This window comes from Ruegeria sp. HKCCD7221 (assembly GCF_013031225.1).
Lineage (GTDB): Bacteria > Pseudomonadota > Alphaproteobacteria > Rhodobacterales > Rhodobacteraceae > Ruegeria.
The window spans coordinates 1-54,470 of the sequence record NZ_WPZE01000001.1 but is presented as its reverse complement, the minus strand read 5'-3'; the positions used below and the strand labels follow the sequence as shown (position 1 = coordinate 54,470).

General features: G+C 57.7%; 63 protein-coding genes (1 of these 63 running past the window's edge). 28 read left to right on the top strand and 35 right to left on the bottom strand.

Annotation, left to right across the window (positions count from 1 at the left end):
• Positions 1-567 carry the 3' portion of a glutathione-dependent disulfide-bond oxidoreductase gene (gene yghU / locus GOX73_RS00305; RefSeq protein ID WP_171122296.1) on the top strand. It extends 312 nt beyond the left edge of the window, so the window shows 567 of its 879 coding nt (coding positions 313-879); the start codon falls outside the window, past its left edge; the stop codon is at positions 565-567.
• A gap of 41 nt (positions 568-608) precedes the next feature.
• On the opposite strand, the gene GOX73_RS00300 is transcribed toward yghU, so the two are convergent.
• Together GOX73_RS00300 and GOX73_RS00295 are read right to left on the bottom strand one after the other, a co-directional pair.
• Positions 609-1,397 (bottom strand): SseB family protein, encoded by a 789-nt coding sequence (locus tag GOX73_RS00300; protein WP_171122295.1) that lies wholly within the window; start codon positions 1,395-1,397, stop codon positions 609-611.
• Entirely contained in the window at positions 1,390-1,977 is a 588-nt protein-coding gene (locus GOX73_RS00295; protein WP_171122293.1) for a uracil-DNA glycosylase family protein, read from the bottom strand. The genes GOX73_RS00300 and GOX73_RS00295 overlap by 8 nt, the downstream gene beginning before the upstream one ends.
• 230 nt (positions 1,978-2,207) lie before the next feature.
• Between GOX73_RS00295 and GOX73_RS00290 the strand changes: the two genes are divergently transcribed.
• From GOX73_RS00290 to GOX73_RS00275, 4 genes are read left to right on the top strand one after another with little or no spacing between them, the layout of a single operon-like run.
• Entirely contained in the window at positions 2,208-2,867 is a 660-nt protein-coding gene (locus GOX73_RS00290) for an ABC transporter ATP-binding protein (RefSeq protein WP_171122291.1), read from the top strand.
• A complete protein-coding gene (locus GOX73_RS00285; protein ID WP_171122289.1) occupies positions 2,845-4,419 on the top strand; it encodes a capsule biosynthesis protein in 1,575 nt (524 codons plus the stop codon). Before GOX73_RS00290 ends, GOX73_RS00285 begins: the two co-directional genes overlap by 23 nt.
• 5 nt (positions 4,420-4,424) lie before the next feature.
• Complete coding sequence (kdsA, locus tag GOX73_RS00280; RefSeq protein WP_171120342.1) at positions 4,425-5,258, top strand: 3-deoxy-8-phosphooctulonate synthase; 834 nt, start codon at positions 4,425-4,427, stop codon at positions 5,256-5,258.
• Positions 5,259-5,272: 14 nt separating this feature from the next.
• A complete protein-coding gene (locus GOX73_RS00275; protein ID WP_171122287.1) occupies positions 5,273-6,769 on the top strand; it encodes a phosphomannomutase/phosphoglucomutase in 1,497 nt (498 codons plus the stop codon).
• A gap of 40 nt (positions 6,770-6,809) precedes the next feature.
• Here GOX73_RS00275 and GOX73_RS00270 read toward each other — a convergent pair whose 3' ends face one another.
• Positions 6,810-8,765 carry an AsmA family protein gene (locus tag GOX73_RS00270; protein ID WP_171122285.1) on the bottom strand — a complete coding sequence of 652 codons (1,956 nt, stop codon included), beginning with the start codon at positions 8,763-8,765 and terminating at the stop codon, positions 6,810-6,812.
• 96 nt (positions 8,766-8,861) lie between these two features.
• Between GOX73_RS00270 and rimO the strand changes: the two genes are divergently transcribed.
• Complete coding sequence (rimO, locus tag GOX73_RS00265) at positions 8,862-10,250, top strand: 30S ribosomal protein S12 methylthiotransferase RimO (protein WP_171122283.1); 1,389 nt, start codon at positions 8,862-8,864, stop codon at positions 10,248-10,250.
• Between the two features lie 104 nt (positions 10,251-10,354).
• Entirely contained in the window at positions 10,355-10,771 is a 417-nt protein-coding gene (locus GOX73_RS00260) for a hypothetical protein (protein WP_171122281.1), read from the top strand.
• Positions 10,772-10,790: 19 nt separating this feature from the next.
• Here GOX73_RS00260 and GOX73_RS00255 read toward each other — a convergent pair whose 3' ends face one another.
• Positions 10,791-11,147 (bottom strand): diacylglycerol kinase, encoded by a 357-nt coding sequence (locus GOX73_RS00255; protein WP_171120333.1) that lies wholly within the window; start codon positions 11,145-11,147, stop codon positions 10,791-10,793.
• Between the two features lie 127 nt (positions 11,148-11,274).
• The gene (locus GOX73_RS00250) at positions 11,275-11,463 is read right to left on the bottom strand and encodes a hypothetical protein (protein WP_171120330.1); all 189 of its coding nucleotides are present in this window, start codon (positions 11,461-11,463) and stop codon (positions 11,275-11,277) included.
• 215 nt (positions 11,464-11,678) lie between these two features.
• On the opposite strand from GOX73_RS00250, the gene GOX73_RS00245 reads away from it, so the two are divergent.
• The gene (locus tag GOX73_RS00245; protein ID WP_171122278.1) at positions 11,679-11,921 is read left to right on the top strand and encodes a CDGSH iron-sulfur domain-containing protein; all 243 of its coding nucleotides are present in this window, start codon (positions 11,679-11,681) and stop codon (positions 11,919-11,921) included.
• Here the strand turns inward: GOX73_RS00245 and GOX73_RS00240 are convergent, their stop codons facing one another.
• From GOX73_RS00240 to GOX73_RS00220, 5 genes are all read right to left on the bottom strand, one after another.
• The gene (locus tag GOX73_RS00240; protein ID WP_171122276.1) at positions 11,922-12,179 is read right to left on the bottom strand and encodes a DUF6455 family protein; all 258 of its coding nucleotides are present in this window, start codon (positions 12,177-12,179) and stop codon (positions 11,922-11,924) included.
• A gap of 2 nt (positions 12,180-12,181) precedes the next feature.
• On the bottom strand, positions 12,182-12,454 hold the full coding sequence (locus GOX73_RS00235) for a DUF6455 family protein (RefSeq protein WP_371808554.1): 273 nt from the start codon (positions 12,452-12,454) through the stop codon (positions 12,182-12,184).
• Positions 12,451-12,714, bottom strand: coding sequence for a DUF6455 family protein (locus GOX73_RS00230; RefSeq protein ID WP_171120322.1), 264 nt, complete (start codon positions 12,712-12,714; stop codon positions 12,451-12,453). Before GOX73_RS00230 ends, GOX73_RS00235 begins: the two co-directional genes overlap by 4 nt.
• Positions 12,715-12,782: 68 nt before the next feature.
• On the bottom strand, positions 12,783-13,151 hold the full coding sequence (locus GOX73_RS00225; RefSeq protein ID WP_171120320.1) for a YigZ family protein: 369 nt from the start codon (positions 13,149-13,151) through the stop codon (positions 12,783-12,785).
• Positions 13,148-13,855 carry a M48 family metallopeptidase gene (locus GOX73_RS00220; protein ID WP_171120319.1) on the bottom strand — a complete coding sequence of 236 codons (708 nt, stop codon included), beginning with the start codon at positions 13,853-13,855 and terminating at the stop codon, positions 13,148-13,150. Before GOX73_RS00220 ends, GOX73_RS00225 begins: the two co-directional genes overlap by 4 nt.
• A 122-nt stretch (positions 13,856-13,977) precedes the next feature.
• Here GOX73_RS00220 and GOX73_RS00215 point away from each other — a divergent pair, with 122 nt between their 5' ends.
• On the top strand, positions 13,978-14,226 hold the full coding sequence (locus GOX73_RS00215) for a hypothetical protein (RefSeq protein WP_171121670.1): 249 nt from the start codon (positions 13,978-13,980) through the stop codon (positions 14,224-14,226).
• On the opposite strand, the gene GOX73_RS00210 is transcribed toward GOX73_RS00215, so the two are convergent.
• Positions 14,214-14,489 carry a DUF167 domain-containing protein gene (locus GOX73_RS00210; protein ID WP_171120317.1) on the bottom strand — a complete coding sequence of 92 codons (276 nt, stop codon included), beginning with the start codon at positions 14,487-14,489 and terminating at the stop codon, positions 14,214-14,216. The genes GOX73_RS00215 and GOX73_RS00210 overlap by 13 nt on opposite strands.
• 136 nt (positions 14,490-14,625) lie before the next feature.
• Here GOX73_RS00210 and GOX73_RS00205 point away from each other — a divergent pair, with 136 nt between their 5' ends.
• Together GOX73_RS00205 and GOX73_RS00200 are read left to right on the top strand one after the other, a co-directional pair.
• Complete coding sequence (locus tag GOX73_RS00205; RefSeq protein WP_171122274.1) at positions 14,626-15,204, top strand: nitroreductase; 579 nt, start codon at positions 14,626-14,628, stop codon at positions 15,202-15,204.
• Positions 15,189-15,890 (top strand): EI24 domain-containing protein, encoded by a 702-nt coding sequence (locus GOX73_RS00200; protein ID WP_254429091.1) that lies wholly within the window; start codon positions 15,189-15,191, stop codon positions 15,888-15,890. The genes GOX73_RS00205 and GOX73_RS00200 overlap by 16 nt, the downstream gene beginning before the upstream one ends.
• A gap of 3 nt (positions 15,891-15,893) precedes the next feature.
• On the opposite strand, the gene GOX73_RS00195 is transcribed toward GOX73_RS00200, so the two are convergent.
• Positions 15,894-16,169: a DUF1467 family protein gene (locus tag GOX73_RS00195; RefSeq protein WP_171120311.1), complete on the bottom strand. Its 276-nt coding sequence runs from the start codon at positions 16,167-16,169 to the stop codon at positions 15,894-15,896.
• A gap of 16 nt (positions 16,170-16,185) precedes the next feature.
• Positions 16,186-16,590, bottom strand: coding sequence for a methylmalonyl-CoA epimerase (gene mce, locus GOX73_RS00190; protein ID WP_171122272.1), 405 nt, complete (start codon positions 16,588-16,590; stop codon positions 16,186-16,188).
• A gap of 135 nt (positions 16,591-16,725) precedes the next feature.
• Here mce and GOX73_RS00185 point away from each other — a divergent pair, with 135 nt between their 5' ends.
• A complete protein-coding gene (locus GOX73_RS00185) occupies positions 16,726-17,442 on the top strand; it encodes a response regulator (protein ID WP_171134747.1) in 717 nt (238 codons plus the stop codon).
• A complete protein-coding gene (locus GOX73_RS20880; protein WP_256367660.1) occupies positions 17,443-17,577 on the top strand; it encodes a hypothetical protein in 135 nt (44 codons plus the stop codon).
• 60 nt (positions 17,578-17,637) lie between these two features.
• Here GOX73_RS20880 and aspS read toward each other — a convergent pair whose 3' ends face one another.
• The 4 genes from aspS to GOX73_RS00165 all read right to left on the bottom strand — a co-directional run bounded on the left by aspS (position 17,638) and on the right by GOX73_RS00165 (position 21,890).
• Positions 17,638-19,413 carry an aspartate--tRNA ligase gene (aspS, locus tag GOX73_RS00180; RefSeq protein WP_171122268.1) on the bottom strand — a complete coding sequence of 592 codons (1,776 nt, stop codon included), beginning with the start codon at positions 19,411-19,413 and terminating at the stop codon, positions 17,638-17,640.
• A gap of 79 nt (positions 19,414-19,492) precedes the next feature.
• Positions 19,493-20,164: a CPBP family intramembrane glutamic endopeptidase gene (locus GOX73_RS00175; RefSeq protein ID WP_171134746.1), complete on the bottom strand. Its 672-nt coding sequence runs from the start codon at positions 20,162-20,164 to the stop codon at positions 19,493-19,495.
• A 2-nt stretch (positions 20,165-20,166) separates the two neighbouring features.
• On the bottom strand, positions 20,167-20,808 hold the full coding sequence (locus GOX73_RS00170) for an aminotransferase class IV family protein (protein ID WP_171122264.1): 642 nt from the start codon (positions 20,806-20,808) through the stop codon (positions 20,167-20,169).
• Positions 20,763-21,890, bottom strand: a complete 1,128-nt coding sequence (locus tag GOX73_RS00165) for an aminodeoxychorismate synthase component I (RefSeq protein ID WP_171122262.1) — start codon at positions 21,888-21,890, stop codon at positions 20,763-20,765. The genes GOX73_RS00170 and GOX73_RS00165 overlap by 46 nt, the downstream gene beginning before the upstream one ends.
• 177 nt (positions 21,891-22,067) lie before the next feature.
• Between GOX73_RS00165 and carB the strand changes: the two genes are divergently transcribed.
• The gene (gene carB, locus GOX73_RS00160; RefSeq protein WP_171134745.1) at positions 22,068-25,412 is read left to right on the top strand and encodes a carbamoyl-phosphate synthase large subunit; all 3,345 of its coding nucleotides are present in this window, start codon (positions 22,068-22,070) and stop codon (positions 25,410-25,412) included.
• 60 nt (positions 25,413-25,472) lie between these two features.
• Here the strand turns inward: carB and GOX73_RS00155 are convergent, their stop codons facing one another.
• From GOX73_RS00155 to GOX73_RS00145, 3 genes are read right to left on the bottom strand one after another with little or no spacing between them, the layout of a single operon-like run.
• Positions 25,473-28,523 carry an efflux RND transporter permease subunit gene (locus GOX73_RS00155; protein ID WP_171122258.1) on the bottom strand — a complete coding sequence of 1,017 codons (3,051 nt, stop codon included), beginning with the start codon at positions 28,521-28,523 and terminating at the stop codon, positions 25,473-25,475.
• Positions 28,524-28,533: 10 nt separating this feature from the next.
• Positions 28,534-29,571, bottom strand: a complete 1,038-nt coding sequence (locus GOX73_RS00150) for an efflux RND transporter periplasmic adaptor subunit (RefSeq protein ID WP_171122256.1) — start codon at positions 29,569-29,571, stop codon at positions 28,534-28,536.
• Entirely contained in the window at positions 29,568-30,035 is a 468-nt protein-coding gene (locus GOX73_RS00145) for a MarR family winged helix-turn-helix transcriptional regulator (protein ID WP_171122254.1), read from the bottom strand. Before GOX73_RS00145 ends, GOX73_RS00150 begins: the two co-directional genes overlap by 4 nt.
• Before the next feature lie 170 nt (positions 30,036-30,205).
• Here GOX73_RS00145 and GOX73_RS00140 point away from each other — a divergent pair, with 170 nt between their 5' ends.
• A complete protein-coding gene (locus GOX73_RS00140; protein ID WP_171122252.1) occupies positions 30,206-31,330 on the top strand; it encodes a beta-ketoacyl-ACP synthase III in 1,125 nt (374 codons plus the stop codon).
• Between the two features lie 78 nt (positions 31,331-31,408).
• Here GOX73_RS00140 and GOX73_RS00135 read toward each other — a convergent pair whose 3' ends face one another.
• Positions 31,409-31,870, bottom strand: coding sequence for a hypothetical protein (locus tag GOX73_RS00135; protein WP_171120274.1), 462 nt, complete (start codon positions 31,868-31,870; stop codon positions 31,409-31,411).
• 358 nt (positions 31,871-32,228) lie between these two features.
• Between GOX73_RS00135 and GOX73_RS00130 the strand changes: the two genes are divergently transcribed.
• Entirely contained in the window at positions 32,229-32,807 is a 579-nt protein-coding gene (locus GOX73_RS00130) for a thymidine kinase (protein WP_171123540.1), read from the top strand.
• On the opposite strand, the gene GOX73_RS00125 is transcribed toward GOX73_RS00130, so the two are convergent.
• The 5 genes from GOX73_RS00125 to GOX73_RS00105 form a co-directional block, all read right to left on the bottom strand.
• Entirely contained in the window at positions 32,804-33,754 is a 951-nt protein-coding gene (locus tag GOX73_RS00125) for a D-glycerate dehydrogenase (RefSeq protein WP_171122250.1), read from the bottom strand. The two genes, GOX73_RS00130 and GOX73_RS00125, sit on opposite strands and share 4 nt — an antisense overlap.
• Complete coding sequence (locus GOX73_RS00120) at positions 33,754-34,092, bottom strand: tRNA-binding protein (RefSeq protein ID WP_171120270.1); 339 nt, start codon at positions 34,090-34,092, stop codon at positions 33,754-33,756. The genes GOX73_RS00125 and GOX73_RS00120 overlap by 1 nt, the downstream gene beginning before the upstream one ends.
• Positions 34,085-34,900, bottom strand: a complete 816-nt coding sequence (gene proC / locus GOX73_RS00115; RefSeq protein WP_171122248.1) for a pyrroline-5-carboxylate reductase — start codon at positions 34,898-34,900, stop codon at positions 34,085-34,087. Before proC ends, GOX73_RS00120 begins: the two co-directional genes overlap by 8 nt.
• A 40-nt stretch (positions 34,901-34,940) precedes the next feature.
• Positions 34,941-35,441: a YbjN domain-containing protein gene (locus GOX73_RS00110; protein ID WP_170753355.1), complete on the bottom strand. Its 501-nt coding sequence runs from the start codon at positions 35,439-35,441 to the stop codon at positions 34,941-34,943.
• 310 nt (positions 35,442-35,751) lie between these two features.
• Positions 35,752-36,000, bottom strand: a complete 249-nt coding sequence (locus tag GOX73_RS00105) for an accessory factor UbiK family protein (RefSeq protein WP_170384762.1) — start codon at positions 35,998-36,000, stop codon at positions 35,752-35,754.
• A 97-nt stretch (positions 36,001-36,097) separates the two neighbouring features.
• Between GOX73_RS00105 and lgt the strand changes: the two genes are divergently transcribed.
• The 5 genes from lgt to GOX73_RS00085 all read left to right on the top strand — a co-directional run bounded on the left by lgt (position 36,098) and on the right by GOX73_RS00085 (position 40,318).
• On the top strand, positions 36,098-36,985 hold the full coding sequence (lgt, locus tag GOX73_RS00100; protein ID WP_171122246.1) for a prolipoprotein diacylglyceryl transferase: 888 nt from the start codon (positions 36,098-36,100) through the stop codon (positions 36,983-36,985).
• Entirely contained in the window at positions 36,982-38,049 is a 1,068-nt protein-coding gene (locus GOX73_RS00095) for a class I SAM-dependent methyltransferase (protein WP_171122244.1), read from the top strand. The genes lgt and GOX73_RS00095 overlap by 4 nt, the downstream gene beginning before the upstream one ends.
• Positions 38,046-38,804, top strand: a complete 759-nt coding sequence (gene pgeF / locus GOX73_RS00090) for a peptidoglycan editing factor PgeF (protein ID WP_171122242.1) — start codon at positions 38,046-38,048, stop codon at positions 38,802-38,804. Before GOX73_RS00095 ends, pgeF begins: the two co-directional genes overlap by 4 nt.
• Positions 38,805-39,073: 269 nt before the next feature.
• Positions 39,074-39,202, top strand: coding sequence for a hypothetical protein (locus GOX73_RS20875; protein ID WP_255431604.1), 129 nt, complete (start codon positions 39,074-39,076; stop codon positions 39,200-39,202).
• 333 nt (positions 39,203-39,535) lie between these two features.
• Complete coding sequence (locus GOX73_RS00085; protein WP_171122240.1) at positions 39,536-40,318, top strand: Hint domain-containing protein; 783 nt, start codon at positions 39,536-39,538, stop codon at positions 40,316-40,318.
• A gap of 117 nt (positions 40,319-40,435) precedes the next feature.
• On the opposite strand, the gene GOX73_RS00080 is transcribed toward GOX73_RS00085, so the two are convergent.
• Positions 40,436-40,936: an Lrp/AsnC family transcriptional regulator gene (locus GOX73_RS00080; protein ID WP_171120257.1), complete on the bottom strand. Its 501-nt coding sequence runs from the start codon at positions 40,934-40,936 to the stop codon at positions 40,436-40,438.
• Positions 40,937-41,163: 227 nt separating this feature from the next.
• Here GOX73_RS00080 and trxB point away from each other — a divergent pair, with 227 nt between their 5' ends.
• The 4 genes from trxB to GOX73_RS00060 all read left to right on the top strand — a co-directional run bounded on the left by trxB (position 41,164) and on the right by GOX73_RS00060 (position 46,244).
• On the top strand, positions 41,164-42,105 hold the full coding sequence (trxB, locus tag GOX73_RS00075; RefSeq protein WP_171122238.1) for a thioredoxin-disulfide reductase: 942 nt from the start codon (positions 41,164-41,166) through the stop codon (positions 42,103-42,105).
• 4 nt (positions 42,106-42,109) lie between these two features.
• Positions 42,110-42,574 carry an RES family NAD+ phosphorylase gene (locus GOX73_RS00070; protein WP_171122236.1) on the top strand — a complete coding sequence of 155 codons (465 nt, stop codon included), beginning with the start codon at positions 42,110-42,112 and terminating at the stop codon, positions 42,572-42,574.
• Positions 42,575-42,637: 63 nt separating this feature from the next.
• Positions 42,638-44,308, top strand: a complete 1,671-nt coding sequence (locus GOX73_RS00065) for an adenylate/guanylate cyclase domain-containing protein (protein ID WP_171134744.1) — start codon at positions 42,638-42,640, stop codon at positions 44,306-44,308.
• 217 nt (positions 44,309-44,525) lie between these two features.
• On the top strand, positions 44,526-46,244 hold the full coding sequence (locus tag GOX73_RS00060) for a bifunctional sulfate adenylyltransferase/adenylylsulfate kinase (protein ID WP_171122233.1): 1,719 nt from the start codon (positions 44,526-44,528) through the stop codon (positions 46,242-46,244).
• Positions 46,245-46,302: 58 nt separating this feature from the next.
• Here the strand turns inward: GOX73_RS00060 and GOX73_RS00055 are convergent, their stop codons facing one another.
• The 4 genes from GOX73_RS00055 to GOX73_RS00040 form a co-directional block, all read right to left on the bottom strand.
• The gene (locus GOX73_RS00055) at positions 46,303-47,163 is read right to left on the bottom strand and encodes a glycosyltransferase family 10 domain-containing protein (RefSeq protein WP_171134743.1); all 861 of its coding nucleotides are present in this window, start codon (positions 47,161-47,163) and stop codon (positions 46,303-46,305) included.
• A complete protein-coding gene (locus GOX73_RS00050; protein WP_171122229.1) occupies positions 47,160-48,047 on the bottom strand; it encodes a PhzF family phenazine biosynthesis protein in 888 nt (295 codons plus the stop codon). The genes GOX73_RS00055 and GOX73_RS00050 overlap by 4 nt, the downstream gene beginning before the upstream one ends.
• 95 nt (positions 48,048-48,142) lie before the next feature.
• Positions 48,143-48,367 carry a DUF1150 family protein gene (locus GOX73_RS00045; protein ID WP_171120244.1) on the bottom strand — a complete coding sequence of 75 codons (225 nt, stop codon included), beginning with the start codon at positions 48,365-48,367 and terminating at the stop codon, positions 48,143-48,145.
• A 5-nt stretch (positions 48,368-48,372) separates the two neighbouring features.
• A complete protein-coding gene (locus tag GOX73_RS00040; protein ID WP_058275530.1) occupies positions 48,373-48,786 on the bottom strand; it encodes an Hsp20 family protein in 414 nt (137 codons plus the stop codon).
• Between the two features lie 164 nt (positions 48,787-48,950).
• Between GOX73_RS00040 and GOX73_RS00035 the strand changes: the two genes are divergently transcribed.
• The 3 genes from GOX73_RS00035 to GOX73_RS00025 all read left to right on the top strand — a co-directional run bounded on the left by GOX73_RS00035 (position 48,951) and on the right by GOX73_RS00025 (position 50,800).
• Positions 48,951-49,175, top strand: a complete 225-nt coding sequence (locus tag GOX73_RS00035) for a YdcH family protein (RefSeq protein WP_010441787.1) — start codon at positions 48,951-48,953, stop codon at positions 49,173-49,175.
• A 76-nt stretch (positions 49,176-49,251) separates the two neighbouring features.
• Complete coding sequence (gene purE, locus GOX73_RS00030) at positions 49,252-49,740, top strand: 5-(carboxyamino)imidazole ribonucleotide mutase (RefSeq protein ID WP_171122226.1); 489 nt, start codon at positions 49,252-49,254, stop codon at positions 49,738-49,740.
• Positions 49,733-50,800, top strand: a complete 1,068-nt coding sequence (locus GOX73_RS00025) for a 5-(carboxyamino)imidazole ribonucleotide synthase (protein WP_171122224.1) — start codon at positions 49,733-49,735, stop codon at positions 50,798-50,800. The genes purE and GOX73_RS00025 overlap by 8 nt, the downstream gene beginning before the upstream one ends.
• Positions 50,801-50,862: 62 nt before the next feature.
• Here GOX73_RS00025 and GOX73_RS00020 read toward each other — a convergent pair whose 3' ends face one another.
• From GOX73_RS00020 to GOX73_RS00005, 4 genes are all read right to left on the bottom strand, one after another.
• On the bottom strand, positions 50,863-52,014 hold the full coding sequence (locus GOX73_RS00020; RefSeq protein WP_171122222.1) for an alpha-D-ribose 1-methylphosphonate 5-triphosphate diphosphatase: 1,152 nt from the start codon (positions 52,012-52,014) through the stop codon (positions 50,863-50,865).
• Positions 52,011-52,784 (bottom strand): alpha/beta fold hydrolase, encoded by a 774-nt coding sequence (locus tag GOX73_RS00015; protein WP_171123538.1) that lies wholly within the window; start codon positions 52,782-52,784, stop codon positions 52,011-52,013. Before GOX73_RS00015 ends, GOX73_RS00020 begins: the two co-directional genes overlap by 4 nt.
• Before the next feature lie 38 nt (positions 52,785-52,822).
• Positions 52,823-53,665, bottom strand: a complete 843-nt coding sequence (locus tag GOX73_RS00010) for a DMT family transporter (protein ID WP_171122220.1) — start codon at positions 53,663-53,665, stop codon at positions 52,823-52,825.
• Between the two features lie 176 nt (positions 53,666-53,841).
• Positions 53,842-54,470, bottom strand: a 629-nt coding sequence (locus GOX73_RS00005) for a TCP-1/cpn60 chaperonin family protein (protein ID WP_305850551.1), incomplete at its 5' end; no start/stop codon positions are given.

Below are 54,470 nucleotides of genomic sequence, written 5' to 3'. Positions count from 1 at the left end.
CTTTGGGATCGCTCGGGTGAAAAGCCCGTACGTGTGTTCGAAAGCGCTTCGATCCTGTTTCATCTGGCGGAAAAGTTTGATGCCTTCCTTCCCAAATCCGGCCCAGAGCGCGTAGAGGTCATGAACTGGGTATTCTGGCAAATGGGCAGTGCGCCTTATCTGGGCGGCGGGTTCGGACATTTTTACGCCTACGCGCCCGAAAAGTTCGAATACCCGATCAACCGGTTCGCCATGGAAACCAAACGGCAACTGGACGTGCTGGATCGTGAACTGGCCGACAAGACCTATATCGCGGGTGACGACTATTCGATCGCGGATATTGCGATCTGGCCTTGGTACGGCCAACTGGTTCTGGGGCGTCTTTACAGCGCGGCCGAATTCCTGGACGTCGACTCCTACAAGAACGTCATGCGTTGGGCCAAAGCGATTGACGAGCGCCCAGCCGTCAAACGCGGCCGGATGGTGAACCGCGCATTTGGTGAGAAACATACGCAGCTTCACGAACGTCACGAAGCCAGCGATTTCGAAACCCGCACGCAGGATAAGCTTGAGGCCGCGGCGGAATAAGACACCTAGACCTCGCGGGGAACGCTCCGCGGGGTCTTGTTCTACTTCAGGACAGGCGGTTTATCCGGGTCGCTGCCCGGCGCAACCTGCGTCATGGCCCGCGCTTCGGGCTGCGGCAGATCAAATCGCAATCCCACACGGGCCAGAGATGCCGCCGCTGCATCTTGTGCACTGAAAAAACCGACATCCATCGCCCCGGCCTCAATCCCCGAAAACGTCAAAGCCTCGGACGCGGCTTTGGCCAAGGCGGCCTCGGCACCGTCTACCGCGTCGACGAATCCCAGCATGTGCCCTGAGCCACCTTCTTTCGATCTGGTGCCCACAAGAAACGCGGCCTGAGCCAGCCCAACAGCGGTGGCCAACTTGGTGTCCAGCGCGGTCAGCAGTTCATCTGGCAATCCCGCAGGCGGTACAAACTCAGCAAAGTGCTGCTCAACTTCCTCGGGACCATGTTGAAGGGTTGTCGCCAGCCAGCCCAACGCCTCGGACGGAATCAACATCGAAGACGGGGCTGTCTCCAAATTCAGACCCAACCCGATACCTTGCCCCGCCAGCATCGACGACAGAACGCGCCCTGACACCGCGACATAGGGAACCGGGCGGCCAGCGAACTGCGCCAGACGGTCCTCACGATCAAAGGCCAGCACGAAACTGCCATCTGCAACGTCAAAGAGTTCGGGTGAGATGTTTTCGTCCCGTGCCTCTTCGGTCAGCATCAGGAACAGCTCGCTGTCCGCCAGCCGTTCAAAGAACCTCAGACGCGCGGCGTCGTCCTGAGGCGCAGCGTCCATCGCGGCGTGGGCCGAATCCAGCGCGGTTATCTCAGTCATTCAATACCTCTTGCACCCGCGCGCGCAGGACCGGCAACAGGTCGGACGCGAACCACGGATTTTTCTTGATCCATGCCGTATTCCGCCACGAAGGATGAGGCAAGGCAAAGACCCGCGGCGCATGGTCCCGCCAGTTGCGCACAGTGTCCGTCACCGACCCGCGCGCTTTGAGGTGATACTTGAATGCATGGCCGCCCACGAGGACAGTCAAAGGAACCTCACCGAGCGTCCGCATTACCTTGTCATGCCAGGTTTGGCCGCAAACCCGCGGCGGCGGCAGATCGGCCTTGCGCGCATCATACCCCGGAAAGCAAAACGCCATCGGCACAATGGACACGCAGGTGCGGTTATAAAACGTGGTTTCATCCACCCCCAGCCATTCGCGTAGCCGATCACCTGAGGGGTCTGTAAAAGGCCGCCCCGAGGCATGCACCCGTGCGCCCGGTGCCTGACCGGCTATCAGAATCGGGGCGCCTTTGCGAAACCAGACCACCGGTCTTGGTTCATGGGCCGTCTCAGTGGCCGCGAACCGATCCGCGCAAAGACGGCAGGCCGCAATTTCTTCTTCGAGTGAATTCATAAGATCGCAAGGTTTCCTGAAGCAAACTGCCCGAGAATTACTCAATAACCTAGTCACGGCGCGGTTCTTCTGAAACGGGTGCAAAAGTCACAATCAAAACAGGCCGCAACAGGATGCATTGAACATTTGTTTCATAATTCGACATAATGCAGCCAACGTGAATGGATAAAAACTCTGCTTTTCCGCCTCCCTGACCGGTAGGAATTGACAAGAAATATAGCAGGCCCAGAATGCTTGAATTCGAAAATGTCAGTAAGTCCTTTTGGACCGGGACACGCCGCAAAGTGATCCTGGACAGGGTTTCGTTCAGGGTCGAGCTGGGCAGATCCGTTGGCATTCTCGCGCCAAACGGAACCGGAAAAACCACACTGATCAACATGATGGCCGGGTTAGAGAAACCCGACGACGGGGTCATTCGCAAATCTTGCCGGGTGTCGTTTCCCATGGGCTTCACCGGCGGCGTGTCCAACAAGTTGTCAGCTTTGGAAAACGCACGCTACATCGCCAAGATCTATGGCATGGACCCGGACTACGTCGAAGCTTATTGCAGTTGGCTTTGTGGTTTGGGCGAGTATTTTGATCAACCGCTCGCCACCTATTCGTCAGGCATGAAAGCGCGCTTTACGTTTGCGCTCATGTTGGCGCTGGACTTTGACATGTACCTCATAGATGAGGGGATGCCAGCCACGACAGATGTGGAATTCAACAAAAAAGCGGGCGACATCCTGCGGGAAAGACTGCGCACCACCACTTTGGTGATCGTGTCGCACAGTCCGCAAGTTCTGGAGAAATTCGCGAGCCAAGCGGCTGTTCTGGTGGACGGCCAGCTATACATGTTCGACACCTTGGAAGAGGCAAAACAGCTATATGACTACCAAACCCAAGGCTAGAATCTATAACTGGCGGCGCAAGCGCAACGGATCGGGCACGGCCGAGGCGCGCGCCGACGCAATGTCGCGTATCCGAGAGGCAACCAGCGCACCCGAGGCGGCCAACGAACCGCAGCCGGGCACGGATATTGACGATATCAAACGTGAAGGTCTGACGGGACGGCAGCTCAGGATCGCCCGCCGTCTGGCCCATAAACACGGTTTGGCGACAACGTCGGATTACGATGCGGTTCGGTTGTTGCGAAAGAAAGGCATAGATCCGTTTGAACGCGCCAGCCTGCTGGACCTTGCAGCGGAAAAGAAGCGGGCCGAGGACGAGACAACAGACAAGGTCAAAATCCAACTGCCGCAGACTTTTTCCGAAGGCCCTCAGACCCTACCCGGCCCTGAACTGAACCCTGCACAGCGCCGGGAATTCGAGATCGGCGAAATACAAAAGGACATCGCCCGCCGCCGCCGTCGCAAACTGTTTGCCCTGTTTGCACGACTGGCTGTGTTTGTGCTGCTGCCGACAGTGGCCGTCGGCATGTACTTCTACCGCTACGCGACACCGATGTATGCCAGCGACTCGGCCTATTCGATATTGCAGGCCGATGGCGGCGGTGCCGCTTTTGGCGGTTTTCTGGCCGGAACACAGTACGCCACCGCGCAGGATTCGGTCGCAACACAGGAATTTTTGGAATCCAAGGACGCTCTGATCCGGTTGGAGCGGGACATGGGCTTTTCGGACATCTTCAAACAAGAATGGATTGATCCGATCCAGCGCCTTGCCCCGGACGCCAGCCTTGAAGAAACCTACAAGCTCTACAAGCGAATGGTCACGATTGGATATGATCCAAGCGATGGCATCATCCGTATGGAAGTTGCGGCCCCGGACCCTGATATCGCGGTGGGCTTGTCCGAAAAACTGCTGTCCTACGCGGAAGAAACGATCAACGGCCTGTCCGAATTGAAGCGCGAAGACCAGATGCGGGATGCACTGGAAAGCTTTGAACTCGCACAGGAAGATCGCAGGCAGGCGCAGGAAGCACTTATCGAGCTGCAATTGCAGGGTGCGATTCTGGACCCCGAAAATGTCATTGTCGGCTTACGCACGCGCATTAACACACTTGAAACCCAGCTTCAGGAGAAAGAGCTGCAGTTGGCGGCGCTATTGGACAACTTGCGTCCGAACAAGGCCAAGGTGGACGGCGCGCGCGCTGATATCGCCCGGTTGGAAGCCGTTCTTGAGGAACTGAATGCCGAAATGCTGGACGTTTCTGGCGGCGAAAACTCTCTGGCCCGGCTAAGCGTGCGGATTCAGATGGCGCAGGCAGATCTTGCCGCACGCGACATGATGCTGCAAACGGCCATGCAACAGATGGAAACCACCCGAACCGAAGCAAACCGCAAGGTCCGTTACTTGTCGGTATCGGTGAATCCGGTTCCCAGCCAGGATCCGACTTATCCGCGCAAATTCGAAAATACGATTTTGGCTTTCCTGTTGTTTGCTGGTATCTACCTGATGATCTCGCTAACAGCGTCGGTCCTTCGTGAACAGGTATCCTCGTAAGACATATGAAACATGTAAAAATCTCCGATCTCACGGTCGGCAATGATCTGCCTCTGACGATCATCGCCGGCCCCTGCCAACTTGAAACGGCCGATCACGCCCAGATGATCGCCGGCAAAATGAAAGAAGCCTGCGACGCTGCAGGCGCGCAATATATTTTCAAGGCCTCTTATGACAAAGCGAACCGGACCTCATTGTCCGGGAAACGGGGTATGGGGATCGACGCCGGACTGAAGGTTCTTGGCGACATCCGCAAGACCATGGGTATTCCGGTTCTGACCGATGTCCACACCGAAGCCCAATGCGCCGTTGCGGCCGAATCTGTGGATGTCCTGCAAATCCCGGCGTTTCTATGCCGGCAGACGGACATGTTGCTGGCTGCAGGTAACACCGGCAAGGCCGTGAACGTCAAAAAGGGTCAGTTCCTTGCCCCGTGGGAAATGACCAATATTGTCGACAAGGTCGAAAGCACAGGAAACCAGAACATCCTTTTGACCGAGCGTGGAACCTCGTTTGGGTACAACACGCTGGTCGCTGATATGCGGGCGCTGCCTCAGATGGCTCAGACCGGGTACCCCGTTGTTATGGATGCGACCCACTCGGTTCAGCAACCCGGTGGCAAAGGCGGATCATCCGGCGGACAGCGTGAATTTGCGCCAGTCATGGCCCGGGCTGCTGTCTCTTTAGGCGTTGGGGCGGTTTTCATTGAAACCCATCAAGACCCGGACTCGGCACCTTCTGATGGTCCGAATATGATCCCCTTGGATCAAATGCCTCAATTAATTGACACATTGATGCGCTTTGATGCGCTGGCGAAAGCCAACCCAATTCAAATTTGAGCACGAGCTATAGAATGAACAAACCCATCCCCGAGGTGACCCCAAACACCTGGAGCTTTCTGCGCGACGCGATGATCAAACCCACCGGGTTTCGCGAATATGACGCCCGGTGGAAATATCCCGAAGAGATCAACCTGCCCGGCATGACCGCGCTGGGTCTGGGTCTGGGCACCCAAATGCGCAAACGCGGGATCGAACCTGTGATCGCGGTGGGCAACGACTATCGTGATTATTCGCTGGCCATCAAAAACGCATTGATTCTGGGCCTGATGCAGGCGGGGATTCAGGTCAAGGATATCGGCCCTGCACTTAGCCCGATGGCTTATTTCGCACAGTTCCATCTGGACGTACCTGCGGTCGCGATGGTCACTGCCAGCCACAACCCGAACGGCTGGACTGGAGTGAAGATGGGCTTTGACCGTCCCCTGACCCACGGCCCGGACGAGATGTCAGAACTGCGCGATATCGTCCTGAACGGCGACGGTGTGGCGCATGAAGGTGGCTCGTATGAGTTCGTTGATGGTGTGAAAGAAGCGTATATCGACGATCTGGTCGGTGATTTCACAATGTCACGCCCGCTGAAAGTGGTCTGTGCGACCGGGAACGGCACCGCCTCGGCCTTTGCGCCCGAGATATTTGAGCGGATGGGCGTCGAAGTGGTCCCCAGCCACAATCGTCTGGATTACACCTTCCCCAACTATAACCCCAACCCCGAAGCCATGGAGATGTTGCATGACATGGCCGATACCGTGAAATCCAGCGGCGCGGATATGGCGCTGGGGTTTGACGGTGATGGCGACCGGTGTGGCGTTGTCGATGATGAGGGTGAAGAGATCTTCGCCGATAAGGTCGGTGTCATCATGGCGCGCGATCTGGCGAAGCTTTACCCCAACTCAACGTTTGTGGCCGATGTGAAGTCGACCGGCCTATTCGCCAGCGATCCAGAGTTGCAGGCCCTTGGGGTTAAGGCAGATTACTGGAAAACCGGCCACAGCCACATGAAGCGCCGGGTCAAGGAAATCAACGCGTTGGCCGGGTTCGAGAAGTCGGGTCATTACTTCTTGGCCGAGCCCATCGGGCGCGGATATGACTGCGGAATGCGCGTGGCGGTCGAGATTTGCAAGCTGATGGACCGCAACCCAAATCAAAGCATGTCGGATCTGCGAAAGGCCCTGCCGAAGACCTGGTCAACGCCGACCATGTCCCCCTATGCGGCGGATACCGAGAAGTATGACATCCTCGAACGGTTGGTCGACAAGCTGGTCGCTAAGTCCGAAGCGGGCGAGACATTTGCTGGCCGCGCAATCAAAGAAGTCGTGACCGTCAACGGTGCGCGGGTCATTCTGGACAATGGCAGTTGGGGTCTGGTGCGCGCATCGTCAAACACACCTAATCTGGTTGTCGTTTGCGAAAGCAGCGAAAGCGAAGACGAAATGCGCGCAATCTTCGCAGATATTGACGCCGTTATTCGCACCGAACCCGGCGTTGGCGACTACGATCAAACTATCTGATTTTATAGTAGGGCTGGGGCGTAGATAACGCCCCAGCCCATCAATCTGCACCCAGCAGTTTCAAAAGCCCTTTCTTGGCTTCCTCTTCCAGCTTCTTCTTTACCGCCTTTTCAAGGCTTTCGCTGTCCGTGACGGCGGTACCCAATTCATCCCCGACCTTATCAAGGACTTGCTGTTTGGCGTCGCCTTCCAATTCCTTGATCTTTCCCTCTGCAGCAGCCTCGATCACTTTGCTCAGGTCCGGTTGAATCGAGGGGTTGCTCCACGGTCCCACGATTCTGACTGGTACCGACAACCCCTGCCCCGAGTTGGCCCTCAAGGCAGTCGGCGTGAAAAGATAGTCGATATTGCGGGCGCCTATACCAACCGTGCCCTTGCCGTCTGCCCTGAAGTTGTCCAGCGACATCAGCAGGTCCTCATTCCTGAGAACCCCTTGATCAATGGTGAAGCTGGCCGTCAGACTGTTGAACACCGTCGCACCGCCACTGCCGTCTCCGCGCCCCATTATCCGATCCAGATCAATGCCCGAGATTACCCCCCTGCCGACATCAAGCCGACCCTTGCCACTGAGGGAGCGCATGATCTGATCTTCGGTCTGCCCCACCCCCAGAAATTCGAACGATCCAGAGCCGGTACCAGATAGTCGCGTGACATCTGCCAAAGTGGTCAAAGCGGATTGGATGTCGATGCCCTCAGCCTGAAGATTACCGCCAACTGACAAACCGTTTCTGTTATTTGCCACGACCTGACCGGTCAGTTTTCCGGAAAACAGCGTGGCGGGATTCATTTGAAGCACCGCTCTTGAACGATCGAGGTTCAGCGTCAGGTCACTTGGCCCCAGAGTTAGCTCAGGCACAGCGATCGAATTGGCCGTCAGCCGGATTTTTCCATTGGCCAAAGCAAGGGCAGAGGCGTCAATTGGTGCGGTCGACCACCCTTCTGCGGCCGTAACCGCCGCCGATCCGCCGCCGTCACCTCCTTCGCCTGAAGGCGCGTTAAAACGTGAAAGATCAAGATCCCCGCCGTTCAGCCGTGCCGTAATCTGCGGAGGGTCCGAGATCACGATATCCGCCTCTCCGGTCAGCCGGTTGTCGTCCAGTTGTGCCACCATTTCTCGCAGCGAGATACGTCCCTCGCTGGTATAGGTCATATGACCCGCGACTTCGGCTTTCCGCCCCAGACCAAGTGGTACGCCAACGCCAGCCTGCCCAAAAGCGGCCAGCATCCTTTCGGTGTCTTGCGCTTTGACATGCAGCTTGCCGTCCATCTCTCCGGCAAGGTTCACCAGGCCATCGAAATCCACTTCTCCGCCCGGTGCGCGCAAGAGCAGTTCCAGCGGCGCCGCGACGCCTGTGGCGTAGGCAGGCAAGTCCGGAATTTTCAGGTCAACCTCGACCTTGCCGCCGGGGACACCCATCTTGGCCTCGACAAATAGCGGGGCAGTCACGTCAGGCCAGTTCGCGGAAAGATCCACATTGGCAAAGTCGAACTTCACCGCGTTGTTTTCTACATAAACAAGACGTGCGTTGGTCAGTTCCAGAAAGTCCAGTGTTACCGTACCCGTCGTACTTTGAGATGGGGCACTGACAGCGTTGCCAGAGGATACAGGTGCCGCCCGGTCAAATTGCCAGTTGCCGCGCCCTTCGGACAGTTCAAGCCGAAGCGTCGGGTTTTCCGCGATGATCCGGCGTATCCTCAGATCCCCCGAGATCAACGCCGCAGCATCCACGCCAACCGCCATGCTGTCGGCGCTCAGCATGGGCTCTGGTCCGGCCCAAGACGCGTTACTGAATGTCACGGGGCCGGTTTCCATGCCCAAGACCGGCCAGAACGACAGGTTTACATCGCCGGACAGTTTCAAATCCCGCCCCGTCTGGCCGCGCACCTGCTCGGTCAGGATCGCCGCAAGCTTGTCACCGGGCATCATCAACAATGCTCCGATCACCAGCCCGATAACGGCCACAAGAAGGAAGACGATGCGCAACAGCCACTTCATTTTTCTGCTCTCCGCTTATCTGGCATGCGTTGAAAATATCATTCAAAGCCCAGCGGCCATTTGCAAGGGGAAGCGTTCCCCACTATATGCCGCGCCATGACAACGAACCCGCCGAACCTCCGCCCCGACCTGGCGCCTACCGCCCGGATCACTGATACGCCCCGTTCAAACCAGCCAACAATCGGCATTGTCTCTTTGGGCTGCCCCAAGGCCTTGGTGGATAGTGAACGCATCTTGACCCGCTTGCGGGCCGAGGGGTACGGGATTTCGCCCGATTATTCAGGGGCGGATGCCGTGATCGTGAACACCTGCGGGTTTCTTGACAGCGCCAAGGCAGAGTCGCTGGATGCCATCGGTGAGGCTCTGGTCGAGAACGGCAAGGTGATCGTCACGGGATGTCTGGGGGCCGAGCCGGACTACATCCGCGAGCACCACCCGCGTATCATGGCCGTCACCGGCCCGCATCAGTATGAACAGGTATTGGATGCAGTACATCAGGCGGTGCCGCCCGATCCCGACCCGTTCGTGGACCTGCTGCCTGCTGCCAGCGTGCAATTAACCCCGCGCCATTACAGCTATCTGAAAATTTCCGAGGGCTGTAACCACAAGTGCAAGTTTTGCATCATCCCCGATATGCGCGGCAAGCTGGCCAGCCGCCCGGCTCATGCTGTCCTGCGCGAGGCGGAAAAGCTCGTCGACAACGGCGTGCGAGAGCTGTTGGTGATCTCGCAGGACACCTCGGCCTATGGGCTGGATCGCAAATATGACGTGAACCCGTGGAAAGACCGCGAGGTACGCAGCCACATCACCGATCTGGCACGTGAGTTGGGGCAGTTCGATGCGTGGGTGCGCTTGCACTACGTCTATCCCTACCCGCATGTGCGCGAGTTGATTCCGCTGATGGCTGATGCGGGCTGCAGCGTGCTGCCTTATTTGGACATTCCGTTCCAACACGCCCACCCCGACGTTCTGAAACGCATGGCACGCCCGGCAGCAGCCGCCAAGACGCTAGACGAGATCGCCGCATGGCGCGCCACCTGCCCCGATATCACCCTGCGCTCGACCTTTATCGTCGGTTATCCAGGCGAAACCGAGGTCGAGTTCCAAACCCTTCTGGATTGGATGGACGAGGCACAGTTGGATCGCGTTGGCTGCTTTCAATACGAAAACGTTGATGGCGCTCGGTCGAACGATTTGCCGGATCACGTTCCAGCCGACGTCAAACAGGACCGCTGGGAACGCTTCATGGAAAAGGCGCAAGCGATATCCGAGGCAAAGCTGGCCGCCAAAGTGGGTCAGACACTCGACGTGATCGTGGACGAGGTGGATGACGAGGCTGCCACCTGCCGTACAAAAGCCGATGCACCGGAAATCGACGGCAACCTATTCATCGACGAGGCCTTCGAAAGCCTGAAACCCGGCGATATCGTTTCCGTCGAAGTGGACGAGGCTGGCGAATACGACCTATGGGGCAAGCTGGTCTGATCTGCTCACCCCAAGTCGTTGGTGCGTGAAACAAGTTTATTGGCGTTTTGCGCGCATATGGTGGATCATGATAGGGCAACCTGCTTTGTCGCCAGGAGGGTCCTTTGTCCAGTTTTAACGGCTTTGCCCCGAAGGTGTTCGCGCTTACCTTCATCGCCCAGCTTTGCGCCATGCCCGTTGTCGCAGATAGCAAAGGAACAGGCGGATTCATTTTCATCGGGTCCGACTCGGGCAGTCTGCACCTTCGCAGTAAGCATCAGGTCCATAGGCACTATGCCGCCCCGAAGGTGTATCAACGCAAGAACAAGCCTTCGGTGCATGGTCACAAATCCAGTGCGACAGGGATTGAATACACGGGAAAACCCAAGGCGCATTACCACAAAGGCCATCGCTACAAAGCCAAGTCAAAACGGTGCTACCACAAACCAGCAAAGCGGTATCACTACTCGGTCCACAGCCCCTTCAACCGTTTGTCTTCACCCTATTACATTCCGCAAAACTATGGCATTCGGCGTCGGTAACCGTGGCCGAAATCTGACTTCAGAACAGGCTGACAAGCCCGATAATCCACGCCACGCCTGCGGCAAGAGCCGTCAGCGCAACAGCGGCACTTGCCGCGTCTTTCGCCTGTCCCGCCAATACATTGTGATCCGTTGAAGTATGGTCCACTGCGCGTTCAACCGCCGTATTGAACAGCTCTGCCACCATCACCAAGACGCCCAACACAATAATAAGCGCACGCAGACCGTCGGACAGGGGCAAGAAAAGGGCCAGCACAATAGAAACGAGGTTGGACCATGCCCAAGCGCGAAACGAATACTCTTCCTTCCACGTCGCGGCCAAACCCTGCCAGCTCCAACGCGTGCGGTCTTTCAGACGAACAAAGAAATTTTTCATGGGCCCTCTGCTTTCAGACAGAGCCGACAGAAACCTGATGGAAGGCGACTAGGCAAGAAAAAACCGCCCGGAAAGGCGGTTGAACGTCGGGTGCAGGTGGCCCGAACATGGGCCACCTGCAAAATTCTTATTGTGCGACAGGGTTACAAACGGTCTGTCCGGCTTCGGTAGTTGCCAGTTCAGTACCTGCCGGGCAGCTCGGCGTGCCGAACTTGTCATACTCAGGTGTGATGTAGACTGGTGTAGGCTCTTCTTGCTGCGAGCATGCAGCCAGAATCAGGGCAATTGCGCTAACGGCAGCGAATTTAATTTTCATGTCCGTCGTTCCTCTATCAATTTTCTAGTATTGCCCTGAAATTCGGGGCTGTCCTAAAACTACGCCCTTCAAGGGTTTTTTGCAACAAAATCAATCACGAAAATGTGAAAGCGGCAAAACCATGCTGTCTGGTCGGCATGGATGGTCACCCCTACAGTTTTGCCAAAAGCGCCCTACAGTTGGGAAACACCTTTCGCAAACCACGGAGTAGCCATATGTCAAAAGCGCCAATTATCGCACAAAAAGCCCCATATCCTGTCGAGGTAACCGAGGGTAAAACCTATTTCTGGTGTGCGTGCGGCCAATCCAAGCGGCAGCCGTTTTGCGATGGCTCACACAAGGATACAGGCATCGAGCCAGTGAAATTCAACGCGGACGCAAGCAAGAAAGTGTTTTTCTGCGGCTGCAAACACAGCGCAAATCCGCCGCTGTGCGACGGTTCACACTCCAAGCTCTGACTACTTTTTCAGGGAGTTGAGTATATCAGCGTTGGCGCAGAACTTCGGCGCCGACTTTGCTGTGGTCTGACGTTCTGCCAGCCACGCCATGCACCGCTCACTGCACTGAGATGCGCGGCAGCGGGTGACCATTTCGGCGTACAAAGTGGGGGAGATCTGTTTGTCTGCGATCGCCTCGGTCAGTGACACGTCAAGACTTCTGGCCACGGACCGGGTCAGCCAGAAGTGCTTTTCAATGTCGCCCAGAACATCCTGCATCGTCAGCTACCCTTCGACTGCTGCGCCTTTAGTACCTCAAATCGCTTGTGATTGGGACATGTATTGGGGGGCTGTACTACACTGTCAGCTTTATCCAGCCAATCGGGACACTTGGCGGCCCACGTGCACCCCTGACAAGAGCGCACCATCTTGGCCCAGTCCTGCTGGGACAGCCGCCCCTGCCGGTGTGCGGCAACGACATCCGTGCCGGTTGCCTGTCCCATGCGCAGAACAAGACGCAGATGAGTCATAATGTGACCCAACCTTTGAATCACTTGTTCGCTTCTGGGATCAACTTGGCGAATAAGTCAGAGTTCCGACAATATTCTGGCGTCTTTTCCAGCCCCTCGGACCGCTCCATCAGGCTTTCGCAATGATCCGGGTTTGGGCACCCACTGCATCGAAGAACAGATTCCGAAATCTGGTCGATCGAGATTTCGCCGCCAAGCGCGGCTGCTTCCAGATCAACACCGATTTTCGTCGCCATGTTGTCTACCAAACCGGCGTGCCGCCTAAGCGTTTCTCGGCTGCGCATTCGACATCCTTTCCCTGACACGTGTAGGTCAGGATAGCCGATGCCGAACCGCAGACCTTTGACTCAGGTCAAGAGGGCGACGCGATATGATCGAGATAGGCGCGCGTGGCGTCCTGCACGCGACGAAAGCGGTCTCCGCCCAGTTTCTTGCCGCCATACCAGCGCGTGACGATGATCACATGACCTTCCAGTTCGGCACGCTCCATCATCCGCAGAATCACCATACCCGCACCACTTTCGCCATCGTCGGCCTTTAGTGCGCCGGTGGGCAGAACTGCGGCCCAAGTGTTGTGGGTGGCCTTGGCATAGCTCTTGTCAGATTTCAGCTCTTGCAGGACGGCGTCCACATCATCGCGCGTAGCCACAGGCGCGCCGGACACAGCGTATTTCGATCCGCGATCCGTCAGGATCACGCCCATGCATTCAATTGCGGTCATTGCGAAAGCCCAAGCTGTCTTGCGGTTTCCACAACGATCTGAACACGTTGCTCGTTGGGTGGATGTGTTCCCAGAAAACTGTCATCCGGGTCAGGCAAGCGGTCAAAATACTTGGCACCTATCAAAGGGTTGTACCCGGCCTTATACGTTATGACCGTGCCCAATTGATCTGCTTCCAGCTCGAAATCCTTGATGTAAACCTGTGCACCCACCTGAGCTCCCAATTTCTGAGCCTTTTCAACTCCGGCCCCGTCTGCCCCACCTAATCTGGCCAGTTCGCCAAAAATCTCGGCACTTTCCCGGGCGTTTACGGTTTGGCGCGGAATATGTCTTAGGATGTGATGCGCGGCCTCATGCCCCATGACAAAAGCCAATTCATCAGCGTTTTGCGCAGATTCGATCATGGAACGGGTAAAGATGATGACCGGTTGATTGTCTTCGTCCAGCGTCTGAAAAGCATTGGCCGGGGCCCGCGGGTTCAGATCAACCACAATCGTGAAATCGCAATTGGAGACATTCCCACGCCTGAGGCATTCTGATCTGGCCTGTTGCCCAATCTGTCGGCTGATCTCCTGAAAGGTCGCAGCCTCAACTTGAAAATCGTCCCTGTCCTGTTGCCACTCTTCCGCTGGCTGAACGCGTAAAGTGTCGGCAACGCAGGCCGTCAGCATCAGGGGAAGCAACAGTAAAGTCAGACGGCGCATGGATCATCCTTTGAAACGGTCATGCCGTTTTTCGGACCATAGCGCGGGACGTGAGGGACCGCCACAGCCTGAATGCGATTGAACGGGTTGCAATGCGGTTCGCCGCCCTTCACTGTTGGATCATGTTTTCGATTGAGCATGAATTCGACTCGACGGTGATCACTCTGGTGGACGAAGGCGCAAAGCCTCTGCAAGAGGATGTGGTCATCAATAATTTCGCTGAATGCGTGACGCTAGAGCAATTGGACCCGCGCACGGACAAGGTACAGAAGATTACTTTGTCCCCAGAACAGGTCCGGGATCTGGCGGCGGCGTTGGACTTACCCGAAGGGGTCTATCAAATCCACGAAACACCAGGTCAGGGTTCGTAGACAAATACCTTGTCCCGCGCCGCATGCCCGCGCGCCAGCAAAAATTGGGACGGCGCAACCCCCAACGCAGACGCATGAATGCGGCTCACCGCCTGATTTGCTTTGCCATTCTCAGGAAAAGCTGTGACGTGAATGCGGATGGACCCATTTTCAAACGTCATTCGGTCCGACGTAGATTTGGGGATGACTTTAGCCTCGAACCTAGCACCCGGCTTGGCCAGTCGGGTTAAGTCCGGCAAGGCGCGCGGTTTTGGTCTGGCCATTCCATCCTCCAATTCGCGAACATTCTTGCACGACCGGTAATTGAATGAAATTGATCTGGGAAACCAAGCCGGTTCCACTTGAAACCCGCCAGGTGTTCGACCAGATAGACACTGCCCATGTAAAGGAAGTTAACATATGTCCTTGAAAAATCCGGCCGCCTTGGAGTTTCTACAATCGCGCCGGTCCCGGCCTGCCAAAACTCTGAGCGCCCCTGCCCCGACCCGTGAACAGTTGCAGCCGCTTTTGACCGCCGCCGCGCGCTGCCCGGATCACGGCAAGCTGGAGCCATGGCGATTCATCGTGATCGAGAAGGGAGCAATGCCGCGATTGTCCAAGCTGACGCACGACCGGGGCGTGGCCTTGGGCAAGTCACCCGAGGACATCATTAAGGCGCGCAGCCAGTTCGAATTGGGCCATCTGGCGGTTGCCGTGATCGAGGTACAGAAGCCTTCAGAAAAAATTCCGGCGATTGAACAAACCTATTCGGCGGGTGCCGTGTGTCTGGGGCTTTTGAACGCCGCACTTGCGTCGGGCTGGGGGGCAAACTGGCTGTCGGGCTGGCAAACCCATGATCCGGATTTTTGCCGCGCCGCATTCGGGCTTGCAGATAATGAGCGCGTGGCGGGCCTGGTCCATATCGCAACCGAAGGTGTTGCCCCGCCTGAACGCCCCCGCCCTGATGTTGAGGCGCTGACAGAATGGGTTTCAGAATGATGATCCTGAACTCTTTTTTTGCGGCAATGGGTCAGATCGGAGACCCCAAGTTTCGCTCGGTCCTGTTTCGCGGTGTTGGTCTGACGATCGTCTTGCTGATTGCGGCCTGCGCAGCGGCGATCTGGCTGATCAACTGGTTGGCCAGTGGTGAGATTTCGTTGCCATGGATCGGGGCCGTCCCGTGGTTAAACGACCTGCTAAACTATTCGGGTATTTTTGTGGTTCTGGTTCTTCCGGTTTTCCTGATGATGCCGGTCGCCTCGGCCATTATCTCAATGTTTCTGGAAGAGGTCGCGCAGGCGGTCGAAGATAAACACTATCCGGCCCTGCCCTCTGTTCCCGGCATTCCGTTCAGCGAAGGGCTGCGCGATGCGATCAGCTTTATGGGCGTGCTGATTGTTGCCAACCTTCTGGCGCTGATCCTTTACGCCATCTTCACGCCGTTGGCCCCGTTTATCTTTTGGGCCATGAACGGGTTCTTGCTGGGGCGTGAATACTTCACTCTGGCCGCCATGCGCCGGATTGGGCGCGACGGCGCGCGCAAATTGCGCGCAAAACACTCGGCTACGATTTGGATGGCGGGGACGCTGATGGCGATCCCCTTGTCAGTACCGCTGGTGAACCTGGTGATCCCGATTATCGGAGCCGCCACATTCACCCATATCTATCACAAGCTGTCTACCTGAGGATCAGTTGCGCGGCTCCAACTGGTTCAACCAATCAAAGTCGCGCACCGAGATTACGCCTGAGATGATGATCCCCGCGATGATCGCCCAGAGCACCACCGAGACACCGGTGGTGATCCACAGCTTTTTCTTCATGTGATGCACTTCCGGGGCACCCGCGTGTGTGCCCGGAACGATCTCACCGAGATCGCCCTGCGTCTTGATGCGGACCGGCAGCACGACCAACAGCGTCATGAACCAGATAACGGCGAACAGAACCAGTGCAGCAGTGATCGTCATGACAGCCTCGCTTGGGTTAGACCTGTTCTAGTTCGACCAGACAGCCGTTAAAGTCCTTGGGGTGCAGAAACAGCACCGGCTTGCCATGCGCACCAATCTTGGGCTCACCCGAGCCCAGTACCCGCGCGCCGGTTTCCTTCAGGTGGTCGCGCGCGGCGATGATATCTTCAACCTCATAGCAGACATGGTGGATGCCGCCTGCGGGGTTCTTTTCCAGAAACCCGTTGATCGGGCTGTCTTCGCCCAATGGGTAAAGAAGTTCGATCTTGGTGTTTGGCAGCTCGATGAACACGACCGTTACACCGTGATCGGGTTCGTCCTGCGGTGCGCCAACTTTGGCCCCCAGTGCGGCGCGATACTGTTCGGACGCGGCCTCAAGGTCCGGTACGGCAATGGCGACGTGGTTCAGGCGACCAATCATGGAATTCTCCTATGTTCTGCGTTGCAGCGGTTTATGAGGGCAGTTCGGCCAAAGAACAAGTGCGCCAAATTGCCGTTAACGTGGTGTTAGCCAGAAGTTCCTAGCGTGAGGCATCTGCTGATTAGGAGTTCTGCCATGGACGATTCGAGCCACCTTGCCTCTCCCGCGCAGCCGACCGCCACGCGGCCTCTGCTGGGTCAAACAATCCTGGTTGTCGAGGACAGCCGTTACGCCTGCGACGCTATCCGGCAGATGTGCCTGCATTCCGGCGCGCGTATTCGTCGGGCGGATTGTCTGAAGTCGGCCAGACGGCACCTGCAAATCTACCGGCCGTCCGTCATCCTTGTGGACATGGGGCTACCCGACGGGTCCGGGGCCGAGTTGATTGCCGAACTGGTAGAAGCGACCCCGCGCATCGGTGCCATTCTGGGAATGTCGGGGGATGATCGCACCCAAAGCACAGCATTGGAAGCGGGCGCTGACGGCTTTTTGGCAAAGCCGCTAAAGTCGCTAGCTTATTTCAAAACCTCGATTTTGGAACGCTTACCGCGAGACCGCCGCCCAAACAGCCTCCACGCCGTTCGGGATGAGGTGATCATCCCGGACCCGATGGCCTATCAGGATGACATGGCCCATATCGCCGATGTCCTTGCTGGCCCGAACGATCACCGCACGCTGGATTATGCGGCTCAGTTCCTGCGCGGCGTCGCTCAGGACGCGGATGACGCGGTGCTTGCCGACGCAGCCCGGAAACTTGCCACATCCCGGGCCGAAGGAACCCCAGTCACCGCGTTGGCTGCGCAGGTGGCCGGGATCGTACAGTCCCGGCTTGAACAGCGTGAGGCGATCTGAATGGCCGTTGCCTATTTCGTGACAGCCACCGTCTTGTGTCTTTGGATGTACCTGCAAACACGCGCAGCAGCACGAAAGATAAGGCTGGCGCGGGACGAGCTGACCGACCCGGTCAAAAGGACCGGGCGGCTGTAGCAACAGTTCTATGGTAAGTTCGGACGTCAACCCGCCACACGGTCGGCGACGGGCTGCTTCTTATTCCTGAGGGATGATCCGCAGACCCAGTTCCATCAACTGATCCGACGTCGGGTCAGAGGGCGCGTCCATCATCAGGTCTTCGGCGCGCTGGTTCATCGGGAACATCATAACCTCGCGGATGTTGGCCTCATCTGCCAGCAGCATCACGATCCGGTCGATGCCCGCAGCACAACCACCGTGCGGCGGCGCGCCATAGTGGAACGCATTGAACAGCGCACCAAAGCGGGATTTCACTTCATCCGCGCCATAGCCAGCCAGTTCAAAGGCTTTCAGCATGATCTCGGGCTTGTGATTCCGGATCGCGCCCGAGACCAGCTCGTACCCGTTACAGGCCAGATCGTATTGATACCCGCGCACGTCCAGAGGGTTGCCGTTCAGCGCTTCCATCCCGCCCTGCGGCATCGAGAACGGGTTGTGTTCAAAGTCTATCACGCCGGTTTCTTCGTCCTGCTCATAGATCGGGAAATCGACGATCCAGGCAAAGGCAAAGCGGTCCTTTTCGGTGAGGCCAAGTTCGTCGCCAATCACATCACGGGCCTTGCCTGCAACCTTTTCAAAGGCTTTCGGCTTGCCGCCGAGGAAGAATGCTGCATCGCCGACGCCCAGACCCAGTTGCTGACGGATCGCTTCGGTGCGTTCGGGGCCGATGTTCTTGGCCAGAGGGCCAGCGGCCTCCATCCCTTCGCCCTGATCGCGCCAGAAGATGTAACCCATCCCCGGCAAGCCCTCTTTCTGGGCAAAGGCGTTCATACGGTCACAGAACTTGCGGCTACCGCCAGTCGGCGCTGGGATGGCGCGAATTTCGGTGCCCTCCTGCTCCAACAGCTTTGCGAAAATCGCAAAGCCAGACCCGCGGAAGTGGTCGGAGACCACTTGCATTTTAATCGGGTTCCGCAGGTCGGGCTTATCGCTGCCATACCACAGCGCCGCGTCCTTGTAGGAGATCTGCGGCCACTCCTGATCGACCTTGCGGCCACCGCTGAATTCCTCGAACACGCCTGTCAGCACGGGCTGGATTGTATCGAACACGTCCTGCTGCTCGACAAACGACATCTCAAGGTCAAGCTGGTAGAAATCGGTGGGCGACCGGTCGGCGCGCGGGTCTTCATCGCGGAAACAGGGCGCGATCTGGAAATATTTGTCGAAGCCCGACACCATGATCAGCTGTTTGAATTGCTGCGGTGCCTGCGGCAGCGCATAGAACTTGCCCGGATGCAGGCGCGAGGGTACCAAAAAGTCACGCGCGCCTTCGGGCGACGAGGCGGTGATGATCGGCGTCTGATATTCACGGAAACCCTGATCCCACATGCGGCGGCGCATCGAGGCCACAACGTCCGAGCGCAGGGTCATGTTCTGCTGCATCGCCTCGCGGCGCAGGTCCAGATAGCGATAGCGCAGGCGGGTTTCCTCGGGGTATTCCTGATCGCCGAACACCATCAGCGGCAGTTCGTCGGCAGCACCCAGCACTTCCAACTCGCGCACGTAAACCTCGATCTCACCCGTGGGCAGTTTCGGGTTCACCAGATCGGCGTCGCGCGCTTTGACGGTGCCGTCGATGCGGATACACCATTCCGAGCGGACCTTTTCCAACTCGGCAAAAGCAGCGCTGTCACCATCGCATAGAACCTGCGTTACGCCGAAATGGTCGCGCAGGTCGATAAACAGCACGCCGCCGTGATCTCGGACACGATGCACCCAACCGGATAGGCGGACAGTTTCACCGACATTGGCGGCGGTCAGAGCGGCGCAGGTGTGGCTGCGATAGGCGTGCATGGATCATATCCCTTCGGGCGCAGAATTCGTCGCGCCGATACACCCTGTCAGGCTTGGAAAGTCAAGGCGGGTCAGCCCGTCAAAACGGCCTTTGCACGTTGCCCGAGTAGAAATAGATGCCCAGACCCGCCGCAAAGATGATGTTCCCCGCAATCGCGTGCAACAGCACCGCGTAGTAAAACGAGCCGCGCTTGCGATAGGCCCATGTGAACAGCAGCCCGCCGCCAAAGGTCATGATGGCAACGATCCAGCTCCAATACATAAGGTGAGCCAGTGAAAACAGGGACGCATTCAGCAGGTAAAAGGCACGGCCATCCGGCAGGATCGCGTGGTAACGGCGGCAAAACAGAACGCGAAACAGCAATTCCTGTGGCAATGCCGAGACCACTGGATAGAAGGTCCAGATGACGATCAGAAACTCGGGCCGGTTGCGTAGCAGAAAGAATGCGGCGTCGGGCCTTGTGGCCATTACAAGGGCGCTGCAAAACAGCGTCATCGCGACGGCAAAAACTGCCACTTCGCCCCAGGACCAGTTTCGCCAGTTATACCGCAGCTCAGCCCAGGCGAAACCCGGCGTGAAATGCAGCAATACGATGCCTAGCCCCGTAAAGCCAAACAGGGACGGGAACATCCAGTTGGGCGGGAAAAACACCGCGATCAACACCGGTACAGCAATGAAGAATAGCCCAAATTCCAATCGCAACCGCATGTGCGGTGCCGCGCTGTTGGCCCAATCAATTTGTTTGCTCACGGTTATGCCAACTCCGCCCGGATCAGACCACGCAACGAATTGCCCATATAGAATTTTGTTGCGTTTTTCAGGTCGGTCAAGGTCAGGGTGGCTTCGGTAACCTGTTTATTACCAAGCAATTCTTCGCGCAGGATGCCCGGCAGCACGCCACTGGACAGTGCGGGCGTCAGGCGACGGCCGTCGGGCATATCGACAAACAGGTTGGTGATAGTGCCTTCACACAGCTCGTCACGTTCGTTCAGGAAGAGCAGTTCATCGACCCCGTTGGGCAAGGCCGCGCGGGCGGCGTCGTAAACCACGCGCTGTGTGGTTTTGTGCTGCAACCAGATATCGGACGCGCACAAACGAGGCTCGGCAACCGCTACCTCCCAAACAGATGGATTGTCGGCCAGTGCACCGGTGGTCACCTCCAACTGCCCGTCTGCAGCCAGATTTAACCTGCAGCGCAGCGGGGACGCGCCTACAACCGTATCAAGTGTTTCAACTGCCAGCCCACCGTCGAATGGAATACCAAAAGCGCCGGCCGATCGCGCCATACGGGCCAAATGGCGATCCCGTCGCACAAACCCTTGCCCCGGCCGGAAGGCCAGCGTTTCGATTAAGCGGAAGTCAGGGTCATCTGGCGGGCGAAGCGGGCTTTCCATAGCGCCTCCTCATATTCTGACGGGGCGGTGCTGTCCCAGACGACACCGCCACCCACGTTTAAGGTCGCTTTGCCATCCTCGACCATCAACGTGCGGATTGCCACGTTGAATTCCGAACGCCCATCCGGCGCGGCCCAGCCAATCGCGCCGCAATAGATATCGCGCGGCCAAGGCTCGAGGTCAGACAGAATCTCCATCGCGCGGATCTTGGGCGCGCCGGTGATCGAGCCGCAGGGGAACAGAGCCATCAAGATATCCGACAACTCTGCCCCGAGATGCAGTTGCGCCTGCACGAGTGAGATCATCTGATGCACAGTCGCGTAGGTTTCGACCTTGAACAATTCGGGCACCTTGACCGAACCGGGCATCGCCACGCGGCTGATATCGTTGCGCAGCAAGTCGACGATCATCAGGTTTTCGGCACGGTTCTTGTCGTCACGCGATAGGAAATCACGACGGAAGGCATCTTCCGCCATATCTTCGCTTCGCGGCTGGGTACCTTTCATCGGCCGGGTCTCGATCATCCGATCGGCATCCGTTCGAAAGAACAATTCGGGTGAGCGGCTAAGCAAGTCGGGCAAGCCGTCCTGCTGCACAAGCGCGCCATGGCCCACAGACTGCCCCTCGGTCAGCGCAGCATATACGTCGGCGCTGTCGCCCTCGACCGTCAAATCAATCGGAAAGGTCAGGTTGGCCTGATAGATGTCGCCTGCGCCGATAGCATCGTGCACCTGTTGGAACGCGCGCGTGTATCGTGCCTCGTCCCAGCGTGGTTCAAACCCTGTCATTCCGCCCCGGTTGGCGGGCAGATCGGTAGAGCGCGGTGTGTCATACACCCCGAAACACAGCAGCGGCAAACGTCGAGCTTGGGGCATCCGGTCCGCAAGGCGCGGCTCTAGCGCATAGCCCAGTTCGTAACTGGCATAGCCTGCCAGCCACGCCCCACCCATGCGCGCGCCATCCAGCGCCGCCAAAGCCTGGGGCACCTCGTCCGCAGTATCAGCGCGGATCACGTCTGTTGGCCGGTCGAACGTTGTCCCCTGCCCGGCCGGGCCCTGATCAAAACGAATACGCAAGTGCATCCTCATTTGCCGTGCTGCGCGGTATAGAGAATACGGCGCTAAGGGAAAGAGGGGAAAGCGGCAATTTTGCCCCCGTTTCCGATACCCCTTGAACCTTTTCGCGCGGTCCCTATAACGCAGGACAATTTGGGCGCTCGGGGGGTGCCCTGACTCGCGAACAATCGAAGGAGCATGGCCATGCCCAAAAGAACCGACATCCAGTCGATCATGATCATCGGGGCCGGCCCCATTGTTATTGGTCAGGCCTGCGAATTCGACTATTCCGGTGCGCAAGCGTGTAAAGCGCTGCGGGAAGAAGGGTACCGGGTTATTCTGGTGAACTCAAACCCGGCCACGATCATGACCGATCCCGGGCTAGCGGATGCGACTTACATTGAGCCGATCACCCCCGAAGTTGTCGCCAAGATCATCGAGAAAGAGCGCCCTGACGCGCTGCTGCCTACCATGGGCGGGCAGACCGGGCTGAACACCTCGCTGGCGCTGGAAGAGATGGGCGTGCTGGACAAATTCGGCGTCGAGATGATCGGCGCAAAACGCGACGCCATCGAGATGGCCGAAGACCGCGCCCTGTTCCGCGAGGCGATGGACCGGCTGGGCATCGAAAACCCCAAGGCCGAGATTGTCACCGCCCCCAAAGATGCGGATGGCAAGAAAGACCTTGAGGCTGGTGTTGCGCTGGCACTGGAAACGCTGGAAACGGTTGGTCTGCCCGCCATCATTCGCCCGGCTTTTACACTGGGCGGCACTGGCGGCGGCGTAGCTTATAACCGCGAGGATTACATTCATATCTGCCGTACAGGCATGGATGCGTCCCCCGTGGGTCAAATCCTGATCGACGAAAGCCTGCTGGGCTGGAAAGAATATGAGATGGAGGTGGTGCGCGACACTGCCGACAACGCCATCATCGTGTGTTCCATCGAAAACGTCGACCCGATGGGTGTGCATACGGGTGACTCGATCACCGTGGCCCCGGCGCTGACGCTGACTGACAAAGAATACCAGATCATGCGCAACCACTCGATTGCCGTGCTGCGCGAGATCGGGGTTGAGACCGGCGGATCGAACGTGCAATGGGCGATCAACCCCGTCGATGGCCGCATGGTTGTGATCGAGATGAACCCCCGTGTGTCTCGCTCGTCCGCGCTGGCCTCCAAGGCGACCGGCTTCCCGATTGCCAAGATCGCGGCCAAGCTGGCCGTGGGCTATACTCTGGATGAGTTGGACAACGACATCACCAAGGTCACGCCCGCCTCGTTCGAGCCGACCATTGACTATGTCGTGACAAAAATCCCGAAATTCGCGTTCGAGAAATTTCCCGGCTCGGAACCCTACCTGACCACCGCAATGAAATCGGTGGGTGAGGCGATGTCCATCGGCCGCACGATCCACGAATCGATGCAAAAGGCGCTGGCCTCGATGGAATCGGGCCTGACCGGGTTTGATGAAATTGAAATCCCCGGCCTGAACGTGGATCTGTGGGACGAAGCGGACGACAAGGCCGCCGTCATCAAGGCTATCAGCCAGCAGACACCCGACCGCCTGCGCGCCATCGCGCAGGCGATGCGTCATGGTTTGACCGATGATGAAATCTTCGGTGTCACCAAGTTTGACCCGTGGTTCCTGGCCCGCATCCGCGAGATCATCGACGCCGAGCGTCAGGTCCGCGCGGATGGCCTACCGGTGACCGAAGATGGCATCCGCAAGCTGAAAATGCTGGGCTTCACCGACGCGCGTTTGGGCAACCTGACTGGTCGGGATGAGGATAACGTCCGCCGCGCCCGCCGTAATCTGGGCGTCAACGCTGTGTTCAAACGCATCGACACCTGTGCCGCCGAGTTCGAGGCGCAAACGCCTTATATGTACTCGACCTACGAGGCCCCGATGATGGGCGAGGTCGAATGTGAGGCACGCCCGAGTGACCGAAAAAAGGTTGTCATCCTCGGCGGTGGCCCCAACCGGATCGGTCAGGGGATCGAGTTTGATTATTGCTGCTGCCACGCGTGTTTCGCGCTAACCGAGCAGGGCTATGAAACCATCATGGTCAACTGCAACCCCGAGACAGTTTCTACCGACTATGACACCTCGGACCGCCTGTATTTCGAGCCGCTGACCTTTGAACACGTCATGGAAATCCTGACGAAAGAGCAGGAAAACGGCACGCTGCACGGCGTCATCGTTCAGTTCGGCGGTCAAACGCCGCTGAAACTTGCCAACGCGCTTGAGGCCGAAGGCATTCCGATCCTCGGTACGACGCCGGATGCGATTGACCTCGCTGAAGACCGCGAACGGTTCCAGGCGCTGGTCAACGATCTGGGTCTGAAACAGCCCAAGAACGGCATTGCCTCGACCGACGAACAGGCGTTGGAGATCGCGGACGAAATCGGTTTCCCGCTGGTGATCCGCCCCTCTTACGTTCTGGGTGGTCGCGCGATGGAAATCGTGCGCGATATGGAGCAGCTTAAGCGCTATATCAACGAGGCCGTTGTGGTCTCGGGCGACAGCCCCGTTCTGCTGGACAGCTATCTGGCGGGTGCGGTTGAGCTGGACGTCGATGCGCTGTGTGATGGCACCGACGTGCACGTTGCGGGCATCATGCAGCATATCGAGGAAGCGGGCGTGCATTCGGGCGACTCGGCCTGTTCGCTGCCGCCCTACTCGCTGTCCAAGGATATCCTCGACCAGATCAAGGGTCAGGCGTTCAAACTGGCCAAGGCGCTGAACGTCGTCGGCCTGATGAACGTGCAGTTCGCGATCAAGGACGGCGAGATCTACCTGATCGAAGTGAACCCTCGCGCCTCGCGCACCGTGCCATTCGTCGCCAAAGCCACCGACAGCGCGATTGCGTCGATCGCCGCGCGCATCATGGCTGGTGAAAAACTGGCAAGCTTCCCGATGCGCCCGGCGTACAAAGAGGGTCAGGACACCAAGATTGCGGACCAGATGACACTGGCCGACCCGGACATGCCGTGGTTCTCGGTGAAAGAGGCAGTGCTGCCCTTCGCCCGCTTCCCCGGCGTCGATACGATCCTTGGCCCCGAAATGCGATCGACTGGTGAGGTTATGGGCTGGGACCGCGACTTCCCGCGCGCCTTCCTCAAGGCGCAGATGGGGGCCGGTATGGTGCTGCCGTCCGAGGGCCGGGCATTTATCTCGATCAAGGATGCCGACAAGACGCCCGCAATGCTTGAGGCAGCGCAGGTACTGACCGAACAGGGCTTCTCGCTGGTCGCAACCCGCGGCACGCAGTCATGGCTGGCAGAACAGGGCGTGGCCTGCGACGTGGTCAATAAGGTCTATGAAGGTCGCCCCGACGTGGCGGACATGCTGAAAGACGGTCAGGTGCAGTTGCTGATGAACACCACCGAAGGCGCGCAGGCGGTCGAAGACAGCAAGTCTATCCGCTCCATCGCGCTCTATGACAAGATCCCCTATTTCACCACAGCGGCCGCCAGCCATGCAGCAGCTTTGGCAATCAAGGCGCAGGCCGAAGGCGATGTCGAGGTCAAATCGCTGCAAGGCTGACCCCGCCACCCCGCACCAGAATAAAGCAAAACCCCCGGTCAGTGACCGGGGGTTTTTCGTTCAAACAACAGGCTGCGGCGCTGATTTCCGCCGGTACTCAGGCAGGAAGAACACCATATAGAACACCGGAGCCGCCACCATGGTCAGGATCGTGGCAAAGGCCAGCCCCCCCATGATCGTCACCGCCATCGACTTGAAGAACGCATCCGTCAACAGCGGCGCCATCCCCAGAATGGTAGTAATCGCCGCCAGCATCACCGGCCGCAGACGCGAGACCGAAGCTTCGATGATCGACTCGCGCAGCCCCTTGCCGGTTTCGCGCACAAGGTCGATTTCCTCGACCAGAACGATCCCGTTCTTGATCAACATACCCGACAGGCTGAGCAGCCCCAGAAGGGCGGTAAAGGTGAAGGGCAGACCGGTTCCCAACAGGCCGATGACAACACCGTTGACCGACATGGGCACAAGCAACCAGATTATGATCGGCTGACGAATGGCGTTGAATATGAGAACCGAGATCAAGATCATGATCAACAGGCTCAAAGGCAACTGACGGCCAAGGCTTTCATTCGCGTCACCCGCATTCTCAAACTCACCGCCCCATTCCATGCGATATCCTGGCGGAAGGTCCATAGATTCTATGGCGCTTCGCACTTCCGAATGCACTTGTGCCGCCGTCAGGTCAGACGGAATATCCGCCCCTACCGTGATGGTCAGCACCCTGTCGCGTCTATGCACCAGTGTGTTCAGGGCTTTGTACTCAAACCCATCAACCATTTGCTCGATGGGAACGAACTTTTCGGACTGATCCGAGAATACGACCTGATCAACGATTGAATAATCCCCGTCGGCTGGTCGCCGCAGAATAATGGGGATCAGGCGATCGCGTTCGCGCAACATGCCGCCAGATATCCCATCCGTCGAGAATTGCAGCGTGGCGGCAATATCCTCTCGCGTGACCCCTGCTGTCTGCGCCCGTTCGGTTGCATAGATCGGCTGCACCGCCAGTTCTTTCTCGCGCCAGTCGTGGTGCACATTCAGGACGTTGTCCGACGCTTCTCGCATCAGCAAGACGGCCTCATCCGCAAGCTGCCGCAATACGGCCGGATCACTGCCCGAGAAGCGCGCCTGAATGGGATCTCCTCCACCGGGACCGAATACCAGACGCCGGGTCCGGAATTCACCCTCGGGGAACTGGGCCGTTCCGAAGGTTTCGAGTTCCGCCTGCAGCGGCGGAATGTCGTCCAGCGTTTTTGTACGGATGATCAGATGACCGTAGCTGGGATTAGGCTTTTCCGCTGAATAGGTCAGCAGGAATCGGGTCGCGCCCTGCCCGACAAAAGTCGTGACCGAGACCACGCCTTCCCGTTCGGCCAGCCAGTCTTCGAAGACAGCCATGTCCTGCGCAGTGCGCGAGATTGGCGTGCCCTGAGGCAATTTGTAATGAACGAAGAATAGTGGCGTGTTCGAGTCGGGAAAGAACTGCTGTTTGACCAGGCCGAAGCCCGCATAACAGGCAACGGTCACCCCGATCAATCCAGCGATCACCAGCCAGCGGAACCGCAGCGCCCAGCGCAGGATAGCGCCGTAGAAACGGAACATGATCCCGCCATAAGCATCCACCGCACCCTCTTTGCCCTGCTTGAAAAAGTAGTGGCCCAGCAGCGGCGTTACGGTCAGCGCCAACACCCAGCTCAGCAGTAGCGAGATGCCGATCACGGCAAACAGCGAGAACAGGAATTCGCCCGTCGCATCAGGGCTGAGGCCGATACCGGCAAAGGCCATGATACCAATGATCGTCGCGCCCAACAGCGGGATCTGTGTCTTAGAGGCAGCCTCGTCCGCAGCATCGCGTGAGTTCTTACCCCGCAACATCGCGATCTGCATACCCTCTGCGACCACGATGGCATTGTCCACCAACATCCCCATGGCAATGATCAGTGCGCCAAGCGAAATCCTCTCCATCTCGATCGAAAAAATCGACATGAACAAAAGCGTCCCGACAACCGTCAGCAATAAGGTCGAACCGACGACAATCGCCGCACGCCAACCCATAAACAGGGCCAGCACTGCAACCACGATGGTCACAGAAAGCGCAAGGTTCACGAGAAAGTCGTTCGAGGCTTGTTCAACCACGACATGCTGCTGATAGATCGGCTGGATTTCGACGCCGAAGGGTACCTGAGAATCCAGCTCGGCGAACTTGGCGTCGGCCCGCTTGCCGACCTCGACAATATTCTCCGACGACAGGCCAGCAATGCCCAGCGTAAAGGCCTCGGCTCCGTCAAAGCGGATGATGACATCAGGATCAGTTTGACGTCCACGATATACGTCGGACATGTCGAACAGATTGATCACCTGCCCCTGTGACCCCACCGACAGCCCGGCGATGGCCGAAACGCTGTCAGACCCTTCTGCTGTCAGAATAGTCGTGCGCTCGTCCTCTGACCGCACGGACCCCGATGCGTTGACCGAATCCGCGTTGGCGATTGCTTCGTTGACCGCCTGAATAGGAACATTCTGGTTCACCGTGATCGCCAGATCGGGTTCGACGAAAATAGCCTCTTCCGGCAGCCCCATCACCTCAACATCGGCCACGCCTTCTACTGTTAGCAATTCGCGCCGTAAAAATGTTGAAAGCTCGTGCTTTTCCGCGTCTGAGAATCCATCCGCAGTCACGGCATAGAACAAACCGAACACATCTCCAAAACCGTCGTTGACCAACGGTTGCCCAACACCCGGGGGAAGATGGCGGGCGGCATCGCGCATTTTGGCACGCAGTTTGGTCCAGACCTCGGGCAATTCGGTGCCGTCATAGGTGGATTTGATCTCAACCTCGATCAGCGAAAATCCGGGCTGGTTGATTGAGGTGATAGTGTCGACCTCGCCCATCTGCTGAATGGCGGATTCCAACGGCTCAGATACTTCCAGCGCCACCTGTTCAGCCGTGGCACCGGGATATTGCGTCGAGATGACCGCGTTCTTGATTGTAAATGCAGGATCTTCAAGCCGACCAAGCGACAAGAATCCCCAAATACCGCCAAACAAGGCGATCAAGATGATCAGCCATGTGTAGATCGGGCGGTCGATGGAAGCGCGTGCGATGTTCATCCCTAGCCCCTCAGTTCGCAAATCCGACAAAGCGGCGCACCGCCTGCCCGTCGGTTAGGGCGCCGCCTCCGGCAACCACGATCTCATCGCCATTGTTCAGGCCCGTCAGAACACGAACATCACCTGATTCAGTGGGTTCGATCGTGACCGCAACCCGACGAACAGTGCCTTCATCTGCCCCGGCAGGTGAAAACACCATGATGCCCAGTTCCCCTTCCGCATCAGCGACAATGGCCGTCGACGGGACAATGATGCCAGTGCGCTGATCTTGCACCTGCACGTTTACCGTCACCGAAGAGCCGGGCAGAATCTGCAATCCTTCCGGCGGGGTAAGACCGAACTGGATGCGGAAAGTCTGCCCCACACTTGACGATTCCGCGTCAAACTCGCGAATCTGCAACAGGAAGACCTCGTCACTGACGGGGAACTTGGCGGTGATTTCGATGTCATCCTGCTGCCCCGAACGCTGGAACAGAATTTCAGGCACATCGACTTCGATCCGTAATTCGGACATGTCGTGAATGCGCACAATCGGAGTGCCCGCCGATACGGTGGTAAAGGACTCGACCGCCCGACTTGATACCAAAGCATCAAACGGCGCGGTCAAAGTGGCCTGTTCCAGATCGTACTGCGCATCGCGTACTGCAATTTCGGCAAGCTGCGCGGCGGTTTCCGCGTCATCCACCGCCACCTGACTAGCTGCTGTCCCCCGCAAGCGCGACAAACGAGCCAAAGTGCGATCTGCCTGATCCTTTTGCAGCACCGCGCGGTCATACCGACGCTGGAACGGTTCCTGATCCAATTGGGCGATCAACCCGTCCTTCGGGATAACGAAGCCCTGCGTCACGGGAAGCTCGACGATCTGCCCGGCCACCTGAAACGCCAGATCAACCGTCTGGCGCGCTGCCACCCGCCCGAAAAACTGACGCGAAAACCCAGGGCTTGTTTCCTTTGCAACCATGAGCTTAACCGGCTTTACAGCTTCCTGTGCCACCAAGGGGGCTGCCAGAACGCTCAGAGCAAGGCTTAGAACAGAGAAAAGCTTCATTTCGTCATTCCCTCGGGTATTCCCGTTTTTAAGATGTTTTCCCGGATTTTCCGGGCCAGCCGCGCAAACTCGGCGGTTTCGGCATCGTTCAATCCAGAGGCCCGGTTAAACAACGCACCGGCCTCGGCCAAAATTTCCTGGCGCATTTCCAGACCCTTGTCCGACAAAACCAACAGCCACGCCCGGCGATCCTCGGGATCGCGCTGACGCGTTAGGTATCCCGCCGCCTCAAGTGCGTCAGCCGTCGAGGTGATGGTTGAAGGAACCGTCAGCATATCCGCCGCCAAGATGCCCATACGTTTGGGTTGATCCAGCTTGATCAACATGTGGCATTCCTGCTGGCTTACCTCTACGTCGATGAGATCCAGGCTTTCCTGCAACTTCCAGTAGAGAGCATAGACCCCCATCATTGCCTGCATTTCAGGGCTAAGGCGCTTTACCAGCTCACTGTCGTCTAGGGTCATTAGTCGAATCCATTTCAGATTTCGTCCTCGCCATATACTTCGAAAAATGAAATATTCAACAAGTGAAGCTGATTAAATCCCCAACTTTGATATTCCCTTAGGTCAATCTACCTTGAACTAACCCCAAGTTGACTGCATTTTGGGCAAATTCGAGATATCCAGGGATGATCATGTACACGCCAGCTATCACCGGCACCGGTGTTTTCACGCCAGAGAATGTCATCACGAACGCCGAACTTGTCACCGCGTTCAATGCCTATGCCGACAAGATGAACGCCAAGAACGCAGACGCGATTGCCGCAGGCGAGATGGAGCCCATGCAACATTCGTCGGAAGAGTTCATCCTGAAAGCCTCTGGTATCGAAAACCGCTACGTGATGGACAAAAGCGGCGTTCTGGACCCTGACGTCATGCACCCCCTTCTGCGTCAGCGCAGCGATGACGAGCCGGGCATCATGACCGAGATGGCTGTAGACGCCTGCAAGAAAGCATTGGCACAGGCCGGGCGCACCGCAGAAGATGTCGATCTGGTCATATGCGCAGCTTCGAACCACGAGCGCGCCTATCCCGCGATCGCGATCGAGATTCAGCAAGCACTGGGCATAAACGGTTTTGGCTTTGACATGAACGTCGCCTGTTCTTCGGCGACGTTCGGCATTCAGGCCGCCGCCGACATGGTTCGGTCGGGGTCAGTCAAAAGCGCGCTGGTGGTGAACCCCGAGATTTGCACAGGACATTTGGAATGGCGAGATCGTGATTGTCACTTTATCTTTGGCGACGTCGCAACAGCGACCCTGATCGAACGGATCGAAGACGCGGGTAGCCCGCATTTCGAAATACTCTCGACACGTTGCGCGACCGAGTTTTCCAATAACATCCGAAACAACAACGGATTTCTGCGCCGCACCCGCCCCGCCGGACTTGAGGATCGCCGTGACATGCAGTTCATGCAGAACGGCCGAAAGGTGTTCAAAGAGGTCTTACCGATGGTCAGCAAGCACATCGCCGACCACATGGAATCCGAGGGCGTCAGCAGCGAAGACCTAAAGCGCCTGTGGTTGCATCAGGCGAACAAGACCATGAACGATTTCATCGGTAAGAAAGTGATGGGACGGCAACCGGCACCCGAGGAACAGCCCAACATTTTGCAGGACTACGCCAACACGTCTTCGGCTGGGTCGATCATCGCGTTTTCAAAATACTCCGATGATTTTGCAGAAGGCGAAGTCGGCCTGATCTGCTCATTCGGGGCGGGGTATTCAGTTGGGTCGGTGATTGTGAAGCGCCACGGATAAGGCACTCATCCTGGCAAACCGGACTCCCTGACTGAAAGCTTTGGATTGGCCCCGGCCCGACAGGGGCCGGTGGTGGCGTCAGCTCACGCTTTCTTCTTCTAGGTGCAGCTTCATTTCGATCAGAACCTGTTGCAGCAGGCTGGTTTCTTTCAGCAGCCGTTTTGCTTCGTTGACCGTAATGATGCCATCTTCAATCGCGGCTTGATACTCGGTCATCAGCATCGCAAAGCGCTGGCTCAACGCAATCACGTCAGAATTCACCCCGCCCGTGCGCGGTGTTTCACTGTTTCGTCCATCATAGGACAGCGTGATATTTTTCAGATCCGCCAAGGCCGAGGTGACGTGCGGAAAATTGGCAACTCCCTCCAGACGGGCAACGGCGTCGACGGGCATAAAGCGGTCGGCATGTTCAGCGTTGTCAGAATAATAACGCCCAAGCGTCGCCTTGGATTTTCCGGTAATCTCGCACGCTGCTTCGATTCCGACATCCTTAACCAACGCTTCGGTATGCTTTTTCAGATAAGCCCCAATATCCGCCATGCTCCACCCTCTGCTGCCTGCCTCCCCAGTGTATTCTTCGTTGCGGGGGAAAGGGAAAAGAAATTTCCCATAACCGAGTCATAATTCAAATGGCATATATTGGCTATCCCTCAGATATGCGGGGGTTTTGTGAGTGAGTGGCGGCAGTTCTTGCCGAGTACGAGTGATTGTGGGGTAATTTTTGAATGCCCTGCTTTGTTTAGGCCGCATGTTGGCCGACGACGTCGCTGTTGTTGTCGTTCGGGTATCCATCCCCATTGAGCCTATGCTCGGCCCTGACAGCAACAACGGCGGCGTCGCTTCTACTACGACATATGATGGCTTGTCCGCACCGTTCAGGCGTTTTAGACCCGGGACCATGGCAAAGCTGTACTTCAATTATTCTACAATGAACGCAGGCAAATCGACCGTCCTGTTGCAAGCCTCGCACAACTATCGCGAGCGGGGCATGGATACCTATTTGATGACCGCCGCGTTGGACGGACGTGCAGGTGTGGGCAAGATTGCATCCCGAATCGGGATATCGTCGGACGCCGACACGTTCACGGCCCAAGACGATGTTTTCGCAATGATCGAAGGGCGATTGGCGAAAGGTAAAGTCGCCTGCGTGTTTGTCGACGAAGCCCAATTTCTGACCGAAGATCAAGTTTGGCAACTGGCGCGCGCAGTAGACGACCTGAAAGTGCCGGTGCTGGCTTATGGGCTGCGCGTGGATTTTCAGGGCTGTCTATTTCCGGGCTCGGCTGCTTTGTTGGCGTTGGCTGACGAAATGCGCGAGGTCCGCACGATCTGCGAATGCGGGCGCAAGGCGACGATGGTGATTCGTCAGGACGAAAACGGAAACACCATCACCGAAGGCGCGCAGGTGCAGATTGGTGGGAACGAAACTTACGTCTCGCTATGTCGCAAACACTGGCGTGAGGCTGTGGGCACTTAGACCGGGTTCGGCAGTGGGCGTCCGTCGATAAAGGCGGCCACATTATCCAGGGCCATATTCCCCATATCGCTGCGCACTTCTTCGGTCGCGGTGCCCAGATGGGGCAACAGTGTCACGTTCTCCATGTCGCGTAGGGCTTGCGGGACCGCGGGCTCAAACTCATAGACGTCCAATCCCGCCCCTGCGATCTGGCCGGCACGCAGCGCGGCAATCAATGCAGATTCGTCCACGACTTCTCCGCGCGCGATATTGATCAGAACGGCCGACGGGTTCATAGCTTCTAGTATCTGCGCGTTGATCAGGTGACGGGTTTCCGCACCGCCAGGGACTGCCAGGATCAGGAAATCGACCCGAGCACCCAGCTCTTTCAGGTCAGGAACATATTCCGCGGGAAAGTCGATCTCTTTCTTGCTGCGGGATTGATAAAGGGCTTGCATTCCAAACCCGAAATGACACCGACGGGCGATAGCCTGACCGATGCGCCCCATACCAACGATCCCAACACGTTTGCCCGTCACGTGGTGGCCCAGCATCTGCGTCGGATGCCATCCCTGCCAAGTGCCAGCCCGGACCTGCCGTTCCCCTTCCCCCGCACGCCGGGCTGTAGAAAGCAGCAAGGTCATCGCTATGTCAGCGGTTGCATCCGTGACGGCGCCCGGTGTGTTCGTCACGGCAACGCCTGCGGCCCGCGCCGCATCCACGTCGATGTGATTATACCCAACCCCGAAATTTGCCAGCAATTTGCATCGGGGGTTGGGCACCAGTGCGAATACCTGTTCCGAAAAAAGATCGCCCAAAGTCGGGACCACCACATCGAATTCGGTCAACGCACGCAGCATCTCATCCCGCGTCATCGGTAATGTATCTTCGCGAAACTCGACATCAAACTCTGCCCGCGCGCGGGCTGTGACTGCTGCTGTCATAGGGCGGGCAACAAGTAGTCTCATCAGTGCATCCGCCCGCCAACAGGAACGTCACCATCAGGGCCGATCAGAACAATCTCGCCACTTTCATCAGGAAGACCCAACACAAGCACTTCGGACATAAAGCGACCTATTTGGCGCGGGGGGAAGTTCACCACAGCCATCACCTGTTTACCCACCAGCGTGGCCGGGTCGTAATGCGCGGTGATCTGGGCCGATGTCTTACGCTCACCAATTTCATCGCCGAAGTCGATCCACATCTTGATCGCAGGCTTGCGCGCCTCGGGGTACGATTCGGCACGAACGACTTTGCCGACGCGGATGTCGACCTTGAGGAAATCGTCAAATGAAATCTCATTCACGAGAAAGCTCCTTGGATCGGTCGGTAGCGGCTTTCACGGCACGGTGCAGCAGATCGGGGAAGCCTTCTTCTTCGTGCATCAACACCTCAAGCGCGGCCTGTGTCGTACCGTTGGGAGAGGTCACGTTGATCCGCAATTGCGAGGGGTCGTCATCGGAGGCCATCGCCAGCGCACCAGCCCCGGCCACAGTCGACTTAGCCAGTTTCATTGCCAGATCGTGCGGCAAGCCCTGCGCCTGACCCGCAGCGGCCAGCGTTTCGATCAAGTGAAAGACATAGGCCGGGCCTGAACCGCTAAGGCCCGTTACTGCGTCCATCTGAGATTCGCCATCCAACCGGACGGTGTCGCCAATGGCTGACAACAGGTCTTCGGCCAGTGCGACATCGTCATTCGATGCGACAAAATTCCCGATCAAAGCTGTGATCCCCTGTCGGATCGCTGCGGGTGTATTTGGCATCGCGCGCACGATCGGCGTGTCCGTGCCCAAAACGGCTTCGAAGGTGGCAATCGACGTCCCCGCCGCGACCGAGATAAACAGGCTGCTGCCGCCGCCCAGCGCCTTGATCGCAGGCAGGGCCTCGCCCATCATCTGCGGTTTGACAGCCACCAGCACCACAGCGGGGGCTTCGGGCAGCGGTGTGTTGATATTGACGCCCTGCGCCTTCAACCAGTCCGATGGATACGGGTCCACAACCCAGACCGATGACGCAGAAAGGCCATGCTCCAACCATCCAGCGAGCATGGCCGATCCCATCTTGCCGCAACCCAGAAGCACCAGCCCCTGTTCGGCGACGCGTGACATATCCATGATTGCCCCTCCCCCTTACTTGTCGGTTCGGGGCAAAGCTTTACGCGCGCCCGTAAGCCTCTGCAATGGCGACCTGCATCGCGTCTTCGGGATCGCGGTTGCCCCATGTGACCAACTGGATCGCGGGGTAATACCGCTCAGCGCTCAGAACGGCTGCGGTGATCATCGTGTCGATTTGTTCGGGGCTGGCCATCTGTCCGCCAGCAAGAACAAGACCGTAGCGATAAACCATCAGTTTCTGGTTGGCCCAATAGGTAAAGGCACCCGCCCAGCACTGATCATTCATCTTGTTCAGCAGTTCGTACAACTCGGACTCACGCTCGGACGGCGGGTCCATTTCAAACGAACACACCATGCGCAGGGTTTCGTCATAGTTCGACCAGGCCAGCGTGATTGAGTAGGTACGCCACTGCCCTTCGACAGCCATGGCGATCTGGTCATCCCCGATCCGGTCAAAGTCCCAGTCGTGGTGCTCAGCCAGGTGTTCAACAATATCTATTGGATGAAGATCTTCTTCGAGAAACTGCTCGGAAAGGGCCATAATGCCACCTCACTAATCTCTAGCATTTTGGGGCTGGCAGCGCCCCAGCGCTAGTTGCCTGCTCTACAAGCCGGGCTTCCCCCGTGGGCCTGTACTAAATATGGTGCGCTGCCAGTACCCGTCTGGCAACCCTATTTATTGGGGATAACAGCAATAAGTTGTGGACGAACGGTCACGGCGATCAAAATATTGGCGTCGCGTGCAGCTTTGTCTTGATTAAATTCTGCAAGGCGGCAAGATGCACAACACCGCACAATCCCTACCCGGATCGCGCGGCGTTTTTCTTGCATCGAAAATTTGGATTCGGACGTTACTTGTCCAGTTTCGCCTCAAGCGCTGCGATGCGTTCTTCCAGCGCGGCATTCTCTTCGCGCGCTTTTTGGGCCATCGCACGGACCGCGTCGAATTCCTCGCGCGTCACGAAATCCCGATCCGCCAGCCAGCGGTCGATCATCGACTTCATCGCATTTTCGGCCTCTTCCCGCGCACCCTGTGCTACGCCCATGGCGTTGGTCATCAATTGGGATACGTCGTCCAGAATCTTGTTGCGGGTCTGCATGGCTTTTCTCCGAAATCGCGGTTGATCCCTATATGGGTAAAGTTTGCGTCAGGCTCAAGGTTGACTTGCCCCATAAAGCACGGGCAATGAGACGCACATGCAGGCTGTTCTGAATTTCCCCGATCTGTCGCCCGAGTTGTTCTCAATCTCACTCGTCGGGATGGAGTTCGCGCTGCGCTGGTACGCACTGGCTTATATTGCAGGCATTCTGATCGCGTGGCGCTTGGGTGCAATGGCGCTGCGGCGACCTGCCCTTTGGCCAGAATCGACCCCACCCATGAAGCCCGAGCAACTGGAAGACCTGCTCACATGGATCATTCTCGGCGTCATTCTGGGGGGTCGGCTGGGTTTCGTGTTGTTTTACCAACCCGCTTATTACTTGGCGAACCCGCAGGACATTCTAAAAGTCTGGCAGGGCGGAATGGCCTTTCACGGCGGACTGCTCGGAGTGGTCGTTGCCTCTTATCTGTATGCGCGTCGCCACAAGGTTCCGGTATTGTCCTTGGCCGACCTTATCGCACACGCGGTTCCGCCGGGGTTGTTGCTGGGGCGGTTGGCAAACTTTGTAAACGCGGAATTATGGGGACGCCCGAGCGAGCTGCCCTGGGCCGTCATTTTCCCCGGTGCGGCCGCGCAGGATTGCCCCGGCGTACTTGCTGGCATGTGCGCGCGGCACCCATCGCAACTCTATGAAGCGGCGCTGGAAGGGGTGCTGCTGGGGGCGGTACTGTTGTGGCTGGCCTATCGGCGCGGTGCGTTCAAGACACCCGGTTTGATCATGGGGGTTTTCCTGGCCGGTTACGGTGCCTCGCGATTTATTGTCGAGTTTTTCCGGCAGCCGGACGCACAATTCATCTCGCCCGGTAATCCGCTGGGGCTGGCGTGGCATATCGGCGGCTATGGGCTGACAATGGGTCAGTTGCTGTCAATCCCCATGATCGCACTTGGCTTGTGGTTCGCGCTGCGTGCGCGATCTGTTCGATGACTCTGACCGATCACCTGCTTGCGCGCATCGCGCAAGACGGCCCGATGAGCGTGGCCGACTACATGACCGAATGCCTGCTGCATCCAACTCAGGGATATTACTCCACCCGCGACCCTCTGGGTGCTCTGGGCGATTTCGTCACGGCGCCGGAAATCAGTCAGATGTTTGGTGAACTGATCGGATTGTCGCTGGCGCAAGCCTGGATAGATCAGGGTCACCCCAACCGCTTTGCGCTTGCCGAGCTGGGTCCGGGGCGCGGCACGTTGATGGCCGACATTCTGCGCGCAACCCGCAACATTGAGGGCTTCCACGACGCCGTGGAAGTCACTTTGCTGGAGGCTTCCCCGATCCTTCGGCAAATCCAGTCAAATACCCTGAAGGGATACACGCCACGCTGGATCGAAACGGTTGCCGACCTGCCCGATGCACCGCTGTTCCTTGTTGCAAACGAATTCTTCGACGCCCTCCCCATACGTCAGTTCCTGCGCGACGGCGATGGATGGCGCGAGCGTCTGGTCGGGAGTGAGGGCGAATCGCTGACATATGGCCTAGGGGCACAGGCATCTCAGGTGGCACTGATGGATCGGCTGGACGATACACAAAATGGTGATCTCGTCGAACTCTGTCCATCCGCAATTCCAATTATCACCGTTTTGGCAGGCCGGATCGCGACGCAAGGCGGAGCCGGGCTGATTGTTGATTATGGCGACTGGCATTCGCTGGGCGATACCTTGCAGGCCGTTCGCAAGCATGAGCGGGCAGACCCTTTGCAGGCACCGGGACAGGCTGATCTGACCGCCCATGTCGATTTCGAGCCACTGGCAACCGCCACACGCGCCGCCGGATGTGCCCACACGCGCTTGACGCCTCAGGGGGTATTTCTGGAGCGGCTGGGAATAACGGCGCGCGCGCAGAAGCTTTCTGCGACTCTCGGCGGGGTCGAGCTTGATAAACTGGTTTCCGCACATCGCAGGTTGACGCATCCGAATGAAATGGGAAACCTGTTCAAAGTACTGGGCCTCTACCCTTCCTATGCCTCCCCCCCTCCGGGACTGGAATCATGACACTGGAAATTCTGACTTCGGACATGCTGTCCTCTGTTCGCCACGGGTTCTTTAGCCGTCGCGGAGGCGCGTCTTCCGGCATATTCGCCGGGCTCAACTGTGGATATGGATCTTCGGATCAGACCGAGGCCGTCGCGATCAACCGCAATCGAGTCGCGGACGCAATGGAAGTTACGCCCGACGCAATGATTGGGGTTCATCAGGTCCACTCTCCAACCGTGCTGTCGGTCGACGGACCGATAAATGGGGAAAAGCCCAAGGCTGATGCGGTGGTAACATCGACGCCCGGTCTGGCGCTCACGATCCTGACAGCGGATTGTCAGCCAGTTCTGTTTGCCGACCCCGAAACACAGGTCATCGGCGCAGCCCATGCAGGCTGGAAAGGCGCGCTGGATGGCGTGTTGGAGGCCACGCTCGACGCAATGGAGGCATTGGGCGCAAGTCGCAAAAATACGATTGCAGTGATCGGACCGACGATTTCGCAGACAGCCTATGAGGTGGGTCCAGAATTTCTGGACGATTTCGTCGCGGATTCCCCAGACAACCTGCGGTTTTTTGCGAACGGCAAGGGCGACAGGCTTCAGTTCGACCTGCCCGCATTTGGCCTTCACAGGCTGCGACAGGCGGGAATCGGTCAAGCCGAGTGGACTCGGCACTGCACCTATTCCGATCCGGTTAGATTTTATTCCTATCGCAGGGCGACCCACGCCAAAGAAGCCGACTATGGCAGACTGATTTCAGCAATCAAATTGTAAACCAAGACCGAATTGTGGCGATATCGCCGCTTTTTCGCCACATTCTTTGTGTCTATCTGAGTCGGAACAAATTGAGTTTTATTGTCCGCTCTCAGGTGCTTATCTGCCGATGCTCCAGCAGTGCGAGACAGTATGAAGAAAGAGGAGCTGCCAACCTTCATTTTGTCCTGAATTGATCCCGGATCAGCCTTATCGGCGCCTCAATATGGCGTCACATTGGCTAACCATAGGGAACGGGGTGTCAAACCCCCGAGGAGCAGGAACACAAAATGAAGATCAAATCTCGCTTTCTCAGCGCCGTTGTTGCGGCGAGCAAAGAGAAGGGGCTGGAGATGCCGTGGAAACACGTTTCCAGCCGCTCGGTCAGAGTTGCGCGCCGTTTGGCAAAGCAAGGCTGATCGACATGCCCAGGGTACCAAGCTGCCGGTCACCAGGGCCAAGAAACACGCCGGAGGGGTGCTCCGGTCCGGTGTGTGGCCTGCCGCAGGTATTCAAAGCGGTCAGGTTCAGGGGCATGTGTGCGCCGGCAATTTCAGCCTGCGTTGGTGTGAGTTTGTTTGGGGGGTCAAAATGTTGGCCAAAGGTCTGCGGATTATTTTTTCATCGCGTCGTCGAATCGACCGCCGCCTTAGGGTCGCCCTTTCAATCAAAACAAAAAATAAGACTAATCAGACGGGTCTCTTTCGAGAGGTCACTCCGTCTGAGCGGGTACTAGAAGGGACGGAATAACTATGCCTATTCCACATTCGCTCTCACGGGCTGCCAGGAATGCCGTTGATACTTCGGCAATGCTGCAAGATGCCTCAAGATCGCCGAACAAACCCAAGGCGCAGCTGCGGCGCTATGAGGTCAGTTCGCTGATGCCAAACGGTGACGTTTCGCAGACGCGGCACATCGCACCGGCTTTGCCGATGTTTGAAGATGCATTCTGCGCATTTACGCGCGGTTCACTGGTTGAAACAAAGACGGGTCCCTTGGCGATCGAAGACCTGCTGCCCGGTGACACTGTTCTGACGCAGGACGGTTCCTCGCAAACTGTTTTGTGGAAAGGATCAGTCACTCTTGTCCCAGGGCGCGAGGACTCGCGCGGGCGCACCCGCCCCTTGACCCGCATCATGGCGGACACGTTTGGGATGCAGAAACCTTTGTCTGGCGTAATCGCGGGTCCGGCCGCGCGTATCGTCGGGACACCGGCCCATCTGCGCCACCTGCATGGCAACGAAACGATTTTGACACCGGTCCACGAATTTCAAGACGGGATGAGTGTTATCGAAACCCTTCCGCCCACTCCGATCGAGCTGTTTCACATCTGCCTAAAGCGGCACTCGGTCATCAAGGTTGATGGGCTACAGTTCGAAACTTACCACCCGGGGGTAAACGCAGTTCGGATGATCAGCCATTCGCTCCGGTCAATCTATCTGAACCTGTTTGCGCATGTCGATTCGCTGAACGATTTCGGCCCGCTGTTGATGCCACGTGCCGGTGACGGAGAGGTAGACGCAATCACAGCGTAAACACAAAAATATTGCTGCAAAGTGGGGGCTTTATGCAGATTTTACTAGGTTGGGCACTGTTCTTGCTCGTCACGGCGATTCTACCGCCATGTTGTGCTGCGCATAAACGCGCGCGGTTCAAGCCATCCGGCTCATTCGTTCTTCCAGCACGTCAAAAGGTACGCCGGGCTCGTCCTTAGCGCCCCGGATCACAAGCGACGTTTTCACGCTTGCCACGTTCGGAGTGGTCAGAAGTTCACCTGTTAGAAATTGCTGAAAACTGCTTAGGTCCGGGGCCACGCATTTCAGGATGAAATCGACCTCGCCATTCAGCATGTGACACTCGCGCACCAGAGGCCAGTCGCGGCAGCGTTCTTCAAAAGCGCTGAGTTCGGATTCGGCCTGGCTTTCCAGTCCGACCATGGCAAAGACCTGAACTTCGAATCCCAACTCGCGCGCGTTCACCTCGGCATGATACCCGCGGATCAGCCCTGAATCTTCCAGCGTGCGCACACGCCTTAGGCAGGGCGGGGCTGAAATTCCCACTCGCTTTGCCAGTTCGACATTGGTCATGCGACCGTCTGCCTGCAATTCCGCCAGAATCTTGCGGTCAATCTCATCCAGCCGTGTCGCGACCATTCAATGCTCCTGAATTTTCGGTTGTTATATCAGCACCCCAAAGATGCGCAATAATCTTTCGCGTATGCGCAATTTTCTTTATTTTCAGTGTTCTTTTTTTAGGCGCTTTTCGCTGAACGCATAGCGGATGTGTGACAGGTAGGGGCTTTAAGCGCCGCACTGTGGTCGTTATATCCATTCGCCAAGGGGCCAAGCGCCCAAAACAGGCAGATCGAGTTGGGGGTACCATGGCCGAAACACGTCACACGAAGGTTCTGATCATCGGATCGGGACCGGCCGGTTATACAGCGGGCGTCTACGCCAGCCGCGCGATGCTTGAGCCGATTCTGGTTCAGGGCATTGAACCCGGCGGTCAGTTGACCACCACCACCGAGGTTGAGAACTGGCCCGGCGATACAGAAGTTCAGGGTCCCGATCTGATGGTTCGCATGCAGGACCACGCCAAGGCGATGGGTTGCGAAATCATCGGCGACATCATCAATGATCTGGACGTCTCGAAACGTCCGTTCACCGCCAAGGGTGACAGCGGAACGGTTTATACGGCCGATGCCGTCATTCTTGCCACGGGCGCCCGTGCCAAGTGGCTGGGCCTGCCGTCGGAAGAAAAGTTCAAGGGCTTCGGTGTATCCGCCTGTGCAACCTGTGACGGGTTCTTCTATCGCGGACAAGAAATCGTGGTGATCGGCGGTGGCAACACTGCGGTCGAAGAAGCGCTGTTCCTGACCAACTTCGCCAGCAAAGTGACATTGATCCACCGCCGCGACGAATTGCGGGCCGAGAAAATCTTGCAGGACCGGCTGCTGAAGCACGAAAAGATCGAGCCGCTGTGGTTCCACGAGCTTGAAGAAGTCGTCGGCACGGATGCCCCTCTGGGCGTTGAAGGCGTGCGCGTCAAGAATGTGAAGACCGGCGAGGTCACCGAGATCCCGTGTAAAGGCGTCTTTGTTGCGATCGGCCACGCGCCTGCGAACGAGTTGGTCAAAGACTCGCTGGAAACCCATATGGGCGGGTATGTCGTCACCAAGCCGGGCTCGACCGAAACGTCGGTTCCGGGCGTCTTCGCGGCGGGTGACCTGACCGACCACATCTATCGCCAGGCTGTTACCAGCGCCGGTATGGGCTGTATGGCTGCATTGGATGCGGAACGGTTTTTGGCCGAGCAGGAGTAACGTGATGATGGAGTTCTCCGGCCCGGTCTGGAGAATTCTGTTTCTATCCCAAATTAGCGCCCCTTTGGTTCCCGCTCAGGCACCCGAGGGGCGTTTTCATTATTCCGGGCAAATCGCTCTCTACGCTTCTCTTAGCGCCGAAGGGGCGGGTGTTGCCATCCGTCGATATGTCTCGCCCAACGACCCACCAAGAATATTGCAGAGGGCAGAAGTATCGGGCGCAAGGTTGATCGACCTGCGCGGTCAGCACAAAGCGTCGATAGTTTGGCAAGATATCCATAAAGAACATGGCTTTTCACCAACATGGCGGTATTCTGACCAAGCTCGTGCCAAACACGCTGACGGTTTGATCTACAGCTCTCGGACCCGCCCAGAGCTGAGCCACATTGTGCTGTTCAATCTTTCCCCGGCCATTATTTGCGCCCACGCTCAGGCAACCCCGTGGGAACAATCCTATTCTCAACCATAACTTGACCCATAGCCCCAGCCGCTCCAGACTCGGGCGCAAGAAATGCGAATACAGGTGGCTTGATTGAAAAGCGTTCTTTGGCAAGGCGGGTGGGCAACCCGGCTGCGGATTGGCAGCGGCTTAATCCTGTTTGCCTTCGCTTTCTTTCACTTCATCAATATTGGCCTGGGCCTATTCCACACCGATTATCTGCACGATATGCAAGACGGTCGCCACGCCGTCACACGCCATGACATCGGCAGCGCGGTTCTGTACGTGGCCTTGTTCACCCATTTCGGGCTTGCCCTGTATTCCATTAGCCAACGCCGCACATTGCGAATGCCGTTTAACACCGCCCTGCAAGTGGTACTGGGTTTGCTGATCCCGCTGCAATTGATCGCGCATATCGTGCACACGCGCTATGCGCATGAGATATACAACGTCAACGACGAGATGGGGTATATTATCGCCCTGATGTGGCCCAGTTCCGCGATCTACATGCAAAGCCTTCTGTTACTGGTCGTCTGGGTTCACAGTTGCATCGGGCTGCATATGTGGCTTCGCCTCACCCGTTGGTGGTCAAACGTAGCCCCCTATCTGATCGGGTTGGCGGTTTTTGTTCCGTCCTTTGCCCTTGCAGGCCTGCTGACCGAGGGTCGCAGGATTTGGACCGATTTTGCTGATCCTTCACTGCGCGAACAGTATATCGAACATTACAACTGGCCCTCACCCGAAGAGTTTCAGGCCCTTTTCAGTGTAAAAGACAACGCAATGATGGCGTTCTGGATTGCACTGGCTGCGTCCATTGCCGTGTTTCTTGGTCGCAAACTCTGGCGGCGCAGACATTCTGTGCGGGTCAAATACGTCGAAGGCCCCGAAGTCGTGGCAGAGAAAGGCATGACGCTGCTGGAAATCTCGCAGGCCAACGGCATCCCCCACACCGCCCTTTGTGGCGGCAAGGGACGCTGCACGACTTGTCGCGTGATCGTAGAAGACGGTGCCGAAAAACTTCCGGCCCCCAGTGACGTTGAAGCCCGCAGTCTGGCAGCCGTCAGCGCACCCGATGGTGCTCGGTTGGCGTGCCAGATACGCCCGACCGAACCGATCACGGCCTTTCGCATGTTCCGCCCCGACGGAGGGCGGCAGCGCGCACATGCCAGTCAGGGTCAGGAACGCAAACTGGCCGTGTTATTTCTGGATATGCGGGGATTCACCTCGCGGACCACGGGGCAGTTGCCTTATGACATCGTCTTTCTTCTGAACCGGTTCTTTGATGCCATCGTTCCGGCCATCACCGCCGACGGGGGTGTGGTTGATAAATACATGGGTGACGGGCTGCTGGCCGTGTTTGAAACGCCTGATGCCGAAAGTTCGGCAAAAGCGGGCTTGAAGGCAGCGGCAGATGTCAGCCACGCCCTCATGCGGTTCAATCAGCAGCTGGAAGCCGAAGGAAGCCCGCGCATTCGCATCGGAATGGGCCTGCATCTGGACGATTTGGTTCTTGGTGAAATCGGTGCTGCGGGCAATGCCGCACGCACCATCATCGGCGATGCGGTCAATGTGGCCAGCCGGTTGGAGGCCGAAACAAAGGCATTGAAAGTGGAACTTCTTGTCTCAGACGACTTGCTGAAGATTGCCGGGTACCAAGGCGATCTGAACGGGATGAAGTCCTTTCAGCTGCGCGGTGTGACCCGACCGATTCCCGCTCTGCCTGTCCAAAGCGCGGCGGACCTATTGGAAAGTGCCTCCTCATAGGAACACATTCACGTTTTGGCACCATTTTGCCGACCATTGCTGGAACCACGGTCATAATTTCCGCCGGATGTCAGAAAATCCTTCCATTCCGCGAAAAAACCGCGCATTTCGTCCTTTGTTTCATGAATGTATATGGACTTCGCCCAACTGTCGGGGCAAATGCCCCGCAAACGCCCTTGAATCACTGGCAAAACCGCACTTCGACAAGAGTATTCCAATGACGATGTTAAGCAATCTCGCTCCGATCCCTGAACTATATGTTTCCTACGAATCCGCACAGAAACTGAAAGTAGAAGCCGCGGACCTGACAAGCTGGGACCTGAGCCCCCGCCAGATTTGCGATCTGGAGCTTCTGATGAATGGCGGGTTCAACCCGCTGAAGGGGTTTCTGACCGAGGCTGATTACGACAACGTCGTAGACAACATGCGTCTGGCCGACGGCACCTTGTGGCCCATGCCCATCACGCTGGACGTCAGCGAAGAGTTTGCCGATACTATCGAACTGGGTCAGGACATCGCCCTGCGCGACCAAGAGGGCGTGATCCTTGGCACCATGACCGTGACCGACCGCTGGACCCCGGACAAGCCGCGCGAGGCTGAAAAAGTGTTCGGCGCAGATGATGACGCACACCCGGCGGTGAACTACCTGCATAACGTGGCAGGCAAGGTTTATCTGGGCGGTCCCGTTGTCGGCATCCAGCAACCCGTCCACTATGATTTCCGCGCCCGTCGCGACACCCCGAACGAGTTGCGCGCCTACTTCCGCAAGCTGGGCTGGCGTCGCATCGTTGCGTTCCAAACCCGCAACCCGCTGCACCGCGCGCATCAGGAACTGACGTTCCGCGCAGCCAAAGAAGCGCAGGCCAACCTGCTGATCCACCCGGTTGTCGGCATGACCAAGCCCGGCGACGTCGATCACTTTACCCGCGTGCGCTGCTATGAGGCGGTTTTGGACAAATACCCGGCCTCGACCACCTCGATGTCGCTGCTGAACCTTGCCATGCGCATGGCAGGCCCGCGCGAGGCGGTTTGGCACGGCCTGATCCGCGCGAACCACGGCTGCACCCACTTCATTGTCGGGCGTGACCACGCTGGCCCAGGCAAGAACAGCCAAGGCGAAGATTTCTACGGCCCCTATGACGCACAGGATCTGTTCCGCAAGTTCCAGGACGAGATCGGCCTTGAGATGGTTGACTTCAAACACATGGTCTATGTGCAAGAACGCGCCCAGTACGAGCCGAATGACGAGATCGAAGACAAGGACAACGTCACGATCCTGAACATCTCGGGCACCGAACTACGCCGCCGTCTGGCCGAAGGTCTGGAAATCCCCGAATGGTTCAGCTTCCCCGAGGTTGTGGCCGAGCTGCGCAAGACCAAACCGCCGCGCAGCCAACAGGGTTTCACCGTGTTTTTCACCGGTTTCTCGGGCTCGGGCAAATCCACCATCGCCAACGCCTTGATGGTCAAGCTGATGGAAATGGGTGGCCGCCCCGTGACGCTACTGGATGGCGACATCGTGCGTAAGAACCTGTCGTCGGAACTGGGCTTCTCGAAAGAGCACCGCGACCTGAACATCCGTCGCATCGGCTATGTGGCCAGCGAGATCACCAAAAACGGTGGCATCGCTATTTGTGCACCGATTGCGCCCTACGCAACCACGCGCCGCGCGGTTCGGGAAGATATCGAACAGTTCGGTGCCTTCTGTGAAGTTCACGTCGCGACCAGTATCGAGGAATGTGAACGTCGCGACCGCAAGGGCTTGTACAAGCTGGCGCGCGAAGGCAAGATCAAGGAATTCACAGGAATTTCTGACCCTTATGACGTCCCCCAAAACCCCGAGTTGAGCGTCGAGACCGAGAATGTCGATGTCGACAACTGCGCCCATCAGGTGCTGCTCAAGCTGGAAAGCATGGGCCTGATCGCAGCGTCCTAAGACAGCGCATATGTTCTATGAAAGGCCCCCGCAGCGCGAGGGCCTTTTGCATTTCTGGTTAAAGTTCTGCGCGCAAGGCTGCGACCGCGCGGCCTTCGAAATCCCCAAACTCCGCAGCCTTGGCCTGAATCGCTTGCAACCGAGGCAAGCGGGCTGCGTAATCCTCGGGCGACAGGGATTGGATCGCTTGCTGAATATCAGCCTCGGATTCACATATGATCATGCCCGAACTATCCATGAAATCGTCGATATTCGGGCAACCCCAATAGATCGGCACAGTTGAACACAGAATCGCGTCGGTCAGTTTTTCGGAGAAATAGTTTTTCTCGCGCACGTTTTCGATCACTACGGAATAGCGATAAGGCGCAAGGCCGTCGGATTTTTGGTCAAAGGGGTTATAGCCCCGCCCCATGATATCCACGTCCGCATCAGTTTCCCGCACCCAGTCGATGACAGAATGGCGCAACTGGTGCCCTTCGAGATCACGTTTGCTTGACGCGATCAACGAACAGGACTTTGACTTGGTCACATCCAATTCGCGCCAGTTTGGAATCATTGTGACGCCATAGGGCAGGAATACCGCGTTCGGGATACCTTGCAGCAAAACATCATGAAACGTCAGGACGCGGAAAATCCGCCGCCACGACCAGCGCAGCATCCGGTCGTGTTTGGCGTGGATGGCCGAAGGTTCGCCCATCATCAGGGAAATCTGCGCACGGGTGCCCCGGCGCAGGCGTAGATGCACAGTTGAATTGGGGTACATGATCAAGTGATCGGTGGGCTCAAGGTCCCCGACGGATTTGCCGATCAGTCGCTCGGGGCACCCCTCGGGCCAGATCAGGTCAGCCAGGGGTAGCGATGACAGCTTTGGCCCCAAACGATTTCCATAAGGCAATATTGCAATGGCGGGTTCGGTCATACAGACACCTCTGGCAGGTTGACCTGACCACGCATCAGAACGTGACCACGCCCGGCAACCTTTATACCAGTCATCGCATCAGAAGGCCCGACGCGGGTCACGGTCGCTTGACCGGGGCGTCCCATGTCGTGCCCCTGTTCGGCTGTGAACGTATCCTTCGCCATCAGACCGTGTTTCCACAGATAGGCGGCCATCGCCCCGGTTGCCGAACCGGTAAAGGGGTCCTCGGGCGGGCTGGGTGGCGCCAGCAACAAGCGCGAGAATGTGTCTCCTGCATCGGTTGCGCCCTTCAGCGTGACAAGAAAAGGTTCTGCCATGTCAGACCCAGAAAACCCTGCCATTTCTGACACATCCCGAAGCGCCTCGACATTCAACTTGGCTGCTCGCAAGGCGTCGTGATCATGCAGCACCGTAACGCAAAAAGGCAGTCCCGTAGATACAAACTGCGGAGGAGATATGATGTCGTCCTGAGACAAACCAATCGCCGCAGCCACCAAATCGGCGGGAACATACGCACCAAACTGTGGCGCGACCTGAATCATCTCGATCTCATCCCCGATCAGGCGGATCGAAACAACACCGGCACCCGTTTCCAGCGTCAGCGCATTTCCCTGAATTAACCCACGGGACCGCATGGCCGCGACAGTCGCAATGGTTGGATGACCGGCAAATGGGATTTCTCGGCTGGCCAGAAAGTAGCGGACCCGGATGTCGGCGACCTCGGACGGTCCTGTAAACGTGCACTCGACAAGCGAGGTCTCTTGCACAAAGGCCATCGAGGTGTTGTCAGATAGGGCCGCCCCACCGTGGACCACGGCGCAACCGTTTCCACCAAATGCCCTGTCGGTAAAGGCATCTACCCAGTCAAAAACAAACCAGCTCATTTCCGCGCGCTCTTTCTTATGCAAACCGTCTCCGGTTCGCATAACTCGCCCGACGGACAGCAGATGTCACGTGGAAAACGTCAGAGGGGCCGTGCTCAGTGCACGGCCACCGGCGAGAAGTCATGCTCGCGCGCAAGGTTGAACGCCAGCTTGCGGTCGGCGACCAGCGCCAGTTGCTGACCGTCCGAGTCGTGGACAGCATAGAGCAGATCCAGATCCCCTGCCTGTTCGCGCAGTTCCCGAGGCAGATCAGCGACTTCGACCGTTTTGACATAGACGATCCGGTCGCCTTCGGCGTTCAGTTCTATCGGTGTATTCATTGCTCTTACCCCTTTCTTATGTTGATCGTTTGCACCACGGTTTCCGGCACGGCGCGGGTCAGATCCACATGCAGCAGACCGTTTTCCATGATCGCCTCGCCCACCTCGACACCGTCGGCCAGCACGAACATACGCTGGAACTGACGCGCCGCGATGCCGCGATGCAGGAAGATGCGCCCCTCGCTGTCGTCGCGTTGACGACCCCGGATCACCAGCTGGCGATCCTCGATGGTGATCGACAGATCCTCTTCCGCGAACCCGGCTACCGCCAGAGTGATACGATACGAAAAATCCGAGGTCTGCTCGATGTTATAGGGCGGGTATCCTTCATTTCCGGCCTTTGCAGACCGTTCCAAAAGGCGTTCCAATTGCTCGAACCCCAGAAGATGCGGGTATGAGCCAAGAGTAAGTTTTGACACGTATTTTCGTCCTTTATTGTCAAAGCGACGTGTTTTGCGGCCCCTTTTTGGCAACCGCATGCTATAGAATATGGGAAGAAACCAGGATGTCCACAAGGTCTGGCGGGATAACGCCTGACACACTATCTTGTGTGACAAGCACCACAATAACAACCGAGTCGCCCATGAACGCGCCCACCGATCTTTCAATGAAAACAGATGAGGTTTTAAGGGTGGAGCTGGAGGTTTTTCGCCGCCAGCACCGCGATCTGGATGAGGCGATCGAAGCGTTGCAGGCCAAGGGCACGTCCGATCAACTGACGATCAAACGGCTGAAAAAACAAAAACTGCGCCTGAAAGACATCATCCGCCTGATCGAAGACCGTCTGACCCCGGATATCATCGCCTGAACGCTCTGTACCGCATTGCCACATAAGCGGATTTGGCTATAGTGCGCGCTCTTTCGAAACGCAGGGACACAAGCGGATGAGCGACGTGAAAGTGGGGATCATCATGGGCAGTCAATCGGACTGGCCCACGATGAAAGAAGCCGCAGACATTCTGGATGAATTGGGCGTGGCGTATGAAAAGCGCATTGTCTCAGCACACCGGACGCCCGACCGCCTTTGGGACTATGGGAAGACCGCCGTGTCGCGTGGCCTGCAGGTAATTATTGCTGGTGCGGGCGGAGCTGCACATTTGCCGGGCATGATGGCCTCGAAAACGCGGGTCCCGGTGATTGGGGTGCCTGTCCAGACGCGGGCGTTGTCTGGGGTCGATTCGCTTTATTCCATCGTGCAGATGCCCAAAGGGTTTCCCGTGGCGACCATGGCCATCGGGTCGGCAGGTGGCGCCAATGCCGGGCTTATGGCCGCTGGCATACTGGCGCTTCAGGACGACGCTCTGGCCGCACGATTGGACACGTGGCGCGATGCGCTCTCGGCCTCGATCCCGCAGGAGCCTATCGATGACTGAGATGCTGCAGCCCGGCGCAACGATAGGTATTCTTGGCGGCGGCCAATTGGGACGGATGCTGTCGGTTGCAGCGGCCCGTTTGGGATTTCTGACCCACATCTATGAGCCCGGCGCAAACCCTCCGGCCAGTCATGTGGCCGACCGGGTGACGACGGCAGCCTATGAGGACGCCGACGCTTTGAAAGCCTTCGCCGAGTCGGTTGATGTCATCACCTACGAGTTCGAAAACATCCCGACCGAGGCGCTGGACATTTTGGAAACCCACCGCCCCATTCGCCCCGGCCGCGAGGCGCTGCGCGTCAGCCAGGACCGCCTGACCGAAAAGACATTTCTGCAAGGGCTCGGCCTGCAAACCGCACCTTTTGCCGACATTACCGATCTGGACAGCCTGACAGCCGCGATTGAACAAATCGGAACGCCTGCGATCTTGAAAACCCGTCGTTTTGGTTATGACGGCAAGGGACAGGCCCGACTACGCACCCCCGAAGATGCCGAAACCGCTTTGGCAGACATGGCCGGCGCGCCTGCAATTCTTGAAGGGTTCGTCGATTTCAGTCACGAAATCTCGATCATTGCGGCCCGCGGGCTGGATGGTCAGGTGGCCTGTTTCGACCCCGGCGAAAATGTGCATCGCGACGGCATCCTGCACACCACAACGGTCCCGGCACGTCTGCGCCCCGCACAGCGTACGGATGCGGTTTTGCTGGCGGCCAATATCCTGAACGCTCTGGACTATGTGGGCGTGATGGGGGTCGAGCTGTTTGTAACGCCCGGCGGCCTGATCGTGAACGAGATCGCGCCACGTGTACATAACTCGGGCCATTGGACGCAGAACGGCTGTGCCGTCGACCAGTTCGAGCAGCATATTCGCGCCGTGGCCGGATGGCCCTTGGGCGACGAGCAGCGCCACTCGGATGTGGTGATGGAAAACCTTATCGGTGCCGACATGAACCGCGTGCCGGAACTGGCGCAGGAGCGTAACGTGGCCCTACATCTCTATGGAAAGGCCGAGGTTAAGGCAGGTCGGAAGATGGGGCATTTCAACCGTATCATGCGCTAAGAAATCGCGCTGGCGCGCGATGCCCCCGGCGGGGATATTTTTAGCCAGATGAAGCGCGCGGATCAGGCTAGGAACCGGGCCGCGATATCACCAACCATGTAGCTGATCCTACCCGCTGCCATTGTGGCGGCAACCCGGTGTGTCTTTGCGTCTAGAATGACCAAATCAGCACGTTGGCCTGGCGCCAGCGTGCCACGATCCTGTAATCCCAGAACCTGCGCCGGACCAGAGGACACAAGCGTCCAGGCACCAGCAAAATCCAGCAGACCGCTTTTGGCCAGCATCAAAGCGGCACGGCGTGGACTGGGGTAATGGTAATCAGAGGCCAGAGCGTCGCACAGCCCCATGGCTATCAGGTCCAGCGCGCTGGCATTGCCTTTATGCGATCCGCCACGCACTACATTCGGGGATCCCAGAATAACGCGATCGCCGGCAGCGCGGGCGGCTTCGGCGGCCTCAAGCGTTTCGGGAAACTCAGAAATGCGCGCGCCCCGATTTCGCCAGTCGGCCCGGGTTGTCGAGGTCGCGTCATCGTGACTGCCCATGCGCACCCCCTGCCCCGCCAGTGTCGCGCAGAGATCATCCAGCGCCTGAGGCACCTCGGAGCTGCGAGCGTGCATGGATAGCAACATCTCAAAGTGTTTGTCTGGGTTACGCCCAGCCTTCAGCGCCTGTCCAGTCAGGCGCGGCGGTTTGCGCCCTTCTACCAAGCGGTCATGCGGCAAGTGGTCGTTAAAGACGACATAGGGCACTTGCCACGCCGCGATACGTTCGGGCAAGCCCTTGTAATCGTCCAGCATATGCGTCTCAAACCGCAGTTGTGGCAGCAAGTCCGTTACGACCTGGCCTTTCACCGACGCGATTGCATCAAACACCTGCCCCGCAAATTCAGGGCCGCGCACGCCGCCTTCCCAACTATAGAACTGCGCCAAGACAGCGGTCGTGATCCCGTTGGCGGCAAGCTCGGCTTCGACCGACAGGATACCCTCATCCATCTGTTTCATCGCCCCCCGGCGCGGCGCGATGTGACGTTCGAATCCGTCACCGTGCAGGTCTATGATTCCGGGCAGCAACAAATACCCCGACAGGTCGATGGATCGTCCTATACAGTCAGATTGAAAGACACCCTCGGCCAATGACAGGTTGGCAACGGTCAGACCGGCGTCCGGCAACAGAACCTCTGCGCCAGTCAGCGTCAGGTTCAGAGCGGTCACTGCGAGGGCTCCGAGACAGGTTCAGAGCAATCCTGCCCAATGCAGATTTCATCAATGATATCCTGCACCCCGTCCAGCCAGGTGATTTCCGGATCAAACTGGCCAAACTCGATAAAATGCAGCGCCTGAGCCATGACGCGGGGGTTATTCATCATGAAGGTGTGGGTCACGGGCAAGACGATATGATCTTTCATCCCGTCGACCTTGGTGGTTTCGACAGAAACCTTGCCGTCATCCTTGCCGTCGATCATTGAGGAAAACAAAGGGTTCAGAGAATTTTCGCCAGCAATCACCCCCAACTCAAAATCAACCGGCGGTAACCGGGCCGGGATTCCTTCTGGGCCCGTTCCCAGCGCCAGACCCGCAGGCCCGTGCAGCATTCCGAACACCTCATATGCGCCCAACTCATCAACCAGTTGGCTTCCCTGATTGGGCGGTCCAAGCATGACCGCGCGGCCCAGATTTTCAGGCTGGTTACCCTGCAGCCAATACCGCAAAAGGATCCCCCCCATCGAATGGGCCACGACGTTGACTGTGTCGCCGCCGCAGGCCGCAAACGCCTCGGGCAGAGTTTGATTGGCCAACTCAGGGATCGGCAAATCCGTTGAAGGGTAACTAGGCCGCACGACCGTATAGCCATGCGCCTTGAACAACTGCTCCATCACGGTAAAGGACGCCTCGGTACGCGCAAGCCCATGCAACAACACAACGCACTTTGCCTGCGCCACGGCAGGAAAAAGAAATAGAACAAGGGCAAACAGGTTTCTCATAGCGGCCAGATAAGCCCAAACAGGGTGCATTAAAACCCCTAGCGCGGCTTCAACTTAAGGACCGCCAGCGCAATGCCACCCAACACCAGTGTCGCACCAAGTATTAAGCGCACCGAAGCTGTCTCGCCCAACAAGATGACGCCGCCTACAATCGCGATGATCGGAACGCTCAACTGGACCACCGCTGCAGTGGTCGGTGCCAACTGCGGCAGGACACGATACCAAAGCGCATAGCCCATTCCAGACGTAACACCTCCAGAGAGGGCGGCCAGCAGGTAACCGTTAGCAGTCATGTGCCAATCGGTGCTGCCGGACCACAAGGCCAATGCGGTGACCGGCAACGCGACAACAAAGTTGGCCGCTGTGCCGGCCAATGCGTCCGGCTCGGATCGGCCAACCAATGAGTAGATGGCCCAGCCCACCCCAGCGGCAGTCATCAGGGCGGCTCCAACTGGGTCCACGCGCAGTTCACCAGACGGCCATAGCACCCAAGCTAGCCCGCCAAGCGCAATCGCGGCCCCGGCAATCTGGCGGGTGCCCGGAGCTGTTCCGGTCACCGATGTCACTGCAAACATGGTGATTTGGACCACCCCGAACAGGATCAACGCGCCCAGTCCCGCGTCCAGTGTCAGGTAGGCAATCGAAAAGCCGATCATATACAAAGACAGGGAACCCGCCCCGGTGATCCGACGCGTGTTTCGCAGCGGCAAATGCCCACCTCTGAGAAAAACCAGCACCGCCAGCACCACAGCCCCTGCCAGAACGCGCATAACGGCAAAACCGGCGGGATCAGCGGCACCGCTTTCAATGGCCAACCGATTAAGAATCGAATTCGCCGCAAAAGCGCACATGGTCAGGGCAGAGAGCAAAAACAGTCGCATACCCATCGCATAGCGGGTTCCACGCCGTTTGCACACTCACTTTCCCGCAACCAAAACCCCGATCTTCTTCTGTTCAAAAATACTTCCGCCGGAGGCATGACCGCGCAGCGGGCATTTCCAACGAAACGGGGCCGCCCGAAGGCGACCCCATCCATAAGCACTAAGGCTTAGACAGCTTACATCATGCCGCCCATGCCGCCCATGTCGGGCATGCCGCCGGCGGCAGGTGCGTCTTTCTGCGGCTTGTCTGCAACCATCGCTTCGGTGGTAACCAGCAGGCCAGCAACCGATGCCGCGTCTTCCAGAGCGGTACGGACAACTTTGGCAGGGTCGATCACGCCGAACGAGAACATGTCGCCATATTCTTCGGTCTGCGCGTTGAAACCGAATGCCACGTCGCCGGATTCGCGGACTTTGCCTGCAACAACCGCACCGTCAACACCTGCGTTTTCGGCGATCTGGCGCAGCGGCGCTTCAATTGCCTTACGAACGATGTTGATGCCTGCATTCTGGTCAGCGTTTGCACCTTCCAGAGTTTCCAGCGCTTTACCGGCCTGAACCAGGGCAACACCGCCGCCCACAACAACGCCTTCTTGAACAGCAGCACGCGTTGCGTTCAGAGCATCGTCCACACGGTCTTTACGCTCTTTCACTTCCACTTCGGTCATGCCGCCGACGCGGATAACAGCAACACCGCCTGCCAGTTTGGCAACGCGCTCTTGCAGTTTCTCACGGTCGTAGTCCGACGAAGTTTCTTCGATCTGAGTGCGGATCTGAGCAACACGTGCTTCGATCTCGGCTTTCT

Excerpts from the sequence above, each read along its gene's own strand:
- GOX73_RS00110 (WP_170753355.1), bottom strand. The coding sequence starts at position 35,441 with ATGGCCCTTTCCGAGCAGTTTCTCGAAGAAGATCTTCATCCAATAGAT.
- trxB (WP_171122238.1), top strand. The coding sequence starts at position 41,164 with ATGGCCGAAACACGTCACACGAAGGTTCTGATCATCGGATCGGGACCG.
- purE (WP_171122226.1), top strand. The coding sequence starts at position 49,252 with ATGAGCGACGTGAAAGTGGGGATCATCATGGGCAGTCAATCGGACTGG.
- GOX73_RS00155 (WP_171122258.1), bottom strand. The coding sequence starts at position 28,523 with ATGAACATCGCACGCGCTTCCATCGACCGCCCGATCTACACATGGCTG.
- GOX73_RS00070 (WP_171122236.1), top strand. The coding sequence starts at position 42,110 with ATGATGGAGTTCTCCGGCCCGGTCTGGAGAATTCTGTTTCTATCCCAA.
- GOX73_RS00105 (WP_170384762.1), bottom strand. The coding sequence starts at position 36,000 with ATGCAGACCCGCAACAAGATTCTGGACGACGTATCCCAATTGATGACC.
- GOX73_RS00045 (WP_171120244.1), bottom strand. The coding sequence starts at position 48,367 with ATGAATACACCGATAGAACTGAACGCCGAAGGCGACCGGATCGTCTAT.
- pgeF (WP_171122242.1), top strand. The coding sequence starts at position 38,046 with ATGACACTGGAAATTCTGACTTCGGACATGCTGTCCTCTGTTCGCCAC.
- GOX73_RS00170 (WP_171122264.1), bottom strand. The coding sequence starts at position 20,808 with ATGGAAAGCCCGCTTCGCCCGCCAGATGACCCTGACTTCCGCTTAATC.
- GOX73_RS20880 (WP_256367660.1), top strand. The coding sequence starts at position 17,443 with ATGGCCGTTGCCTATTTCGTGACAGCCACCGTCTTGTGTCTTTGGATG.
- GOX73_RS00240 (WP_171122276.1), bottom strand. The coding sequence starts at position 12,179 with ATGCAGGATGTTCTGGGCGACATTGAAAAGCACTTCTGGCTGACCCGG.
- GOX73_RS00270 (WP_171122285.1), bottom strand. The coding sequence starts at position 8,765 with ATGAAGTGGCTGTTGCGCATCGTCTTCCTTCTTGTGGCCGTTATCGGG.
- carB (WP_171134745.1), top strand. The coding sequence starts at position 22,068 with ATGCCCAAAAGAACCGACATCCAGTCGATCATGATCATCGGGGCCGGC.
- GOX73_RS00140 (WP_171122252.1), top strand. The coding sequence starts at position 30,206 with ATGTACACGCCAGCTATCACCGGCACCGGTGTTTTCACGCCAGAGAAT.
- GOX73_RS00125 (WP_171122250.1), bottom strand. The coding sequence starts at position 33,754 with ATGAGACTACTTGTTGCCCGCCCTATGACAGCAGCAGTCACAGCCCGC.
- GOX73_RS00050 (WP_171122229.1), bottom strand. The coding sequence starts at position 48,047 with ATGAGCTGGTTTGTTTTTGACTGGGTAGATGCCTTTACCGACAGGGCA.
- GOX73_RS00185 (WP_171134747.1), top strand. The coding sequence starts at position 16,726 with ATGGACGATTCGAGCCACCTTGCCTCTCCCGCGCAGCCGACCGCCACG.
- rimO (WP_171122283.1), top strand. The coding sequence starts at position 8,862 with ATGACAACGAACCCGCCGAACCTCCGCCCCGACCTGGCGCCTACCGCC.
- GOX73_RS00225 (WP_171120320.1), bottom strand. The coding sequence starts at position 13,151 with ATGACCGCAATTGAATGCATGGGCGTGATCCTGACGGATCGCGGATCG.
- GOX73_RS00055 (WP_171134743.1), bottom strand. The coding sequence starts at position 47,163 with ATGACCGAACCCGCCATTGCAATATTGCCTTATGGAAATCGTTTGGGG.
- GOX73_RS00060 (WP_171122233.1), top strand. The coding sequence starts at position 44,526 with ATGACGATGTTAAGCAATCTCGCTCCGATCCCTGAACTATATGTTTCC.
- GOX73_RS00300 (WP_171122295.1), bottom strand. The coding sequence starts at position 1,397 with ATGACTGAGATAACCGCGCTGGATTCGGCCCACGCCGCGATGGACGCT.
- GOX73_RS00025 (WP_171122224.1), top strand. The coding sequence starts at position 49,733 with ATGACTGAGATGCTGCAGCCCGGCGCAACGATAGGTATTCTTGGCGGC.
- GOX73_RS00255 (WP_171120333.1), bottom strand. The coding sequence starts at position 11,147 with ATGAAAAATTTCTTTGTTCGTCTGAAAGACCGCACGCGTTGGAGCTGG.
- GOX73_RS00220 (WP_171120319.1), bottom strand. The coding sequence starts at position 13,855 with ATGCGCCGTCTGACTTTACTGTTGCTTCCCCTGATGCTGACGGCCTGC.
- GOX73_RS00200 (WP_254429091.1), top strand. The coding sequence starts at position 15,189 with ATGGGTTTCAGAATGATGATCCTGAACTCTTTTTTTGCGGCAATGGGT.
- GOX73_RS00210 (WP_171120317.1), bottom strand. The coding sequence starts at position 14,489 with ATGGCCAGACCAAAACCGCGCGCCTTGCCGGACTTAACCCGACTGGCC.
- GOX73_RS00275 (WP_171122287.1), top strand. The coding sequence starts at position 5,273 with ATGAACAAACCCATCCCCGAGGTGACCCCAAACACCTGGAGCTTTCTG.
- GOX73_RS00085 (WP_171122240.1), top strand. The coding sequence starts at position 39,536 with ATGCCTATTCCACATTCGCTCTCACGGGCTGCCAGGAATGCCGTTGAT.
- GOX73_RS00010 (WP_171122220.1), bottom strand. The coding sequence starts at position 53,665 with ATGCGACTGTTTTTGCTCTCTGCCCTGACCATGTGCGCTTTTGCGGCG.
- GOX73_RS00250 (WP_171120330.1), bottom strand. The coding sequence starts at position 11,463 with ATGAAAATTAAATTCGCTGCCGTTAGCGCAATTGCCCTGATTCTGGCT.
- GOX73_RS00130 (WP_171123540.1), top strand. The coding sequence starts at position 32,229 with ATGGCAAAGCTGTACTTCAATTATTCTACAATGAACGCAGGCAAATCG.
- lgt (WP_171122246.1), top strand. The coding sequence starts at position 36,098 with ATGCAGGCTGTTCTGAATTTCCCCGATCTGTCGCCCGAGTTGTTCTCA.
- GOX73_RS00035 (WP_010441787.1), top strand. The coding sequence starts at position 48,951 with ATGAACGCGCCCACCGATCTTTCAATGAAAACAGATGAGGTTTTAAGG.
- GOX73_RS00015 (WP_171123538.1), bottom strand. The coding sequence starts at position 52,784 with ATGAGAAACCTGTTTGCCCTTGTTCTATTTCTTTTTCCTGCCGTGGCG.
- GOX73_RS00135 (WP_171120274.1), bottom strand. The coding sequence starts at position 31,870 with ATGGCGGATATTGGGGCTTATCTGAAAAAGCATACCGAAGCGTTGGTT.
- GOX73_RS00285 (WP_171122289.1), top strand. The coding sequence starts at position 2,845 with ATGACTACCAAACCCAAGGCTAGAATCTATAACTGGCGGCGCAAGCGC.
- GOX73_RS00245 (WP_171122278.1), top strand. The coding sequence starts at position 11,679 with ATGTCAAAAGCGCCAATTATCGCACAAAAAGCCCCATATCCTGTCGAG.
- aspS (WP_171122268.1), bottom strand. The coding sequence starts at position 19,413 with ATGCACGCCTATCGCAGCCACACCTGCGCCGCTCTGACCGCCGCCAAT.
- GOX73_RS00205 (WP_171122274.1), top strand. The coding sequence starts at position 14,626 with ATGTCCTTGAAAAATCCGGCCGCCTTGGAGTTTCTACAATCGCGCCGG.
- GOX73_RS00150 (WP_171122256.1), bottom strand. The coding sequence starts at position 29,571 with ATGAAGCTTTTCTCTGTTCTAAGCCTTGCTCTGAGCGTTCTGGCAGCC.
- GOX73_RS00215 (WP_171121670.1), top strand. The coding sequence starts at position 13,978 with ATGTTTTCGATTGAGCATGAATTCGACTCGACGGTGATCACTCTGGTG.
- mce (WP_171122272.1), bottom strand. The coding sequence starts at position 16,590 with ATGATTGGTCGCCTGAACCACGTCGCCATTGCCGTACCGGACCTTGAG.
- proC (WP_171122248.1), bottom strand. The coding sequence starts at position 34,900 with ATGGATATGTCACGCGTCGCCGAACAGGGGCTGGTGCTTCTGGGTTGC.
- kdsA (WP_171120342.1), top strand. The coding sequence starts at position 4,425 with ATGAAACATGTAAAAATCTCCGATCTCACGGTCGGCAATGATCTGCCT.
- GOX73_RS00165 (WP_171122262.1), bottom strand. The coding sequence starts at position 21,890 with ATGCACTTGCGTATTCGTTTTGATCAGGGCCCGGCCGGGCAGGGGACA.
- GOX73_RS00080 (WP_171120257.1), bottom strand. The coding sequence starts at position 40,936 with ATGGTCGCGACACGGCTGGATGAGATTGACCGCAAGATTCTGGCGGAA.
- GOX73_RS00195 (WP_171120311.1), bottom strand. The coding sequence starts at position 16,169 with ATGACGATCACTGCTGCACTGGTTCTGTTCGCCGTTATCTGGTTCATG.
- GOX73_RS00290 (WP_171122291.1), top strand. The coding sequence starts at position 2,208 with ATGCTTGAATTCGAAAATGTCAGTAAGTCCTTTTGGACCGGGACACGC.
- GOX73_RS00230 (WP_171120322.1), bottom strand. The coding sequence starts at position 12,714 with ATGCGCAGCCGAGAAACGCTTAGGCGGCACGCCGGTTTGGTAGACAAC.
- GOX73_RS00095 (WP_171122244.1), top strand. The coding sequence starts at position 36,982 with ATGACTCTGACCGATCACCTGCTTGCGCGCATCGCGCAAGACGGCCCG.
- GOX73_RS00145 (WP_171122254.1), bottom strand. The coding sequence starts at position 30,035 with ATGACCCTAGACGACAGTGAGCTGGTAAAGCGCCTTAGCCCTGAAATG.
- GOX73_RS20875 (WP_255431604.1), top strand. The coding sequence starts at position 39,074 with ATGAAGATCAAATCTCGCTTTCTCAGCGCCGTTGTTGCGGCGAGCAAA.
- GOX73_RS00295 (WP_171122293.1), bottom strand. The coding sequence starts at position 1,977 with ATGAATTCACTCGAAGAAGAAATTGCGGCCTGCCGTCTTTGCGCGGAT.